The sequence below is a fragment of the Rhizobium sp. NPDC090279 genome (assembly GCF_044769665.1).
GTDB lineage: Bacteria > Pseudomonadota > Alphaproteobacteria > Rhizobiales > Rhizobiaceae > Rhizobium.
Map to the genome: position 1 here is coordinate 115,343 of NZ_JBIVYI010000008.1, position 57,671 is coordinate 173,013.

General features: G+C 58.9%; 47 protein-coding genes (1 of these 47 cut by a window edge). 21 read left to right on the forward strand and 26 right to left on the reverse strand.

Features of this window, described 5'->3' with window-relative positions; translation table 11 throughout:
• The 6 genes from ACIQWP_RS20555 to ACIQWP_RS20580 all read right to left on the reverse strand — a co-directional run.
• A protein-coding gene (locus ACIQWP_RS20555) for an ATP-binding protein (protein ID WP_402791301.1) crosses the window boundary here: on the reverse strand, positions 1–112 show its 5' portion. The gene continues 443 nt to the left of window position 1, outside the view; the window shows 112 of its 555 coding nt (coding positions 1–112); the start codon lies at positions 110–112; its stop codon lies beyond the left edge, outside the window.
• Positions 113–116: 4 nt separating this feature from the next.
• Positions 117–2,477 carry a SpoIIE family protein phosphatase gene (locus ACIQWP_RS20560; RefSeq protein ID WP_402791304.1) on the reverse strand — a complete coding sequence of 787 codons (2,361 nt, stop codon included), beginning with the start codon at positions 2,475–2,477 and terminating at the stop codon, positions 117–119.
• A complete protein-coding gene (locus ACIQWP_RS20565) occupies positions 2,474–3,649 on the reverse strand; it encodes a methyltransferase domain-containing protein (protein WP_402791307.1) in 1,176 nt (391 codons plus the stop codon). The genes ACIQWP_RS20560 and ACIQWP_RS20565 overlap by 4 nt, the downstream gene beginning before the upstream one ends.
• Positions 3,646–4,152 (reverse strand): ubiquinone biosynthesis methyltransferase UbiE, encoded by a 507-nt coding sequence (locus ACIQWP_RS20570; RefSeq protein WP_402791309.1) that lies wholly within the window; start codon positions 4,150–4,152, stop codon positions 3,646–3,648. The genes ACIQWP_RS20565 and ACIQWP_RS20570 overlap by 4 nt, the downstream gene beginning before the upstream one ends.
• Positions 4,153–4,196: 44 nt before the next feature.
• Positions 4,197–5,900, reverse strand: coding sequence for a putative bifunctional diguanylate cyclase/phosphodiesterase (locus ACIQWP_RS20575; RefSeq protein WP_402791312.1), 1,704 nt, complete (start codon positions 5,898–5,900; stop codon positions 4,197–4,199).
• Positions 5,901–6,378: 478 nt separating this feature from the next.
• Positions 6,379–7,566: a glycosyltransferase gene (locus tag ACIQWP_RS20580; RefSeq protein WP_402791315.1), complete on the reverse strand. Its 1,188-nt coding sequence runs from the start codon at positions 7,564–7,566 to the stop codon at positions 6,379–6,381.
• Between the two features lie 313 nt (positions 7,567–7,879).
• On the opposite strand from ACIQWP_RS20580, the gene ACIQWP_RS20585 reads away from it, so the two are divergent.
• The 4 genes from ACIQWP_RS20585 (at position 7,880) to ACIQWP_RS20600 (ending at position 14,644) form a co-directional block, all read left to right on the forward strand.
• The gene (locus ACIQWP_RS20585; protein WP_402791318.1) at positions 7,880–9,217 is read left to right on the forward strand and encodes a polysaccharide biosynthesis/export family protein; all 1,338 of its coding nucleotides are present in this window, start codon (positions 7,880–7,882) and stop codon (positions 9,215–9,217) included.
• Positions 9,218–9,246: 29 nt separating this feature from the next.
• Positions 9,247–12,504, forward strand: coding sequence for a glycosyltransferase (locus tag ACIQWP_RS20590; RefSeq protein ID WP_402791321.1), 3,258 nt, complete (start codon positions 9,247–9,249; stop codon positions 12,502–12,504).
• 4 nt (positions 12,505–12,508) lie between these two features.
• The gene (locus ACIQWP_RS20595) at positions 12,509–13,816 is read left to right on the forward strand and encodes a glycosyltransferase family 4 protein (RefSeq protein WP_402791324.1); all 1,308 of its coding nucleotides are present in this window, start codon (positions 12,509–12,511) and stop codon (positions 13,814–13,816) included.
• Positions 13,817–13,951: 135 nt separating this feature from the next.
• Positions 13,952–14,644 (forward strand): sugar transferase, encoded by a 693-nt coding sequence (locus ACIQWP_RS20600; protein WP_402791327.1) that lies wholly within the window; start codon positions 13,952–13,954, stop codon positions 14,642–14,644.
• Here the strand turns inward: ACIQWP_RS20600 and ACIQWP_RS20605 are convergent.
• The gene (locus ACIQWP_RS20605; protein ID WP_402791330.1) at positions 14,634–14,807 is read right to left on the reverse strand and encodes a hypothetical protein; all 174 of its coding nucleotides are present in this window, start codon (positions 14,805–14,807) and stop codon (positions 14,634–14,636) included. The two genes, ACIQWP_RS20600 and ACIQWP_RS20605, sit on opposite strands and share 11 nt — an antisense overlap.
• Before the next feature lie 338 nt (positions 14,808–15,145).
• On the opposite strand from ACIQWP_RS20605, the gene ACIQWP_RS20610 reads away from it, so the two are divergent.
• Both ACIQWP_RS20610 and ACIQWP_RS20615 read left to right on the forward strand, forming a co-directional pair.
• Positions 15,146–16,594, forward strand: coding sequence for an oligosaccharide flippase family protein (locus ACIQWP_RS20610; RefSeq protein ID WP_402791333.1), 1,449 nt, complete (start codon positions 15,146–15,148; stop codon positions 16,592–16,594).
• A 39-nt stretch (positions 16,595–16,633) separates the two neighbouring features.
• Complete coding sequence (locus ACIQWP_RS20615; RefSeq protein WP_402791336.1) at positions 16,634–17,470, forward strand: methyltransferase, TIGR04325 family; 837 nt, start codon at positions 16,634–16,636, stop codon at positions 17,468–17,470.
• 98 nt (positions 17,471–17,568) lie between these two features.
• On the opposite strand, the gene ACIQWP_RS20620 is transcribed toward ACIQWP_RS20615, so the two are convergent.
• On the reverse strand, positions 17,569–19,284 hold the full coding sequence (locus tag ACIQWP_RS20620; RefSeq protein ID WP_402791339.1) for a GMC oxidoreductase: 1,716 nt from the start codon (positions 19,282–19,284) through the stop codon (positions 17,569–17,571).
• A 213-nt stretch (positions 19,285–19,497) separates the two neighbouring features.
• On the opposite strand from ACIQWP_RS20620, the gene ACIQWP_RS20625 reads away from it, so the two are divergent.
• A complete protein-coding gene (locus tag ACIQWP_RS20625; protein ID WP_402791342.1) occupies positions 19,498–20,682 on the forward strand; it encodes a DegT/DnrJ/EryC1/StrS family aminotransferase in 1,185 nt (394 codons plus the stop codon).
• Position 20,683: 1 nt separating this feature from the next.
• Complete coding sequence (locus tag ACIQWP_RS20630; protein ID WP_402791345.1) at positions 20,684–21,421, forward strand: 4'-phosphopantetheinyl transferase family protein; 738 nt, start codon at positions 20,684–20,686, stop codon at positions 21,419–21,421.
• On the opposite strand, the gene ACIQWP_RS20635 is transcribed toward ACIQWP_RS20630, so the two are convergent.
• From ACIQWP_RS20635 to ACIQWP_RS20655, 5 genes are all read right to left on the reverse strand, one after another.
• A complete protein-coding gene (locus tag ACIQWP_RS20635) occupies positions 21,391–22,971 on the reverse strand; it encodes a hypothetical protein (protein ID WP_402791348.1) in 1,581 nt (526 codons plus the stop codon). The genes ACIQWP_RS20630 and ACIQWP_RS20635 overlap by 31 nt on opposite strands.
• A 61-nt stretch (positions 22,972–23,032) precedes the next feature.
• Entirely contained in the window at positions 23,033–25,516 is a 2,484-nt protein-coding gene (locus tag ACIQWP_RS20640) for a condensation domain-containing protein (RefSeq protein WP_402791351.1), read from the reverse strand.
• The gene (locus ACIQWP_RS20645) at positions 25,513–33,591 is read right to left on the reverse strand and encodes an amino acid adenylation domain-containing protein (RefSeq protein ID WP_402791354.1); all 8,079 of its coding nucleotides are present in this window, start codon (positions 33,589–33,591) and stop codon (positions 25,513–25,515) included. The genes ACIQWP_RS20640 and ACIQWP_RS20645 overlap by 4 nt, the downstream gene beginning before the upstream one ends.
• Positions 33,588–35,501, reverse strand: coding sequence for a non-ribosomal peptide synthetase (locus tag ACIQWP_RS20650; protein ID WP_402791356.1), 1,914 nt, complete (start codon positions 35,499–35,501; stop codon positions 33,588–33,590). Before ACIQWP_RS20650 ends, ACIQWP_RS20645 begins: the two co-directional genes overlap by 4 nt.
• Positions 35,502–35,794: 293 nt before the next feature.
• Positions 35,795–36,637 (reverse strand): glycoside hydrolase family 16 protein, encoded by an 843-nt coding sequence (locus tag ACIQWP_RS20655; protein WP_402791359.1) that lies wholly within the window; start codon positions 36,635–36,637, stop codon positions 35,795–35,797.
• 186 nt (positions 36,638–36,823) lie between these two features.
• Here ACIQWP_RS20655 and ACIQWP_RS20660 point away from each other — a divergent pair, with 186 nt between their 5' ends.
• The 4 genes from ACIQWP_RS20660 (at position 36,824) to ACIQWP_RS20675 (ending at position 41,380) form a co-directional block, all read left to right on the forward strand.
• Positions 36,824–38,212 carry a hypothetical protein gene (locus tag ACIQWP_RS20660; RefSeq protein ID WP_402791362.1) on the forward strand — a complete coding sequence of 463 codons (1,389 nt, stop codon included), beginning with the start codon at positions 36,824–36,826 and terminating at the stop codon, positions 38,210–38,212.
• Positions 38,209–39,429 carry a polysaccharide pyruvyl transferase family protein gene (locus ACIQWP_RS20665; RefSeq protein WP_402791365.1) on the forward strand — a complete coding sequence of 407 codons (1,221 nt, stop codon included), beginning with the start codon at positions 38,209–38,211 and terminating at the stop codon, positions 39,427–39,429. Before ACIQWP_RS20660 ends, ACIQWP_RS20665 begins: the two co-directional genes overlap by 4 nt.
• Positions 39,430–39,683: 254 nt before the next feature.
• Entirely contained in the window at positions 39,684–40,355 is a 672-nt protein-coding gene (locus ACIQWP_RS20670) for a Crp/Fnr family transcriptional regulator (protein ID WP_402791368.1), read from the forward strand.
• Positions 40,356–40,612: 257 nt separating this feature from the next.
• Complete coding sequence (locus ACIQWP_RS20675; RefSeq protein WP_402791371.1) at positions 40,613–41,380, forward strand: LuxR C-terminal-related transcriptional regulator; 768 nt, start codon at positions 40,613–40,615, stop codon at positions 41,378–41,380.
• Positions 41,381–41,776: 396 nt separating this feature from the next.
• Here the strand turns inward: ACIQWP_RS20675 and ACIQWP_RS20680 are convergent, their stop codons facing one another.
• From ACIQWP_RS20680 to ACIQWP_RS20690, 3 genes are read right to left on the reverse strand one after another with little or no spacing between them, the layout of a single operon-like run.
• Positions 41,777–42,202, reverse strand: a complete 426-nt coding sequence (locus ACIQWP_RS20680) for a DUF6941 family protein (protein ID WP_402791374.1) — start codon at positions 42,200–42,202, stop codon at positions 41,777–41,779.
• A 5-nt stretch (positions 42,203–42,207) separates the two neighbouring features.
• On the reverse strand, positions 42,208–42,618 hold the full coding sequence (locus tag ACIQWP_RS20685) for a helix-turn-helix domain-containing protein (RefSeq protein ID WP_402791377.1): 411 nt from the start codon (positions 42,616–42,618) through the stop codon (positions 42,208–42,210).
• Entirely contained in the window at positions 42,602–43,087 is a 486-nt protein-coding gene (locus tag ACIQWP_RS20690) for a hypothetical protein (RefSeq protein WP_402791380.1), read from the reverse strand. The genes ACIQWP_RS20685 and ACIQWP_RS20690 overlap by 17 nt, the downstream gene beginning before the upstream one ends.
• A gap of 326 nt (positions 43,088–43,413) precedes the next feature.
• Between ACIQWP_RS20690 and ACIQWP_RS20695 the strand changes: the two genes are divergently transcribed.
• The 5 genes from ACIQWP_RS20695 (at position 43,414) to ACIQWP_RS20715 (ending at position 46,834) form a co-directional block, all read left to right on the forward strand.
• Positions 43,414–44,484: a hypothetical protein gene (locus tag ACIQWP_RS20695; protein WP_402791383.1), complete on the forward strand. Its 1,071-nt coding sequence runs from the start codon at positions 43,414–43,416 to the stop codon at positions 44,482–44,484.
• A gap of 27 nt (positions 44,485–44,511) precedes the next feature.
• Positions 44,512–44,940: a curli-like amyloid fiber formation chaperone CsgH gene (gene csgH, locus ACIQWP_RS20700; RefSeq protein WP_402791385.1), complete on the forward strand. Its 429-nt coding sequence runs from the start codon at positions 44,512–44,514 to the stop codon at positions 44,938–44,940.
• Positions 44,937–45,449 (forward strand): hypothetical protein, encoded by a 513-nt coding sequence (locus tag ACIQWP_RS20705; protein WP_402791388.1) that lies wholly within the window; start codon positions 44,937–44,939, stop codon positions 45,447–45,449. The genes csgH and ACIQWP_RS20705 overlap by 4 nt, the downstream gene beginning before the upstream one ends.
• 39 nt (positions 45,450–45,488) lie before the next feature.
• The gene (locus ACIQWP_RS20710) at positions 45,489–45,797 is read left to right on the forward strand and encodes a curli assembly protein CsgF (RefSeq protein ID WP_402791391.1); all 309 of its coding nucleotides are present in this window, start codon (positions 45,489–45,491) and stop codon (positions 45,795–45,797) included.
• A gap of 143 nt (positions 45,798–45,940) precedes the next feature.
• Positions 45,941–46,834, forward strand: a complete 894-nt coding sequence (locus tag ACIQWP_RS20715) for a CsgG/HfaB family protein (protein WP_402791394.1) — start codon at positions 45,941–45,943, stop codon at positions 46,832–46,834.
• A gap of 19 nt (positions 46,835–46,853) precedes the next feature.
• Here ACIQWP_RS20715 and ACIQWP_RS20720 read toward each other — a convergent pair whose 3' ends face one another.
• Positions 46,854–47,144, reverse strand: coding sequence for a hypothetical protein (locus ACIQWP_RS20720; RefSeq protein ID WP_402791397.1), 291 nt, complete (start codon positions 47,142–47,144; stop codon positions 46,854–46,856).
• A 196-nt stretch (positions 47,145–47,340) separates the two neighbouring features.
• Complete coding sequence (locus tag ACIQWP_RS20725; protein ID WP_402791401.1) at positions 47,341–47,682, reverse strand: hypothetical protein; 342 nt, start codon at positions 47,680–47,682, stop codon at positions 47,341–47,343.
• Positions 47,683–47,857: 175 nt separating this feature from the next.
• On the opposite strand from ACIQWP_RS20725, the gene ACIQWP_RS20730 reads away from it, so the two are divergent.
• Complete coding sequence (locus ACIQWP_RS20730) at positions 47,858–48,487, forward strand: invasion associated locus B family protein (protein WP_402791404.1); 630 nt, start codon at positions 47,858–47,860, stop codon at positions 48,485–48,487.
• A gap of 205 nt (positions 48,488–48,692) precedes the next feature.
• Here ACIQWP_RS20730 and ACIQWP_RS20735 read toward each other — a convergent pair whose 3' ends face one another.
• Positions 48,693–49,619 (reverse strand): alanine--tRNA ligase-related protein, encoded by a 927-nt coding sequence (locus ACIQWP_RS20735; protein ID WP_402791407.1) that lies wholly within the window; start codon positions 49,617–49,619, stop codon positions 48,693–48,695.
• A 351-nt stretch (positions 49,620–49,970) separates the two neighbouring features.
• Here ACIQWP_RS20735 and ACIQWP_RS20740 point away from each other — a divergent pair, with 351 nt between their 5' ends.
• Positions 49,971–50,540, forward strand: a complete 570-nt coding sequence (locus tag ACIQWP_RS20740; protein ID WP_402791410.1) for a hypothetical protein — start codon at positions 49,971–49,973, stop codon at positions 50,538–50,540.
• Between the two features lie 88 nt (positions 50,541–50,628).
• Here ACIQWP_RS20740 and ACIQWP_RS20745 read toward each other — a convergent pair whose 3' ends face one another.
• The 5 genes from ACIQWP_RS20745 to ACIQWP_RS20765 all read right to left on the reverse strand — a co-directional run bounded on the left by ACIQWP_RS20745 (position 50,629) and on the right by ACIQWP_RS20765 (position 54,080).
• Positions 50,629–51,075 carry a hypothetical protein gene (locus tag ACIQWP_RS20745; protein ID WP_402791413.1) on the reverse strand — a complete coding sequence of 149 codons (447 nt, stop codon included), beginning with the start codon at positions 51,073–51,075 and terminating at the stop codon, positions 50,629–50,631.
• Positions 51,076–51,280: 205 nt separating this feature from the next.
• Positions 51,281–51,946, reverse strand: coding sequence for an SH3 domain-containing protein (locus tag ACIQWP_RS20750; RefSeq protein ID WP_402791416.1), 666 nt, complete (start codon positions 51,944–51,946; stop codon positions 51,281–51,283).
• Entirely contained in the window at positions 51,843–52,775 is a 933-nt protein-coding gene (locus tag ACIQWP_RS20755; RefSeq protein WP_402791419.1) for a DMT family transporter, read from the reverse strand. The genes ACIQWP_RS20750 and ACIQWP_RS20755 overlap by 104 nt, the downstream gene beginning before the upstream one ends.
• A 440-nt stretch (positions 52,776–53,215) precedes the next feature.
• Positions 53,216–53,539, reverse strand: a complete 324-nt coding sequence (locus ACIQWP_RS20760; protein ID WP_402791421.1) for a hypothetical protein — start codon at positions 53,537–53,539, stop codon at positions 53,216–53,218.
• A gap of 283 nt (positions 53,540–53,822) precedes the next feature.
• Positions 53,823–54,080 (reverse strand): DUF2934 domain-containing protein, encoded by a 258-nt coding sequence (locus ACIQWP_RS20765; protein WP_402791424.1) that lies wholly within the window; start codon positions 54,078–54,080, stop codon positions 53,823–53,825.
• 143 nt (positions 54,081–54,223) lie between these two features.
• On the opposite strand from ACIQWP_RS20765, the gene ACIQWP_RS20770 reads away from it, so the two are divergent.
• On the forward strand, positions 54,224–54,685 hold the full coding sequence (locus tag ACIQWP_RS20770) for a YbhB/YbcL family Raf kinase inhibitor-like protein (protein WP_402791427.1): 462 nt from the start codon (positions 54,224–54,226) through the stop codon (positions 54,683–54,685).
• 27 nt (positions 54,686–54,712) lie between these two features.
• Here the strand turns inward: ACIQWP_RS20770 and ACIQWP_RS20775 are convergent, their stop codons facing one another.
• Together ACIQWP_RS20775 and ACIQWP_RS20780 are read right to left on the reverse strand one after the other, a co-directional pair.
• The gene (locus ACIQWP_RS20775; RefSeq protein WP_402791429.1) at positions 54,713–55,090 is read right to left on the reverse strand and encodes a hypothetical protein; all 378 of its coding nucleotides are present in this window, start codon (positions 55,088–55,090) and stop codon (positions 54,713–54,715) included.
• Positions 55,091–55,284: 194 nt separating this feature from the next.
• On the reverse strand, positions 55,285–55,509 hold the full coding sequence (locus ACIQWP_RS20780; protein ID WP_402791432.1) for a hypothetical protein: 225 nt from the start codon (positions 55,507–55,509) through the stop codon (positions 55,285–55,287).
• 398 nt (positions 55,510–55,907) lie between these two features.
• Here ACIQWP_RS20780 and ACIQWP_RS20785 point away from each other — a divergent pair, with 398 nt between their 5' ends.
• On the forward strand, positions 55,908–57,548 hold the full coding sequence (locus ACIQWP_RS20785; protein WP_402791435.1) for an FAD-binding dehydrogenase: 1,641 nt from the start codon (positions 55,908–55,910) through the stop codon (positions 57,546–57,548).
• Positions 57,549–57,671 lie beyond the last annotated feature (123 nt).

Sequence of the window (57,671 nt, forward strand, 5' to 3'; positions counted from 1 at the left end):
TCGCCGAATGTCGCCATGCCAGATGAAGCGGTCCGTCGAACAGGCGAATGCGAAGGGCATTGGCAGCGTTGAACGAAACCAGATGTTCCTTGCCGAAAGTTGCTGTCGTCATCTCCTCACCTGTGCCGCATCACCACAAGAGTAATATCGTCATGGATCTTCTGGGTCCCGATATAGGTCATCAAATCGTCGAGTATGCCCTCGACGACCTCCTCCGCGGTGCCGCCATGCAGGCGACGGGCATCCTCCAGAAGCCTTTCGAAGCCGAACAGTTCGCCCTTTGAATTCTCCGCCTCGGTAACGCCGTCCGTATGCAGGACAACCATGTCGCCTTTCTCGAAGGGCACTTGCCGCGTATCGACAAAGGGAGCGATATCGGCCTCAAGGCCGACCGGCAGACCAAGATCGCCTGTGTCTATCCGCTCCACCTTGCCGTTCTGGCGGATGATGATCATGTCTTCGTGCTGACCGGATATCGTCAACCTCTCGCCGTCATAGTCGAGGAACGACAAGGTCAGATGCTTGTCCGTCCTTGTCCGCTCGATGTTCTTGAAGATCGTACGATTGAGATCGGTCAGGAATTTCGCCGGGTCCATCTCGCCCGCCTCCTGCAGTGCGCGTGCGATCGACTGGACCATCAGCATCAGCACGCCGCTCTCCAACCCATGGCCGGTCACGTCGCCAATGCCGATCTTCAGATTGTTTCCGTTCTGCAGGACATCATAGTAGTCACCGCCGACTTCGTCGGCCGGGCGCATGTAGGCGGCTATCTCCAGATGCTTGATTGCCGTCAGCTCCTTGGCCCGCGGCAGGACCATAAGCTGGATCTGTCTGGCGACATTGAGTTCCGCACCCAGCCGCAGGTTTTCGTTTTGCAATTGGCTGTTGAGGGTTGAAATCTCTTCCTTGGCCGCCTCGATCTCCTTGGTTCGGTCGGTCACGAGCTTCTCGAGGTTTTCCGTGTGGAAGCTGATATCCTCGGCCATTCGGTTGAACGCGACGCCGGCTTCCGCCACCTCGTCCCTCGTCGAGATATCGACCCGGACGGAATAATCCTTCGCCTGTATGCGCTTGGCGGCGCTCGCCAGTGCGCTGATGCCGCTGGTGACGCGCTTCGAGGCAGCGAAGACGGCCGCCGTAACGATCATCAGCGACACCAGGACCGCCATGATCTGATAGAGCAGGATGCGGTTGGTGGCGCGCGATATCTCATCCTTGGCAGCAATAAGCGAGGCGTAGATCTCACGCTCGGGCACCACTATCCCAAGCGACATGACCTCGCGTTGCACAGGACCATCCACCCAGAGATTGGTCGGGTCCAACTGCTTGACGACCACGAGATAAGGAACTTCCTCTCCCTGTTCGCTGAGGGAAATATGCTGGATCGCGCCATCCGCGTCGAGCGGCAGTTTCGTAATGGCCGTTTGCGTGCTGTTGCGCAGGGACCGGTCAACGCCGGTGACCCCCTTGGCGGCGGCATCGTTGGCGGACCGCAGGCCGATGATCTTCTCGCCGACGGGATTGATCGCGACGACGTTTCCATTCGACATGGCGAGGAAGCCGAAGCCGGTCTGGGCGACTTTCACGTGCTCGACGATTTCGGCAAGTTGCGTGAGCGTAATATCGGCACCGGCCGCACCCGCCACACCATGCCGATCCGGCGTCCAGAGCGGGTGGAAAAAGCTGACGATCAGCTTGCCAGTGATGGCATCGGTGTAGGGGGCGGTCTGGGTAATGTAATCGGCAACAGGGCGCGATGACGGTTTGGAAGTCCATTGCTGCCAGGATTCGTAGAGGCCCGGAAAGAAGAAGGTCCAAAAGTCCGCGCTGTTGTGGCCGGGATAGAGTCGGTCGAAGGTCTGCGCCTGCGTCGTATAGGGCGCAGTGCGGAAAATCGGGCGTTCCCTCGGGCCGATATAATACATCTGCAGCTTCGACGCGCCATTGTGCAGCAAGGAAGGAGCGACCAGATCAAGCACTGCGCTCCATTCTATGTCTGCTTGTACCTGCGGCAGGGGGCGGTGGTCCTTGTCCAGCAGGTAGCCCCAGACGCTGATGACCGAGGGCGTTCCGGGAAGGTTTTGCGCCCACTGACCGGCCGGATCGTACGTCACAGTTACGGCGCCGGGAGACGCCTTGGTCATGGCGGCGCCGACATCGCCGCTTCTCGCCGGATTGTCGATCTGCCCCTGAAGTACGCCCGCCAGCGCCTTCACGTCGGAATGAACCTGGTCGATCAGCAAACCGACCTCGGCGGCGGTCGAATCCGCGTAGGAGCGAATGTAATCCTGGCTCGCCTTCTCCAGGCCCTGTCCCACTTCCGTCGTCGCGTTGCGCGAGAGACGCTGGACATTCCATAGCGCGAGGCCGCCACTGACGAGCAGGTCGAAGAGAACCGCCCCTCCAACGACAAGCAGAAACTTGGCGCGAAATGAGCGCAATCCGAACCGTTGCTTGGCAGATGGCGTGTCTGTCATAGCGGTTTCTGTCCCGAAGAGGCCCAGATCGGCCAGCCGGCATAGCCTCTTGGATGGAGTGCCGCAAAAATATGATCGGCGAAACCTTGCTTGAACCGTTCGATGAATGCGGCCGAATCCCCTCTTCTGACCGCCATTTCATCGGCATAGACATTCTGCCACGCCGTGATGATATCGGCGAAATCCTGCGGATCGCCATCGAGATTGGTCACCATGAAGCTCTCCATCCGCACATCCTTGAAGCCGGCATCCAGCAGCATGCGGCGACCCTTGGGACCCATTTCGACATCCATGTCGAAGTGGGCGAAGAGTTTCGCGACCTCGTTATAGGTCCATTGGATGCTGTCCGCCCGAGGCTCGCCAAGGCAATGGGAGTTCTTCTCGTTGGTGATGTAGACCCTGCCGCCGGGTTTGCAGATGCGATAGAGCTCCCGAAGCAGGACATCGGGGCGGTCGAAGATTTGCAACGAGTGCCTGCAGGTCACGAAATCGAACTGATCGCTTTCGAACAGCATCTGCGATGCGTCGCCATAGGTGTATTCGATGTCGCGGACGTCGAAATCCTCGGCAACTTTGCGGGCATATTCCAGGCTGGGCACCGAGTGATCGAGGGCAACGATCCGCGCCGGCTTGAAATCCTTTCGCAACAGCATGGCGAAATCACCAATGCCGCAGCAGATGTCCGCGATAAGCAAACCCTCGCGAAGACCGTGTCGCGGCAATATCTCTCGCTCATGCCGCCACGTCATTTTTGTCTGAGTCCTGAGGATTGGTATGAAGCTCTGGTTTTCGACGAATGTCTGGCCCGGGTAGAAGGCTGAATCGTAGATCTCGACGATGATATTCGGCGACAGATCGCCCAAATGGCGAAACAGTCGCGACGCCCAGGCAACGACGCTCGAAGCGACAACCGTCAGCTTGAGATCGGGTCTCGATCGCGTGGCATCGAGGAGTGCATGCGTCAGGGCGCGGAACGCCGTGTTGTTCATATGCGTGACGCGCTTCAGATTGATGTAGCAGATGCCGTTTACGGTCTCGATGCCGTTGCGCAGCAGGGCGAGATCATCGGCAAGCTCCGCAATCGAATGCGGTCTGAGGATGCCCGAAAGTGAGAATTCCTGATTGTTGGCATCGAATTGCGCCGTGAAACGGCCAGAGGAGTGGTTGCTCAATTGAGTAGCCTTTCGAGCGCGAGATCCACCACGAAAGTCATCCTTCCGGCATCTTGGCCCGACAGCTCGATCCCGGCGTCGTAGTTGACGGCAAGGCCGAGGAGGATCGCATGCTCGGCGCGCACGGCGTCGTTGGTGATGACATCGAGATAGTTTGCCAGCGCCTGACCTCTCCCGATGCGCTCGACGATCGCCTCGTACGAGTTGCGTTGCTCGGCCGAGCAAGGGAAGGTCAATTCGATGCGTTCGATGGAGCCGCTTCTGTAGAAGCGACAGTTCAGAGCGCCGTCGCACTCTCTGGTGTGGAACGACATCTCGAAGAGCTCGTTCAAGGCTGCCGAAAGCAGATTGGCATGGCGGATGGGATCGTGGCGATCGTGGCTGACCATGCGGGCCACATAGGTGGCGCATTGGTCGCAATGCAGCCAGTCCGCTGCCAGGGTCGCCATCTCCATTTCCAGTTCAAGCAATGGTTCGAAAGCCGCGTCCACTTGCACTTCCATGGTATCCCCTTGAGAAACTCGCGGATGAAATGCGTTACAAAAACTCACTGCCCGGCGCGGAATTCGTCAAATGCCGCAGCCGATTGAGCGCGCACGCCCTGCCTTATGAAATCATCAAGCCGGTCGGCGCTGAGCGGAGGACTGATGCAATAGCCCTGCAGCCGATCACAGCCCTCCTGCTGGAGCCAGGCTGCCTGCTGCGGTGTCTCGACCCCCTCTGCCGTCACCCGCATGTCCAGGCCGTGGGCAAGACCGATCACGGAGCGCACGATGGTCTGGCTTTTGATGTCCTGCAAAAGATCCCGGATGAAGTAGCGATCGATCTTGATCGTATCGAAGGGAAAATTCTTGAGGTAGCTGAGCGAGGAGTATTCCGTGCCGAAATCGTCGAGGGAAATCTGTATGCCGAGCACGTTGAGCGTGTTCAGCGTGTCGAGATTGTTGGTGGTCCGCTCCAGGAGCACGCCTTCGGTGATCTCCAGTTCCAGGCGTTCGGCCGGAAATCCGACGATGTCGAGCGTTTGCGAGATACGATCGGTGAGGCCAGGCGTCAGGAATTCCGCCGGAGAAAGGTTGACCGCGAGCGAATAGTGGGTCGGCCATGTCAGGGCTTCACGGCAGGCTTCCTCCAGCATCCACTGGCCGATTTCGCGCATGAGGCCATCGGCTTCGGCCATGGGAATGAAAGCGGCCGGCGGAATGATCCCCAAGGTTGGATGCCGCCATCGCAAGAGTGCCTCGAAGCCCACCACCGTCGATGGAGGCTCTACCAACGGCTGATATTCGATGAAGAACTCGTCGCGCTGGAGCGCCACGCGCAGGCTGCGTCGCAGCAACTCCCTCTGTTCGACCACGATCAGCATGGCGGGATCGAAAGTCCGCGCCCGTCGACGCCCCTCCTTCTTGGCCGCATAGAGGGCAACATCAGCAGCCTTCATCAGCTGTTCTCCCTCATTGCCGTCGCGCGGCGCGATTGCGATGCCGACGCTGACGCCGACGAAGAGAGAAATACCGTTGACCGTGAACGGCTTCTTGAATTCCGCGACCAGTGCGTCCGCCAGCCTTTCCGCCTCGAAGGCCCGCTGCGGCCCGACCTGGATGATGGCGAATTCGTCGCCGGCAAGACGGTAGACCGTTCCGCCCCGACCGAGCGCTTCCTTGATCCTTTCGGCGGCGAGTTTCAGAACGACGTCGCCGGCGCCGTGCCCAAGGGTATCGTTGACAGGCTTGAAGTCGTCGAGATCGAGCTGCATCAGTGCCGGCCCGATCTTGCCGCTTGCGGGAAGCAGTTGCGCCAGTGCCGCACTGAATTGGCGGCGATTGGGCAATCCGGTCAAGACGTCATGCGTGGCCTGATGAATGAGCCGCGCCCTTTCATTGTCTTCGGATGACGGGCGTCCATTTGCGCTCGCCCCGCTGGTTTCGACAATCAACAGCCCGGCCTGGATGTAGGAGATCAGGAAGTTACATTTTCCCAGCCTTGGATCGTCAAGCTGGATCGTACGGAGCTCACCGGTATCGATCACCTGGCGGATGAGCGCAGCAAGAGCCGGTTTGGCGAGTGCAGGGTAAGCCTCCCACAACGTCGTCTCGCCACGGGATGCAAGGCCGATATGTTCCTTGAACTTGTTGGAGGAATCGAGCAGTTTGAGATCGAGGTCCCAAAGCGAGATCATCGCCTCCAAACCATTGTCAGATCCGGACTCATATGGAATTTGCTGCGACCGATCCACTCGGTTTTCCGGCATATGGCCTCGTCCTCCCCAAGCCGGCCACGCAAAGTCTGGCCGTTGTCCAGTTTGAACTGGTCCGTTCGCATCGGAGCTTGCGCATCGACAATCGCAGTCTCATCGAGCGTGCGGGCGCAGGTCATAACCTACCAGAACGTGGCAACCGCTTTAAGTAAATATATTACGATATGTTCATATTTAGCAATGATTGCTGAGACATATGCTGATTAAATGGATGGCGGCGACGTCGTCCTGTTTCAATACGAGCGCAAGAAGATTGTATTACTGGGACAGGGACAGTGCGCCGGTTGTGGCGCTCCCATCGGGCGATTTCGATTGTGCATAACTGATTCGCGGAGCATGGCGCGCCATCGGCGCTTCCTTCTCGGTTGACGTGGGGATCGATGCCGGGCCTCTCTCCTCCCCGGGGAGCCCTGGAGGCCATATCGTTCCCCCGGCATAGGCGTCGATTTCCGTTCGCTTCCGGTATGCCCGGCTATTGGAGCGTTGTGTTGTGCGGCTCCATCGCAAGCACCGGCAATTGCGTCTCGCGTCCACGTTGAAGGGCAGGGCGGTTGCCAAGCCTTGCCGCCTTGCGAACCAGCAGCTCCTCATTGATGATGGCGTGCATGCCCGCCGTGAATTTGCGCAGGCTGAACTGCTCTGCATGTGCTTGCAGCGTTTCGGGCCGAAAGCGATGCTGTGTGGCCTCGAAATCGACGACAGCCTCGATCAGAGCGTCGACAGACTGTTGCTCGAAAAGGATGCCGGTCACGCCCGGCACAACCGTTTCCAGCGCGCCGCCGCTTCCATAGGCGATGACGGGCCGCCCGCTTGCCATCGCTTCCACGGGAACCATGCCGAAGTCTTCCTCGCCCGGAAAGATCAGCGCACGGCAGCGCGCCAGCTTTTCCTTCAATAGCGGAAACGGAGCTCGGCCCAGGAAGGTGACGGACGGGCCGGCCATGCGTTTCAGCTCCGCCATCTGGCTGCCTTCGCCGATAATGATCAATCGGCGATTCATCTGGGTAAAGGCCTGCACCGCCAGATCGATCCGCTTATAGGGTACCAGTTGGCCCGCGCAGAGATAGAAATCCTCGGTCGATGCCGCCGGCGTGAAATCGTCGACATTGACCGGCGGGTAGACCACGCTCGCAGGCCGCCGATAATATTTGCCGATGCGATCGCTGACATGATGCGAGTTGGCGACGAAACGATCGACCCGCATGCTCGTATTGACGTCCCAGGAGCGTAGCAGCGGCGCCAGCATCGGCAACATGAGCCGGGATGCGAGACCCGCATGGGATCGGTAGAAGTGATAGTGGTCCCAGAGATAACGCATGGGTGAGTGGCAATAGCAGACATGGGTTGCCCGTGGCGGCGGGATGATGCCCTTGGCCGGACCCGATTCACTGGAAATGATCAGATCATAGCCCGTAAGGTCGAAGCTCTCCAATGCAAAGGGCATGAGTGGCAAGAGCGATTGGTAGGCCCTGACGGCGCCTGGAATCCGCTGGAGGAAGGACGTGAAGATCTTGTGCTTGCGGATCTTCTCGGAGATGTGTCTTTCATCATAAACGAGCGTGAAGATATCGGCGTCCGGATACATGTCGCAGAGGGCCTCGACCACCTTTTCTCCGCCCCGCATCGACACCAGCCAATAATGCACGATCGCCACTCGCATTGCTTTTCCCTCCATGCGTCGACGCAACATTGGGCAGCCGGCAACTTTTGCGACAGGGCCTACATCGGTTCACCACGGCATACAAATGGCCGAAGGGAGTACCCAAAAGATTTAGCCGCCGGCCGGCACCTGCACACAAGGATATGCCTACCCGACCAAGAGACGGCTGCTTCGCCTAGCTCCCTGCCAGAAATGATAAGCCCTGTTGCTTTGGTAGGGGATTTACACGTTATGCGTTCAGCTGCTGATCTCGCAGTATGGCGCCTTCATCCGCGTGAGGGTGCAAGCGATTAAGAAAGCGAGATTTCGGCTCATGTCTAAAGTGTACGCTTTACCTTACCATTCCATCCCCAAGCCACCTCGGCTTGTGGCGCCCTGGTTGCTGGCATTGATGCTGTCGGGTGCGGGCTTGCATGGCGTAGCCAGTGCCGCTGACAGCGATGTCTACCGTGTCGGGCCTCAGGCGCGGATCAAAGTTGCCATCGTCGAATGGATTGCCGCGACGGGCGAATACAAGGAATGGACTGCGCTGAATGGCGAGTATGTCGTGTCGCAATCGGGTTCGATCTCGATCCCGATGATCGGAGAAATGCAGGTCCGCGACAGGACCGTCGAAGGCATCAGTGCCGATATCGGTGAAAAATTGAAGCAGATCACCGGTCTGGCGGTTGCGCCCACGGCTTCGGTCGAAGTCGTCAAATATCCGATGATCTACGTATCCGGCGCCGTCGAAAAGCCGAGCGAGCTGGAGTTCAGGCCCGGCCTGACCGTCAAGCAGGCCGTTGCCATGGCCGGCGGGCGCGAACGACGGTCCAGTCAGAACGGTGACTATTCAGAGGCTCAGCAGGTCAGCTATGCCGGCGAGATCAGCCGCATGGAGCTGCAGCTGAAACAGCTCGGTGCCCGGCGGGCCCGCCTGACAGCCGAACTCAACGATCAGCCGGCGATCACATTTCCGCCGGAGATCAAAGCTGCTCCCGAAGGATCGGCGGTGTGGCAAATCATGACGAGCGAAGTCGACCTGTTCAATGCCAGGGCCGATGCTTTGCGCCAGCAACTCGTTGCCGCCGCGGATCTGGAAGTACTGTTGCGCAACGAGATCAACATTCTCGATGAGAAAATGTCGTCGCAGGACGAACAGGTGAAAATCGCTCAGGACGAGTTGAGCGACATTTCCAAGCTGGTCGACACCAAAATCCTGACCACATCGCGAAAGACCTCTCTGGAGCGGATCGTTGCCGAAATGCAGGCAGGCAAGCTGGACCTTGTGGTCGCGTCGATGCAGGCAAAACAGAAGCTGAGCGAGACCGAGCGCGATGCGCTCAATCTCAAGGGGCTGCGAAAGACCGATGCAGGCCAACAGCTGCAGACCACCGAGACTGAAATCGAGGATACGAAACTCAAGCGTAACACGACACTGCAGCTGCTGCAGATTTCAGGCGCTTCGCTTTCGAGAAGCCAGAGCATGAAGGCGCTCGATCTTCAGCCGATGGAATACTGGATTACTCGCAACGGCGACGAAGCCAATGCGATCAAGGCATCGGAAGCGACCGCACTGCAGCCCGGGGATGTGCTGGACGTGCGCTACAACATTTCCGGAAGCCTCGACGGTACCGCGCTTTCGTCTGCGGACGTCGGTCAATCTCAATAGTGATAAGCGAGCAATGTGGGGCGATGATCATGGCAGTTCACGAGATCGGTAAAGGATTGCGCAATATTCCTTCGGAGGCCAAAGGCGCAGGAGGCAGCGAGTATATATCGTTTCGCGATGTCTGGCGTTTCCTGCAGCGCCACTGGGTGATCTTCGCACTGTTTATGGGGGCGGGCCTCGGTATCGGCGGGCTCTACATGGCAACGACCCAGCCGGTCTATCTTGCGACAACGCGGCTCGTCATGGACCCCGACCAAGGACGCATCGTCTCGCAGGATGCCTTTACCGGAACTGTCATCATCGAAGCGGCGGAAATTGCAAGCCAGGTCGAGATCGTCAAATCAGAGGCCACTGCGCGTGCCGTCGTGCAGAAACTCAACCTCACCGAAGATCCGGAAATCGTGGGCGGCATGTCCTGGCAAGCCGCCTTGCATGACAAGCTGCGTGCGCTCTTCAGCTATTTCAGGCATGGCGATGACGGCAGCGCCAAAGCAGAAACGACTGAGGACGACCTTATGCGCCGCACCATGGCGTCCTTCCTGTCGCGGGTCTCGGTCAATCGCGTCGGCCAGTCCTACATTCTCGAGATCGGGTACAGTTCGGTCGATCCGCAGAAGGCGGCCCAGGCGGCGAACGCAATTGCCGAAGCCTATATCAGCACGGGTCTTTCGGACCGCGCCTCAGCGGCACAGAGCGGCGCCCAATGGCTGGAAACACGTCTGATCGAAGTCGGACGGCAGGCGCGCGAAGCGGCAATGAACGTCGAAGAATTTCGCGCCAAGAACGGCATCATGGAAATCAGCACCTCCTCTTCTCTCGATCAGCAGCAACTGTCGGAGATCAGCAGTCAGGCAGTCGCAGCCAAGGCGCAAACCGCAGCGGAGTCGGCCAAGCTCGTCACGCTCAACCAGCTCATGTCAGGTGGCAAGGTTGAAGGCGACGTCGACGAGACGATAAACAATCCGCGCATACAGAAACTGCAGGAAGATCTCGGCGCTGCCACGATCAAGTTGAACAACCTTACGAGCCGGTATGATGTCGATAATCCCGCCATCATCGCCGCCCAGCAGGAAATCGATCGAATAAAGGGGGACATGCGTAAGGAATTCGAGCGCATCCAGGCGGTCTACAAGGCAAATCTGGATGTTGCCAAAACCCGCGAAAAACTTCTCAGCGACGAGTTGGCCTCGCTGAAGGACGCCGGAACAGACAAGAATCTGGCCAGGGTCGAGCTGTCGGAGATGGAAAGCCGGGCGACCACCTATCGCCGGATGTATGAAAGCATCCTGCAGCAGCTGATTGGCGCGCTGCAAAAGGAATCCTTTCCGCTTGGCAACGTTCGTGTCGTGACGGCAGCCGCCGTGCCGCTGGCAAAGACCTGGCCGAAATCATCCTTCGTATTGCCGTTCACGGCCATGCTTGGCCTTGCGGGCGGCGTCATGGCGGCACTTTTGCGCGATGGCCTGGATCGCCGCGTCAGCTCCAGCGAAAAGCTGCGGCGGGAATTGGGGATCAGCTCTCTCGGCCACGTTCCGGTCTATATGAGCCCATCCTTCCTGCCGGGAAGCATGGCAGTCGCCAATGCCGGCTGGCGACGAACCATGTTGCCGCTCAGATCCGTGCTCGATACGCCCTATTCGCAATTTTCCGAAGCCCTGCGCGGCGTCAAGCATTCGATCGACTCCGCCTTTCCGCCGAATGCGCCCATGGTCATCGGCATCACCTCGGTCGGCACCGGCGAAGGCAAGACCACGATCGCAACCAATCTCGCACAGCTCTACCAGCACGAGGGCGCATCCGTTGTCCTCATCGATGCCGACTTTCTCAACGCGAGGCTGAGCTGCGTCGTGACTGAGGCCGGCACGGAATTCGGCATGGAGGCGCTGAGCATCAACGACGTGCCGCGCCGCTATGCCGTTGCCCATGAAGGCGGCCTGCTCGTCGCGAAGGCCGAGCATGAGCCCGAGGCGGAGATCATGCAGGCGCATGGCGGCGTCCCGGTCGTCACCGTCGACGAAACCGAGAAATCCGTCACCACCTTTCAGCGCTATGGGCATCTGCCTGCGCTGAAGGCCGAGATCGACTTGCTGCGGCGGCGATACAAGGTTGTCATCGTCGACATGTCGGCATTCGAGGATTCTGCAGATACGCGCGTCATCTGCACCTATCTCGAGGGCATCGTCGTCGTCGTCGGACAGACGAACAAGATGACGGTCGAGAGGCTGTCGGACGCGCTGGCAAGTTTTGGCACGACAACGATCAATATCCTCGGCATCATCGCCAACCGCAGCCACGAGAGACGTCATCGCCAAGACAAGCGCTTTTGGCGTCGCAGACCGGAAAGGCGTCAGGTGCGTGCGTCTGCAAGGCGTCTTACCGGTCAGGTAACGGGACGTCCCATGAAGATCACGCTCGGTATTGCAAGCTCCGGCCGCCGCGATATCCTGTCGTCCATCCTCCCGCACGTTGCCAGCCAGACCCGCAAGCCGGATGAGATCGTCGTCTGCCTTTCTTCGCCGGAAGACATCGATCCGAGTTGCCTGCGAAATCTCGACATTCCCGTCCGGGTGCTTATCAGCGAGCGCGGGCTTTGCCGTCAGCGCAATCGCATCCTCGACAACATTCAGGATGCGGATATCGTCCTCTTCCTCGATGACGATTTTCTGATGACGCCTGCCTATCTCGAGGAAACTGAACGGCTGTTTCAGCTGCAACCCGATGTCGCCATGTGCACCGGCACCGTGCTGGCGGACGGCATTACCGGGCCGGGTATTTCCGTTCGCGACGGCTTACGTTTGGTCGACACCAAGCGTCGGCGGCGGTCGGAGCCCGCAATGCAGATTCGATCGGTTTACAATGCCTATGGCTGCAACATGGCGATCCGCATGGCCATCGTCAAAGCCGCAGCGCTGCGTTTCGACGAGAACCTGCCTTTCTACGGCTGGCTCGAGGATGTCGATTTCAGCAGGCTCGTTGCCCATTATGGCCAGGTTGTCAGCGTCAAGCAGCTCGAAGGCGTGCATCTCGGTACGAAAGGCGGCCGATCGGGTGGTGTCCGCCTCGGCTATTCGCAAATCGCAAATCCGCTTTATCTCATGCGCAAGCGCACCATGAGCGTGCCACAGGCAGTAATGCAGATCGGCCGCAATCTTGCATCCAACCTTGTCAAGGTCTGGCGGCCGGAGCCCTGGGTCGACCGCAAGGGCCGACTCAAGGGCAATGTCATTGCGTTTCGCGATCTGCTCAAAGGCAGGCTGGCGCCGCAAAATATCGAAGCGTTGGAATAGCCCAGTGGCGCGCTCACCCGATCTCGATCGCGTCGTCGTCATCAACGACCGCTCCGCCAGGATAGGCGGAGCGTCGAATCTGGCGATCCTTTCGGCCAGTTTGCTGCAGGATGCCGGGGTCGCCGTGACCTATTTCGCCGGCGATGTCGCCGGCTCCGAACAACCGGCGTCCGACACCATCAATCTGGCGGCACAGCCGCTGATGCAGCAGCCGCGTCTGAGCGCACTTGCGAGTGGCCTTTACAGCCGCCAGGCCCATGACGGCCTGAAGGCTCTGATGTCGCGTGTCGACACAAAGGGCACCATCTATCACGTCCATGGCTGGTCGAAGATCCTGTCTCCCTCGATCTTTCGGGCTTTGTGGCCCGTTCGCGACCGTGTCGTCTTGCATGCCCACGACTATTTCCTCTCCTGCCCGAATGGCGGATTTGCCAATTATCGCAGGGGCCAGGTCTGCCCTTTGACGCCGATGTCGCTCGGCTGTCTGGCGACGAATTGTGACAAGCGCGGCTATCATGAGAAGATCTGGAGATCGGCCCGCCATATGGTGCGGGAGCATTATTATCCGATCCAGCAATTTGCCGCCAATATCGTCGTCGTGCATCAGCGCATGCGCGATTATTTCGCCCGTGGGCAAATCGACATGGGCAACATGGAAATAATCCGCAATCCGGTCGAGCCTTTCCTCGATCATCCCACAGAGCCCTGGAGGAAGCGCGACTTCTTCTTTGTCGGCCGCCTGGAGCCGGAGAAGGGATTTGAGGACGCCGCGATCGCGGCACGGCTCGCCGGTGTGAAGTTGCAGGTCATCGGCGATGGCGCCGGCCGCACTCGCCTGGAACGGGATTTTCCGGAGGTCGTCATTCATGGCTGGAAATCCAAGGGCGAGATGCGGGACATCCTTTGCGACGCGCGTGCGCTCGTCGTTTCCTCCCGGGTGCCTGAGCCCTTCGGATTGGCGGCACTTGAGGCCGTGACAAGCGGCATACCGGTGATCTTGCCGGATACGGCGCTTCTCGGCGACGAACTCTCCATGCTCGGCTGCGGATCGACCTTTCAGAGCGGCAAGGTGGAAACGCTGGCAAGCGGATTACGCCGGCTTGCCAGCGATGACATGCTGCTTCGTCTGATGAGCGTGAATTGCCTCCGCCGGTCCAGGGAGATGGCTCACACCCCGGCATCATGGTGCGAGGCGCTGCTCGCCCTGTACGAGCGCGTTCTCGAACGTGCGAACGCCACCAGGACAACCGCTCGGTCGGCAGCGAAAGGCGATTTTTCAGCCGCCCATCGGCTGATCGATGAGGCAGGCTGAGGCTTGTGGGTAGCCCAGCGCTCGGCTCTCTACTCCAATGGGACTAGCCCAATGTCCCCAGGGTCAATTGTCAAGGATGAGGGCAGCTGGCAGCCTTTGAAGGAAGCATGATGATAGCGGTGAGGGGTTCGAAAGATGTTATCGACTTTTGACAGCGTTGCCCATCGCGAGCGATCCCGCCGCGAGGCGAGGCGGGCGGAACGGCACGGACGCGCCAAGCGTATCGTCGACGTTGTTCTCTCCGGGCTCGGGCTGTTGTTTCTGGCGCCGGCGCTGCTCGTCATTGCGATCGCATTGCTTCTGGTCGACGGTCGGCCCATCATCTATCGCCATACCCGTATCGGCCGCGATGGGCGCCAGTTCGAATGCCTGAAATTTCGCACGATGCGCAAGGATGCCGATCGGCAGCTGGCGGAGCTGCTTGCACGTGACGAGATGCGAAAGCAGGAGTGGCTGTCGACGCAGAAGCTGATGAACGACCCGCGCGTGCACTGGCTCGGAAAGTACCTGCGCATGAGCAGCGCCGATGAGCTGCCGCAATTGCTGAACGTTCAGCGCGGCGACATGAGCCTGGTTGGGCCACGGCCTGTCGTCGCCGCTGAGCTCGATCGCTATGGGGCCAATCTCTATTGTTATCTGGGGCTGCGGCCGGGCATCACAGGCCTCTGGCAGGTCAATCGTCACGCCGACACGACTTACGACGAGCGCATCCAATTCGATCTGGATTATTTCCACAGTCGCTCACTGCGTGCCGATTTTGCAATTCTCGCAAAAACCGTCGGTGTCGTGCTGCTCGCGCGCAACGAGAAAGAACGTCTCACCAAATGAAAAAGGCGGCTGCGGCAATCCAAACGACAAGGCAGAAGATCACCAGAATCCAGCGAAGCAAGTGTTTCTGGCGCAATCCACCCGGTTGTCCCGAGGCGATGCGATCATGGTTATCGTCTTTCATAAGCGGCTCTGCGTGGTGTTTCATGACAATTGCCGGCAAGCCCCTCTTCTATTACCGAGAATTTCGATTGGGCCCTGGTGTCCAGGGCAATAATTTCTCTGAAACAAAATCGAATAATTCCGGCACACCCCGCTCACAGGCAGCGTTTCATTACACGGAATCATGTCCTGAATGGGAACACTATAGATTTTATCTGGTGCAAGGCTGGAAACAATTGTGGATTATCATGTTAGATTTTAACGGAATTTCTCAACCGGGCGATGCGAAGGCTGGCTTTGCTCGTGTTTACTTGCCGCGACGGTGCGCTAATGGATAGCTTCCCGTTTCGCCCCAAACGCGCTGTCTGGATGGGCCTGCGCCATTGGCTGCGCTCCCGCATGCCTGCGATAATCGGCGACGGAGCGTCGACGCTCGTTTCGAAAGTCGTGTCGCAAGTCGTGCAACTGCTCATATTTCTTGTTGCCGCCCGCGTGCTGGAATCAGCCGAATTCGGCCTTTACGCGTTCAGCTCCGCCATCGTCGTCATGCTTGTCGTGATCGCGGAAGGCGGATGGGGCGAGTTCGTCATGAAGGCCGAGTGTACGGATCGGGAGCTCGACCAGATCGGCACGATTTCGATCGTCGCCGGCGTGCTCGTCACGATCGCCGGGCTGCTTGGCGCCGCCATTGCCTGGCTCTTTTTCAGCCGGCCGCACGAGGCGCTGCTCCTCGTTCTCTTCAGCTGCTGGTTCTTGCCGTCGTCGCTTTATGCGGTTTACGACGGGCTGTTGGTCGCCCGGGGCCTGTTGCGCAAGCAGGCCGCTATCCGGATCGCGAGCGAGATCGCCGGACTCTGCATGACGCTGCTGGGGCTGTGGCTCGGCTGGAACGTGTTTTCGCTCGCGGCCGGCCGGCTCGTCTCGCAACTGGTCTGCCTTGCGGGCTCGGCGGCGGTGCTCGCCTGGCGCCCGAAGCTCTACCTGACCTGGCCCTTCGCGCGTGAGATTCTCGAATTTTCCAGCCACATCCTGTCGAACCGGCTGATTCTCTTTCTGCGCTCCTATTCGGGAACGCTCGCGATCGGCAGCTTTCTCGGCCTTGCCGAGGCGGGCTATTATCGTGTCGCGGAGCGCATCGTCGCGGCATTTTCCGAACTTATTGGCGAGCCGGCGCGAATGCTTGCCTGGACGCTGTTTCGCCGGGCGGCGATTGTGGTTGGGGTGGACGGAAAGCAAATTCGAGACGCCGGCCCCGCCGCAACCGTTTTCATGACGGTTCTCATGGCCATTTCCACGCCGATCTATCTCGGCCTTTCGCTGATATCGCCCGATCTGATCGACATCGTCCTCGGTGAAAAATGGGCGCCTGCGGCGATACTCGTGGCGATCCTGTCGATAAAGCAGATCCTGTTGATGCCGGGTTACGTCACGGAAGCCCTATTGTCCCTGTCAGGCAATATCAGGCGCATGCCTCCCACCCTGCTGCTGAACGCCGTGGTCGCCGTCGCGCTGATCCTGCTTCTCGCACCTTTCGGCGTTGTCGCTGCGGCCTGGGGCCAATGCGCGGCGTCGCTGATCTCATTCTTCACCTCGATGCATCTGCAAAGGAGCTATGGCGGCCTTCGCTGGGGGCGTGTGCTGCGCAAGAGCGGCTATGTCGGGGTCGCGGTCGCGTTGATGGCGTCAGCGGTGTACGGGCTCGGCTATTTCGCCGGATCGCTCAGTATGCAGCGTGTGCTGACCGTATTGCTGCAGGTGGTCTCGGGCGGCGCAATCTATGTCTGCACGCTCCTGGCTCTCGAGAAGATGAGCGGAGGCGCGGCTTCGATTCTATCGGGCAGACGATGATCGGCGACGATTGGATAGGTCAAGATTGGGGGATGCAAGATGACAGCTTCGTTGTGGTCCAATTCGTCGTGGTCAGCGCATGCGCGTGCAGCTTTCAAGGGCGCCGCGCAGACGGCCGCCCAGGGGCTTTCGCCACTGCGCCTGGCCAGAGGACGGCTGAACTACCTCCTGCCCTTTCCACGGCGGTTTACAGGCGCCTATGACACCTATGAGGCTGCCATGGCTGCCGCCCGCAGGCAGACCATGGCCGGTTACGATCACGAGGAGATCGCAACCGTTGCATTCGCCAAAATGTGTGAGGTGATGCCCTGGGATTATCCGGTGCTGTTCTGGGTGCGCAACCTGCTGCACGAGATCGATGGGCTCGTCGATGCGGGTGGGCATATGGGCACGAAATATCGCGCCTTTCGCCCCTTGCTGCCGCTCGATGGCGCATTTCGTTGGGTCGTCTACGATCTGCCGGCCATAGTCCGCGCCGGGCAAAGCCTTGCCGAAAAGGAAGGCCTGACGAGCTTGTCCTTTGTCGACCGGATCGGAGACGCCGGCGAGGCGTCATTGCTGCTTGGATCGGGGCTGATGCAATATCTCGATACCCCGTTGTCCGGCCTGTTGTCGCAAATGCCCTCCCGGCCGCATCATCTAATCCTCAACAAGGTTGCGCTCCGCAAAGGAAGCAGCATCGTCACGCTCGAACGCATCGGCAGATCATACGTGCCCTACCAAATGCGTAACGAGGCGGATTTCATCGGCGACATCGCAAAACTCGGCTACAAGCAGGTCGATCGCTGGTCCATTCCCTCCCTGTCGCATGCCATAGACACCCACCCGGAGCTCGGCCGCAGCGAGAGCGCCGGTTTCTATTTCCGGCTGGGTTAGAGCAATTCCAGGAAAAGTGCCTAGCGGTTTTCCGTCCGGAATTGCGTAAAAACAAAGGGCTAGAGCATTTTCGCAATTCGAGGAAAAACGAAAAGGCTCTAGCCATGCTGGAGCGATAGGTCCGCCTCGCGCAGATCGCGTGTGCGCGATTGTGCGGCCGCATGTCGTTGCTTCAGGTGGTCGGCAAGGCGGATCGACAATGCAAGCAGCATCAATGTCGGATTGGCGTGGCCTGGCGTCGGAAACACCGAGCTGCCTGCAATGAACAAGCCATCGATGCCGTGAACCATGGCATCGATGTCGACAACGCTTGTTCGCGGATCGGTTCCCATGCGGGTGGTGCAGGAAGGATGGGCCATATCCATGAAGACGGGCAGGGTGCCTTCCTCTGCAGCGATCCAATCCGGCAATTGCGGTGTAGGTAAGCCAACGCGAACGAACTCATTCGCGATCAGGCCTGCCAATCGTTTGACGCTGTCTATTTCGCGCTGGCCAATCTTCCAGTTGATGCGCGGCAATGGCTGATCGAACCGGTCGCGCTGTTCCGTGAGCGTGATGCGGCTTTCGGGATTGAGCTGTTGTTCAACCATGACGTCGAAACGCAGTTCGGTCGAGCGATGCGGCAGGCCGCGCTTGCGCACAAGGCGATCGTAGAGGCCGGAGGTGATCATGCCGGCCGACCTTGCGACCGTCACCAGATCTCCCTTGACGGTCTGGCCTGCCCCCTTCGTCAAGCGCTTCAGCGCCGCCCAGGGATCGTCCTGGGCATGGATCTGCACCGGATAGGCGGCGCAGTTGGTAAGGCCCTCACGCGCCTGGATATCCAGGCTCAAGGACAGGCCCCTGAGATAGAAATGCGTATGCCCTTCATGGCTGAGGCCATAGAAATTGAAGTGCCGTGCGATGGCGTCGATATCGCGTCCTGCAAAGCGGCAAAGCGACGTGCGGGGGTGGTCGCAGAGATAGCGGCCGACGACATCGTGCTTGTTGCCTATGCCCGCGGGCAGCAGAGCACTCGACGCAAGCAGGAGACGTGCGTTTTCGACGCCGCCGCCGCAAAGAACGACCGTGTCTGCATGGGCAGTTGCGCTCCGGCCGATCGGGCTCCGGAGGTCAAGCGAGGTTACTCTGCGGCCCTGGCTGTCGACATTGATCCCGGTCACCGTGGCATGCGTCAGAAAACTTACGTTCGTGGCCGCGATATCGCCAGCAAGTCGGGCGAACCGTGTCGGCTCGGCACGCGGATGGCGCATGTGACTGAATTGCCAGAAGAAGGGCTTGAGCAGCTGCTTGTCCAGACCGAGATCGTCTGGACGCGAATGTAAGAGCGCAAAGAGGCTTTCATCATACAGATTAGGCCCGAGGTTGAGCATTTTACCGGCACGATCGAGTGCAGGCAGCAATTGATCGCGATCGATCGGCCAGCCGGAAAGCGGCAGCCAAGGCCGCTCAAGGAAATCGACGTCATCGAAAGCGGCGCATTTGCCGATCCAGGTGTGGCTGCTGCCGCCCAGCATGCGATTTCGCAGCTCAAATGCCGGAATATCGTTCAGCCATGCCAGTTTGCCGGTATAGCCCCGCCCTTCAGGCACGGCATTCGCCGAAACGAAAGGCTCGCCAATGCTTTCGACACAGTTCAGCGCTTGAATCTCGGCCTCGTAATCGCGGCCACCGCTTTCGATCACAAGGACGCGTATCCGCGTATCCGCAAGCTCGCGTGCGATCGCGATTCCGGCCGGCCCACCGCCGATAATCGCGATATCGGCATGTATTTCAATCCCTTCCGGCATAGATCTCAAGTCACGGTTCATCATGGTCGTTTTCCCGCTCGTTTTCCCATTTTTTACCAGCATCGCGAGAGCGCGGATAATTGTTCGATTGGCATAGACGGGGACGATATCTACCGATTTCGTATAGGTGATCTGATCGGTTCCGATGTTCCTTTCAGTCGGAAGTCCATGCTGAAAATGCGACGCTCACAGGCTAGGCTCTCCAGCAAATGCCGAGTTTCCTGGGGAGCGAAAATTATGGCCAAGGTGGGGTTACGGGAGTGGTTGGCGCTCGCGCCGGTGTTTGCCTCAGGCAAGTTGGCGCGGTACAGCGACGAGACCGGTGGCCCGCTGGGACGCTTCGAAGCCGATTTCTCGACCAAGTTCGGCGTGCGCCATACCTTGACCACGAGCAGCGGAACCGGCGCCCTGATTTCGGCGCTGGTTGCCGCCGGCGTCGGACCTGGTGATGAAGTGCTCGTGCCGGCCTATACCTGGATTGCAACTGCCGCTGCGCCGCTGGCCGCCGGTGCTGTGCCTGTCCTGGTCGATATCGACCACACGCTCACCATGGACCCGCAGGATATCCTGCGCAAGATCACACCGCAGACCAGGGCAATCATTCCGGTCCATATGTCGAACATGGTGTGCGACATGGACAGCATCATGCGGATCGCCCGCGAGAACAATCTCGTGGTTATCGAGGATGCATGCCAGGCCGTCGGATTGCGCTACAAGACCAAGCGCGTCGGGACGATCGGCGATTTCGGTGCCTTCAGCTTCAATCAGTTCAAGAACATCAATTGCGGAGAGGGTGGGGCTGTTGTCACCAACGACGCGCGGCTGTTTGCACGCGCCCGCATGTATCACGACATCGGCTCCATGTTTCGCGGCCATCTCGACAATGCCAACGAACCGCCCATGCTGGGGGTGAATTTCAAGGCGAGCCAGATTCAAGGCGCCATGTTGAACGTACAGCTGAAGAAGCTCGATCCGATGATTGGCCGAATGCGCGAGCGCTACGATGTGATGAGCGAGATCTTCGCCAAGAGCGCGCAGATCATGGTTGGCCCCCACAACGATGTCGGCAACGCCGCTGGCCTCCACGTCATCTTCGAGACCTCGGAAGAGGCCAAGCGATTTGCCGAGGAAAACAAGCGCGGCGTCTATCGGCTCTTCGATTCCAGCCGCCACGTCTACACCAACTGGCAACCTATTCTGCAGCAACGCACCGGCCATCCGGCGATGAACCCGTTTCACTGGACGGATCGGAAGATCGAATATACGCCGGAACTTTGCGCGCAGACACTCGATATCCTGAAGCGCAGCTGCCGTATCAGCCTGGGTGAAAATTATCCCGTCGCAGTGGTCGCCTATATGGCCAGGCGGATGTCGCGGCAGGCCAAATCGAAGAATGCTAATCTCTTCTACGCAACGATCTGACATGGAAAATATCGGGCCTGACACAATCGATGTCTGGCACTGGAAGCTGGACATGCCGCTACCGGATCTTGGCATGTACATCACGTTGCTGTCGCTCGACGAATGCGTTCGGACGATTCGCTTCGTCCATGATCGCGACAGACATCGCTTCGTCGCCGCCAGGACCGGAATGCGGGTGATCCTCGGGCGCTATCTCGGCATTCCACCGCGGTTGATCGGCTTCGACTATGGCGATAACGGTAAGCCTTTCGTTACGATAGGCGGTGTTTGTCCTATCCGTTTCAATCTCAGCCACAGCGCCGATCTGGCCGTGCTTGCCGTCTCCGATCGTTATGAACTCGGCGTCGATATCGAGGAAATTCGTTTCCTGAAGGAAGATATCGCGAAATGGTTCTTTTCCCGCAAGGAGTATCAGACGCTTCGCTCCCTGCCGGCTGACGGCTACCTGGATGGTTTCTATCGCTGCTGGACGCGAAAGGAAGCGTTCATCAAGGCCCATGGTGCAGGGTTGTCGCTGCCGCTCGACAGTTTCGATGTCACCTTCGACAGACCGGGGCAATCACGATTGGAGCGGCTGGAAGGGGACGAGGACGCACCGCGAAACTGGGCCATCCTGGAGCTTGCGACGCCGATCAATTTCGCCGGCGCCGTCGTTGCCTCGACCGGTGGACATGAGGTGTGCCTGCGCTATCGCGACGGGGACATCAGTCAGATGGTCAGCCGCGCATCGAGAATGTAGCGCCCGTCGGTGGCGTCGAAATGATGGCAACCATGGAGCCCGGCTTTGAAGGCTGGCGTGATGGTGCGGATGCGGCGCTCGCAATAGTCGTCGAGGGTGAGCTTCTCGATCTCCATGATGTTCAAAGCATAACCATAGATGCCGTGCGCATTGTGTTGCGACGGCCGCAAGAGCCTGCCATCACGCTCGAAGATGCGCCCGGCGCCTCGCGCCTCGGTGCTGCCGATGACGACCGGATTTCGCTTATGGGCTTTTATGCCCGTGAGCGACGGGCCGTCGACCTCGAACAGATAGAGTTCGCTGCAATGATCTTCATAGGCGTGGAAATCCGACAGGTTGGTGAATAGCCACCATTTGCCATCGTGGCGGATCAAAACGCTATCGGCCGGCGATTGGCCTTCGAAGGCGGTGGCATGGAGCTCCCATTTCAGCGGAAACTCAGTGCAGCGCCAGACCTCCAGCCGCCGTGCCTGATGCGTTTCCGGTATCATGAAGATCTGGTCACCATCGCGAAATATGAAAGGATAGGAGAGATGGTAGGGGCGCTCCAGCGCGACCCCGACCTGTGTGAGCACATCGCCGTCGAAGCGACCGACCTCGATATGCGCCTTGCGGTCGCCATGGGAATAGGCCTCGTAGAACAGGTAGCATTTCCCCTCCTGCTGAAACAGGAAGGGATCGGCCTTGATGCTGTTGTCGGAAGGCGGAATTTCGACGGCCTTGCTCGGGTCGAAATCATCGATATGGCCGAGACCGGTAAAGAGCGTCCACATGGCAGACTCGGCGCGGAGCTTGGTTCTGACCGATCTGAATGCCTTGACCGAGACTGATCCTGCGACGATGCAGCCGTAACGGAAGAGGTTGCCGAGTGATGGTGCCTGATCGGCAATCGTGCCGACGAGCGTGGATGGATTGAACCGCCTGGTATCGGCGAGCCGCGCCAGTTCCCGCAGCAGAAGGGTAACGCTTCGCTCGCGCACGAAGGCACTCAATCTCGCTGCGCTCGGCTTGATGTTGAACGACGCGCGCGCAAGCTCGAGCCTGCCGGCCTTGTCGCCGCTCTTCGCATAGAGGACCAAATCTGCGGTGGGCGCGCGGGCGAGCACCTCGGCATAGCCGAACCAATCGACATCGGCCGATCGCCGATCGGAGAGATTGAAGGCCCACTCTCCGAATGGGAGGGCAGCGATTGCGTCGTCGGACATGCTCTTTGGAACCGTGCGGATGACAAGATCCAGCTTCAGGCGGCGCAGCGATGCCGCCGTGATGTCGTCGTCGGAATCGTAGCAATCGATGAAGTGACGCCGGCTATTGAAATGCTTCGGCGAATAGGCGGGTTGACGGGCAAGAGCCCTGGCCTCCAGCCGTGCGCTCCAGGATAATAGTTTCGAGGCCTTGGCGTCGCCGAACGGACGGGGATGGGTCAGCACGGCTGCAAGCTCCAGACCCGGGGCCGCCAGAATTCGGTCCAGGATCATCAGCTCCCAGTTCTCGAGCGCATGTCCGCGCGCGACGAGAATGCCGACCCTCAATGGCTTGGTCTCGTTCATGACTGTTTCCTCTTATGGCTCTGCTCCTTCCCGGACATCGGTCCGGGACATTCGCAGCCACCTAGCCGTCGGCGAGTTTTCCCGAGAGTGTCGACGCCAGGTCGCGGATACCGTTGCTGGTCAGCGAATCCTCGTGCCAGCCGTCGATGTCGACCACCATGCAGTCCTCTCCGACCGCATCACCCCATCCAAAGCGCAGTTTGCGCGCCCGAGGATGGGTCGCGCTGCTTCTAAGCAGGACGACGCTGCGATCGCTCGTTTGCGGCGGCTTGTAGCGACGCGCTGCCGTCACCAGCAGTTTGGTCACGGCCTCGTTCGTTTCCTCTTCAGCCGAGTACTGACCGGCCTTGACGCCGAAGATCCTCAAAAGCCACAGGGAGGCTTCGAACTCCTTGAGGTAATCGATCAGCCGGATACGGCGGGACAGGAGTTTTCGAGTGAAATAGGCAAGGCGCTTGCGCCGCCGTTCGCGGTTCCATCGCGCCTGCTCCCGCTTGGGCAGGGAAGTGAAATAGCCCGGAGCCCAGGCGTCGATGATGGCCGTGACGCCGACATCCATGCCTCTTTCGCGCAGCTGACGGCTGATTTCCATCGCCAGGACGCCATTGACGCACAGCCCCACGATGGCAACACGCCCGACTGCCTTGTCGATCCGCATGGCATCGATTGCATGACTGGCGATATCCTCGATGCGGAGACGGTCCAGGCCGCTTTTCAAATCCGCATGGAACATGTTGACATTGTATACCGAGGTCCCCTCGGGCAATTCATTGGCAAGCCGGTAGTACAGGAATGGATGGTTGAGGGTATAGACCGCGCCGGTCCCCGAGCCATGCTTGCAGGTGATCAGTTCCCACGGGTTTTCTACTTTTTCGGGCGGCTTCTCGCCCTCCTCGCTATCGAAGATCGCCGCTGCAAAGCCCGCAAACGTCGGCTGCTTGAATAGAAGCTGCAATGTCGGGCTTGCATCGAATCTTGCGCGTGTTTCCGATAGTAACCGGAGCGCGAGAAGCGAGTGGCCACCGAGCGCGAAGAAATCATCATCCGGGCGTATTTGCGGAACCTGTAAGACTTCTTTCCATATTTCAGCAAGCGCTTCCATTCGCGTATTCGTCGGCGATTTGCTTGCGACGGCGCCATCCATCGGCGCAGTCTTGGCGGAAGCTGCCACGTGCCGTTCCGGCGCAACGAGCGAAGAAAGCGACGCCTCAGGGCGATCGAGAGCAATTTCATAGGCGTTCCTCCATAGTTGCAGGAGGCTTTCGATGGTGCTGGCTTCGAACAAGTCGGCATTGTATTCGATCGACATGCGCCAGCCGGTCGGCCGTCCGATCATGATGAAGCTGAGGTCGTAGATGACGCCGGGGGATTGCGAGGGCGAACTGATGAGCTCGAAGCCGCCATAGCGGCGATCCTCGAGAAAGGCCTTTTGCAGATTGAAGTTGACGGAGATCAGCGGGTTACGCGCGGGATCGCGTACCGGATTGACCAGTTCCACGAGCTTGTTGAACGGCATACGCTGATGGTTCAGCGCCCCTTCGATCGTCGTGCTGACGGACCGTATATGTTCGGCAAAACTGACATCGGACTTGAAATCGAAACGCAGTACCAGGTTGTTGATGAATACGCCGATCATGTCTTCCAGATCGCTGTGTTCGCGACCGGCGATCTGCGATCCGAAGAGAACGGTGGGCGCCAACGTCAGACGATGGAGCGCCGCACTGAGGACTGCGGCCCCGAAACTGTATTGCGAGACGCGATGCGCGCGCGCGGCCGCATCCATGCGATCGGTGAAGGCAAGCGGCTGGGCGATGGAAAGAATATCGCCGCGATTGGTTTTGACCTGGCCGCGGGGCCGATCGGAGGTAACCTCGAAATAGGGCGCGCCAAGCAACGTTTCTCGCCAGAAGTTCTTTTCCGTCTCGAAACCGTAGCTTTGCAGGTACTCCTGTTGCCAGAGGGCATAGTCGCCATATTGCAAAGGCAGCTCGGGCAGAAGCGGCGCACGTCCCGCGTCGATCGCTGCTGCTATTTCGCCAACCTCTCTCCCAAGAACGCGGATCGACCAGCCGTCGAAGCAGCTCTGATGAGCCGTAATCAGCAGGAAGCCACGCTCGTTTTCGGCCATCAGCAGGGTGACGCGGAATAGACCCGGCGTGCCGAGATCGAAGGGCGCCTGGGCGGTCTCCTCGCCGATCGACAAAATCCTCGCCTGGCGCTGCTCCGGCGGCATGCCGCGAAGATCGATCACCGACATCTTGAAATTGACGTCGCTGACGGCCTGCTGGAAGGGCCTGCCGCTTTTCTCGATGAAGCGGGTTCGAAGTATCTCGTGGCGCTGAATTATCTTTCGAAAGGCTGCCTCAAGGGTTGAGACCTTGAATGCGCCGCGGATCTCCCATCGGACAGCGACGTTGAGCGCCGGATTGCCGGGATTGAGCTGATCGAGAATCCAGCAGCGCAATTGCGTCTGGGTACAGGGAAATTCGCCGATGATCTGCGGTTCGGCAATCGAACCGCTTGGACTGTTGTCAACTGTACTCATAGAGATGCCCCCAGGCCTCGGCGTGCGCCGTTACGAAAATCTCGCAGTGATGGAACGTGAAGCCGCACGGGATCAGACAGATCCTCTCCTTGAGCTTCGGCAAAGGCCGCCAGTGCGGCAATCGTCGGATGGCGTAGCAGATGCTTTGCCTCCAGCGGCAGCTCGTTGTCGCGCATGCGGGCTGCGATGCGGAATATGGCAAGCGAGTCGGCGCCGAGCGCGTAGAGATTGTCGTCGACGCCGATATCGGCAAGGTTCAGGACATCCTGCCAGATCGTCAGCAGTCGCTGTTCCATCTCGGTTTTTGGCTGGACCCTGGTTGGCGCGGTTCCGCGCTGCGGCACGCCACGCTGCTGCAAGGTCTTGCGGTCGAGCTTCCCGTTGGTGGTCTGCGGCAGCTCGCTTTCCATCACCCAGAAGCTCGGTACCATATGCGCCGGTAGATTGGCTCTGGCATGCGCCGCGATATCGGCCGCGAACGCATCGCCGCCGCCTGCAGCCGGCACGATATAGCAGACCAGGGAACGATCGCCCTTGGCATTCTCGGCGACGACGGTCGCACATTGGCGCACGCCTTCGACCTTGGAGATGACGGCCTCTATGTCGCCGAGTTCGATGCGGAAGCCGCGCAGCTTGATCTGCTGGTCGCGCCGTCCGAGCAGTTGCAGCGAACCGTCCGCCAGCCGCCGTCCGACGTCACCCGTCTTGTAGAGGCGCATCGGTCTGCCGATGGCAAAACAATGCGGCACGAAGGCTTTCTCGGTGAGATCGAGACGGTCGAAATATCCTTCCGCAAGCCCATCGCCGCCGATATGCAGCTCGCCGATCACGCCGACCGGTGCGACATTCTCGCTCTGGTCGAGGATGAAGAGCTGGGTATTGGCGATCGGATGACCGATCGTGATCGGCTGATCGGCATCCTCGATGCGCTGCAGCGACGACCATATCGTCGTTTCCGTCGGGCCGTACATGTTCCAGAGTTCGCCGCCGATCTGAAGCAGGGAGCGCGCCAGTTCCTTCGGCAAGGGCTCGCCGCCGCAGAGCATTTTCAGCGCCGGCCGGTCCTTCAGGCCGGCCTCGACCAGCATCTGCCAAAGCGTCGGCGTTGCCTGCAAGACCGTGGCCTCGTGGTCGCAGACGAGCTTTGCAAGCGCAAAGCCGTCCTGGACCTCGCTACGGCTGGCGATGACGACCTTTCCGCCTGAAATCAGCGGCAGGTAGAGCTCCAGTCCCGCAATGTCGAACGAGATCGTCGTGACAGCGACCAGCGTATCTTCTGCGCCAAAGCCCGGTTCCCTCGCCATCGAGAGAAGGAAATTCGTCAGGGATCGATGCGAGACCTCGACGCCCTTCGGCATGCCGGTCGAACCGGACGTGAAGATGATGTAGGCAGACGCGGTGGTATCGACAGGCAGGGTCTTCAGGGGAAGACCGGTCATCGAGCTGATTGCCTTGGCATCCTTATCGAGCCGGATGACGGAAATATCCGACGTCGCAAGCCGAGCCATGTCATCGTTGTCGCAGATCAGGCCGTGGATGCGAGCAATATCCAGCGTCTGCAGCAGGCGCGGTTCCGGATGAGCCGGGTCCATCGGCACGTAGGTATGTCCCGCCTTCATGACGGCGAGCAGGGCGACGATCATGTTCAAGGAGCGTTCGATCAGGATGGCGATGCGCTGACCTGGATCGGGAAGCGCCATCTGGAGATAGAGGGCCAGCTGGTTCGATCGCGTTTCCAGTTCGCCATAGGTAATCGACTGGCCGTCATGTTGAGCCGCGATAGCATTCGGCTGTCCGGTTGCCCGTCTGGAGAAGAGCGAGAAGACGAATTGATCGTGATCGTAGGGCATTGCCGTCCGATTGAGATCGTCGACCAGCCAGGATTTTTCCTCCCCCGAAAGCAGCGAGAGCTCGCTGACCTTGTGATCCATGTCCTTGGCAAGGGTGGTCGCCAGTGTCGAGAAATGGCCGATCCATCGCTCCACGGTCGCGCGGTCGAAGACGTCGGCATTGTAGTCGACGTCGATGCGGATGTGATCGGCCGCCTCGATCATGTTGAAGAACAGGTCGAAGTTGGAAAATGCCTTTGCGTTCGGCTCCATGGCCGGCTTCAGATCGCCGAAGGATGATCCGCCGGCCATGCGCTCGAGATTGAACTGGATTTCGGTGAGCGGCAGGCGGCGCGGATCGCGCTTGGTATCCAGTTTGCGCACCAGCGTGCCGTAGGTGTAGTCCTGATGCTCAAAGGCCTGGAAGACGAGCTGCTGCGTTGCCTTCAGATGGGCAGCAAACGGCTCCGTCAGCGATACCGCCTGACGCAGCGGCAGCAGATTGACGCAATGACCAACGAGGATCTGACCGTCGAGCAGGCTTTGACCGGCCGAGGGAATGGCGATGACGATATCGTCCTGGCCGGACAGTCTCGATATCAGCACCTGGAGGGTCGCAAGCAGCGTGGAAAATAGCGTGGCGCCTGATTTCGCGCCCCTTTTCTTCAGCGCCTTGTAGACGTCGGCACCGATATAGCCGGTGCAGCTTCCGCCGGCGAAGCTGCGATATTCCGGACGCGGGCGATCCAGCGGCAGGTCGGGAAGATCCGGAACCGTCTTGAACTGATTGAGCCAGAATTGCTCGGTCGCCTGCGATTTCTCCGGCCTCGGAGAAAGGTCGGTCGAATAGGTGGCAAAGGAGAGGGCCGGCTGGAATTCCGGAGCATTGCCGGCCTTATGGGCCTCGTAGGCTGTCGCCAGCTCTTCGACGAAGGTGTTGATCGACCAGCCGTCGCAGATGATGTGATGGGCCGTGAACACCAGTACATGCTTTTCCGGCGCCAGCTTGACGATGCTTGCGCGAACGAGAGGCCCGTTGATCAGATCGAAGGATGTACGGGCCTCATCGTCGATGATGTCGGCAAGGCCCTTCTCATCGACGCCCTCGAGGATCGGCAGGTCGAGCTTGAAATCCGGGATGAACTGGAAATGCTCGCCGCCGCGGTCGAAGCGAATATGAAACGCATCATGGCGCGCAATAATGGTGTCGAAAGCCTTCTGCATGGCCTTTTCATCCAACTGCCCTTCCAACGTCAGCGAGAAGGATTCATTGAACGAACAGGAGGCTTCGTCGCCCGCTTGGGCTGCAAGCCATATTTCCGTCTGCGCTTCCGTCAACGGTGCTGATGCAGGCCGTGCGACAGATGCCTCTATCGGCATTGCAGGTTGAGATGGCTCTTTGATCGCCGTGAATATGCCGACGCCCTGCATCGCATCGAGACTGTCGCGGAAGGCCTTCGCGATGAAGCGGAAATCATCCTCGCTATGGGCCGTCGTCAGGAAGCAAGGGTAGCCGTCCTGTATATGGACGCCATTCAGCCGCATCTGGGCATAGAACAGCGCACCAAGCGGGTCCTGGCTGGAGAAGTCGGTGGCAAACCAGCTCTTGTAGCCATGTACGACATCGGCGATGCCGCGCCTGACGAGATCGGCCCTGATCTCCGCGACGAGTGCCTCCGTTCGCTCGGCAACACGGTCATAGAGGGCAGCGCCCTCTCCCTTGATGTGGTGCAGCACGGCCTCCGCGGCGGCAAGCACCAGCGGATGACGCACAAAGGTGCCGGCGAAGAATGTCGGAGCCGTCATCGGAACGGAGCTGTCCCCATAGGCCCAATGACCGCCGTCGAGCGCATCCATGAAGCGCGGGCTGCCGACCAGTACACCGATCGGCATACCGCCGCCGACGACCTTGCCATAGGTTGCCATGTCACCCTTGATGCCCCAGATCGCCTGCATACCGCCCGGATCGACGCGGAAGCCGGTGACGACTTCATCGAAGACGAGTGCGAATTCGGATTGGGTGGCAATGTCGCGCAATTCTCGGACGAAGTCGCGCGGCTGCAATTCCGGATGGCGGCTCTGGATTGGCTCGATGATGACGGCTGCTATATCGGCTGCATTGGCGCGGATGAAATTCAGGCTCTCCGGCGCACCGTAGCGCAGGACCGTCATGTTCGACACGGAGGCGATCGGAATGCCGGAGGCAACGGGCAGGGCAATCGGCTTGTCGGCGCGATTGCGGCCCTTGACCAGAACTTCGTCGAACTGGCCGTGATAGTCGTTAGCAAAAACGACGACTCGATCGCGGCCGGTGACGGCGCGTGCAAGCCGCATCGCGGCCATGACGGCTTCCGAACCGGTGTTGCAGAAGGTCACCCGATCATGGCCGGTCACTTCGGCAATCATCTTGGCGACATCGCCGGCAAGCGGCGTCTGCGGGCCAATGGCAAATCCGCGGTCGGCCTGAGCCTTGACGGCGTCGATCACGAAATCGGGGGCATGGCCAAAGGCCGTCTGCCCGAAGCCGTTGACCAGGTCGACATACTGGTTGCCATCAATATCCCAGATGTAGGCACCCTTGGAATGGTCGCAGACGATCGGGAACACCATCTCCTTCCAATCCGCGCGGAAGCCCGATGCGGAGCGGGGATCGGCCAGATGTCCGCGATGATCCTGCGTGAAGGTCTTGGATTTGGCGTTCTTGGCCTCATAGGCCTTGGTGAGATTGGCGATGAAATCCTGCTTGGCGGCCGAAATCTCCGAGGTCACGCTCTTGGCGTTCGGACGGTAGAGCTTGATGCGCTCCGTGCCGAAATCGCCTTCCGCAGGTGCTGCGGCGACGGGAGGGGACGAGGGCTGGCTTGCCGCAGCTTGCGGCGCCGGCAAGACGGGCGCTACGGGCAGCGTGCTTGGCGCCACGGGCGCTTGAGCGCTGCCCTGCATGGCCTGCAGCATCAACAGCTGTTGGGAAAACAGCGTTTGCGCCATCTGGATCTGCGATTGCAGCACCGTCGCAAGATCCGATGCCGCTGCCGGCATTGATGCAACTTGCGGAGCAGGCGCCATGATTGGCATTGGCGCCGCAGGCGGCATGGCCGGTATCGATACGGTGGCGACGGGGGCAGCGGGCAATGGTTCGGTCGCCTTCACCGCATCCGGCGGCATTTGCCGATCGAGATGAACAGCCAGATCGGCGACGGAAGGAATATCGCTCAGCAATTCCCGAAAGGAGATCTTGACCTTGAAGTCTTTCTCGATGCGCTGCGCAAACTGGCCGACGAAGAGGGAATCGAAGCCAAGCTCCAGGAAAGTGGCTGCGCGCTCATCCGGCCCAAGCGTTTCGCCCGACATGTCGCTGAGCAAGGTCAGAAGAGCCGTTTCCAATTGCGGCAAACGGCTGGCGGAAATGGGTGCGGCAACATTCATTGCTCGATTCTCCCCGTTGAGGTTGACATCAGAGACGGGAGGTTCGGCTTTCGGCCGATTGTCCGTTTCGGCATTGAGACGTTGGTTCGAGGCGCGGCGTGCGGATGGCGGAGCATCGATCCAGTGGCGCTGCCGCTGGAAGGGATAGGTTGGCAGGGACAGCAGCTGCCGGGCCGCCGATGGAAGAGCTGGCCAGTTGAGGCGGCAGCCCGCCATCCACAGCTTGCCATGAGCCTCGGCAAGTGTTGCCGCCGCCGCGGATGCCCGATCATGTTCGGGCAGGGTTTGCACGACGGCGGCAAGACCGTCGCGCGCGATCGTCTGGGCGGCAAAGACCGACAGTGTGCGCCCCGGCCCCACTTCGAGAAGAACCGGCTTGCGATCGCGGCAAAGCGTTGCCAACCCATCCGCAAAGCGGACTGCGTCGCGGCAATGCATGGCCCAATAATCGGGTGATGTTGCCGATTCCGCAGTCTGCCAATCGCCGGTGACGCCCGAGATGAAAGGTATGGTCGCCGTACCGTAGGTAACCTTCTCCGTCTCCTGCCGTAACGCCAGCGCTGCGTCATTCATCATCGCGGAATGAAAGGCGTGCGATGTGTGCAGCCGGCTGAACGCGATCTCCGCTTCCGAAAGCGCCCCGCAAACAGTCTCGATATCGGCAAAGGGACCGGAGATGACGCAGAGTTTCGGCGCGTTGATCGCAGCGATCTCCACCTCGCCTCGCAGATAGGAGGCGGTCGTTGCGGCATCGGCGCGAACGGACACCATCGCCCCGTGTGGCTGATGCTGCATCAACCGTCCGCGATTGGCGACCAGACGCAACCCGTCCTCGAACGAAATGACGTTGGCAAGCGTGGCGGCAACGAATTCGCCAACGCTGTGACCGATCATGGCATAAGGCCTGACGCCGCGGCTGAACCAGAGGCGAGCAAGCGCATATTCGACAAGATAGAGGCAGGGCTGGGCGATCCGCGTTTCGCGCTGCTCGTCGGTGATGGCCTGCGTCGCGGTGCCGGTGTGGCAGATATAGTCGCGCAGATCGAGCCCCAGCGTCATTTTCAGAAGCTCGGAGCCGCGGTCGATCCAGCGGGCGAACTCCGGTTCCGAACGGTAGAGCCCGGCACCCATGCCGACATATTGCGCGCCCTGGCCGGGAAACATGAAGGCGACCGACGGCTGATCGGCGGCGACGAGAGGCTGATAGCTGTCCGTGGTCAGCTTGAGGATCGCTTCCTCGACGTTTTCGGCCGCGATTGCCAGCCGGTGACCGAATTCGCGCCGTCCGGTTTGCAGCGTGTGAGCAAGCTGTGCGACCGAAAGCATCGGGTTTTCGGCGAGGTGGTTACTCATATTGGCGCGCATCTCGGCAAGTGCCGGCTTGTTGCGAGCCGAAAGAGGCAGGATGTATTGGCCCTCTACCTCTTTCGAATTAGCCGTGGGGTAGGGGGGCTCCTCCAGAACGACATGAACATTTGTTCCGCCTACGCCAAAAGCGCTGACACCTGCCCTTCGCGGTCCTCCCTTCGGCCAGTCGATCGCTGTCTTTGGGATGTAGAAGAAGCTTCCTTCGAGGTTGATGCGCGGATTGGGCTGTTGGTAGTTGGGCATCGGCGGGATCTTCCCGCTGCGTAGGGCCAGCGCCGCCTTGATGAGGCCTGTCACGCCCGCCGCCGCGTCCGTATGGCCGATGGTGCCCTTGACCGATCCAAGCGCGCAACTGGCCGAACCCGGCGCATCTTGCGCGAAGGCGCGCGTCAACCCATTGAATTCGATGGGATCGCCAAGCGGTGTTGCGGTTCCGTGGCATTCGATGTAGCCGATGGTCGAGGGGTCGACGGCCGCATTGGCGAGAGCTGTCGCAATCGCCTCGGCCTGACCTTCCACGCTCGGCGCCGTGAAGCCGACCTTGTCGCTGCCATCATTGTTGATGCCGTAGCCGCGAATGACTGCATAGATATGATCGCCATCCTTGAGCGCATCCTCATGGCGCTTCAGGAGAACGACGCCCGCCCCGCTTGCAAACACCGTTCCGGCAGCTTGGGCGTCGAACGGCCGGCAGGTGCCGTCAGGTGAAGCCATGCCGCCTTCCTGGTAGATGTAGCCCCTCTTTTGCGGAATGGTGATCGAGATACCGCCGGCAAGTGCCATATCGCAGCTATAGGTCAGGAGATTCTGACAGGCCTGCGAAACGGCGAGCAGCGAGCTTGAGCATGCCGATTGCAGAGTGAAGGCAGGGCCGCGCAGATTGAATTTATAGGCGACGCGCGTGGCCAGCGTATCGTTGAGTGCGCCCACCAGTTCGTGGAAGCAGCCGATCTGGTAGTTCGAGGTAAATTCCTCCGCCTTTGCCCGGTCGTGCAGGACGTTGTTGATCAGATAGGTCGGCATGGAGGAGCCGGCGAAAACCCCGATCAGGCCGGGATGGCGCTGCGGATCGTAACCGCCGTCCTCGAGGGCTTCCCAGCATATTTCCAGAAAGATCCGGTGTTGCGGGTCGGTGACCGCGGCTTCGCGCGGGAACATGCCGAAGAATTCGGCGTCGAACATGTCCGCGCCGTCGAGATGCGGTCTTGCGGCGACATAATTCGGCTGAGCCCGTTCCTCGTCGGTAAACGCGTCTTCGATCTCGTCCGGGGAAAAAAGCGAAAAGGCATTCCTTCCCTCAAGCACGAGCTGCCACAGCGCCTGCACCGAGGGAGCGCCGGGAAAACGGCCGGACATGCCGACAATGGCGATGTGCCCGGACGTTTGCTCGCCCAGGTCCTCATTGTCCTCGACATCACGCTGTTTGCCATTCTCCTGATGATTCCCTTTCATAGGGAGCTCCTGCGGATATGAGAAATCGCCTTCTTCTGCAGCGCTGCCCGCTGAGCGGCGGCGGCAATGCGGGTCGGGCCGGGGGTGCGCCCATCCAGATGAAGCGCCAGTTCACGAATTGTCGGGTGCCGCAGCAACGCAACCACATCGATCGCGCGGCCGAGCGCCTCTTCGAGACCCGCGTGAATTTCCATCAGCTGCAGCGATGTGCCGCCGAGATCGAAGAAGTTCCTGTCGAGATCGACGCTTTCAAGAGCCAATGCCTCTTGCCACAGGGTCGTCAGCAGCTCTTCGGTGCGGCTCCTGATGTCCGTCGGCTTCGTCTGGGCTTCGACCGGGGGAGGCAGCAACTTCGAGCGATCGACCTTGCCGGCGGCCGTCAGCGGCAGGCTGTCGACGATGACGGCGGCATTCGGGATCATATAGGCCGGAAGTGCCGCGCGCAGTGTCGCCATGACGCCTTGCGCCAGATCTGCGCCAGCGCCCACATGGCTTTCCTTCGGGCATAGATAGGCAACGATGCGTTTCAGGTTCTCTCCCTGGGTGTGGCAAAGCACGATGCCGTCGGCAAGGCGTGGATCGCGCCTGAGAGCGGCTTCGATCTCATCGAGTTCGATGCGCTTGCCGTTGATCTTGACCTGCCGGTCGCGGCGTCCCTTGAAGGTGACGGTGCCGTCGGGCTTTAGGCAGGCGACGTCGCCCGTCAGATAGAAACGCGTGCTGCCGTCTTTCGTGTCCACGCTGACGAATTTCTGCTCCGTCAGTTCCGTACGCTTGAAATAGCCGATGGCAAGGCCATCGCCCGATATCGCCAGTTGACCTTCAATGCCGGGTGGAACGGCGCGCAATTCCTCGTCCAGTATCGCGATGCCGGTATGAGCAATCGCCTTGCCGATCGGCAGCTCCGCGCCTGAAAAGCTCGGCAGGACCTGGAAAGCGGTGGCAAAGACCGTCGTCTCGGTCGGCCCATAGGCATTGGTAAGCCTGCAGCCGGGATGGTGTTCCAGAAAACGCCGGGCGTGAACGGCCGAACCGACGTCGCCTCCGAAGAGGATATGCCGAAGCTTCGGCAGGGATGCGCGGGCATGGTCGGCAAAGAGATTGAAAAGTCCTGTCGTCAGGAAGGAGATGCTCACATCCCTTGCTTGCATGAAGTCGACAAGGCGCGAGATGGAGAAATCGGTGTCGGGCATGATTGCCAGGGTGCAACCATTGAGAAGCGCGCCCCAGATCTCGAATGTCGCTGCATCGAAGGAAATGGTGGCAGTGTGGAGGACGACGTCGTCGCGGCGGAAATCGACATAGGTCTGATCGAGAACGACCCTGGCAATGCTGCGATGGCAGATCATCGTTCCCTTGGGGCGTCCGGTCGAGCCGGACGTATACATGACATAGGCAAGATCACCGCCCGTTATCTCGATGGTGGGCATGCCAGCGCCGGGCCGAAGCGTCATCTCGGTGATGATGGCATCCGCTTCGATGACCTTGCCGTTCATGCTCGGCACGCTGGCCAGCTTTTCGCCATGGGCGGAGTCGACGAAAATGACCTTCGGAGCACATTCCGCGATTACGAAATCGAGGTGCTCTACGGGAAAGGCCGGATCGAGGGGGAGATAGGCGCCGCCTGCTTTCAGAATGGCAAGTGTACAGATGACCGCATTGACGCTGCGCGGCAGAAAGAGGCCGACGATATCGGCCTTGTGGACGCCGATCCTGATCAGATGCAGCGCCAGCGCGTCGGATATGCGATCAAGATCGCGATAGTTGATACTGATATCGCCGAAGACAAGGGCCGTCGCCTGCGGTGCTGCCCTAGCCCGGTCGCGCAGCATCCGATGAAGGCAAAGATTGCGATCGTAATGCATGGTTGCTGCGCCAATTGCGTCTGCTTGCGCCTCGCGGTCAATCATCATCGCTCTCCGGGTTGTCCTGCGGCTGACGACGGCATGATGCAAGATGCTTCATCGTCCACCGCAGAATTCCACGCTCAGGCAAAAGCACCAGCTGGTCATTGGGATGATTATCTTCACCACCGAAAGTCGTAAGTCACAAAGGTGCGTAGCCAATTTGTCGGAGAGGTCCGATATGGCGGGCGAAACCCGGCCAAAAGCATTAGCGCATGCCGGCCGCGCAGATTAGGCGGCTGTCGCGCAACGGCCTGTGGCCGGGAAGAATTGCGGGGAGAGGTTGGGCGATGGCGAGGCTACTTGAACTGATAGGCCCTGACATAATCGACGAACATGAAGGAAGGGTCGGCTGCAGCCATCTTGGTTATGCCGTCGACGATACCGAGATCGACGAGCATGTACATCGGCTGGCGATGTTCCGGTGGTATCTTGGTTTTCCAGACAAGCTTGCCGTCGAAATACATGCGTATGAAATCGGAATCGATCTTCACGCCATAGGTGTGGATATCAGAAGGACTTGCAGTCGCGAACACGTTGATACGGGAGAAGGCGGAATCGTGCTGCCCGCCCCGATGCCACACATGTACCGTTGACGAGTAGCCACCGGGCTTGTCGCCATAGTACTCGATGACATCTATCTCGGAGGTAGCTTTTGAACGATCCAAACCGATGAGCCAGAAGGCTGGCCAAACACCGGGACCATCAGGCAATCGCGCGCGCATCTCGAAGTAACCATATTGCTGGGAGAAGCCGTTTCCATGCTCGTCGACGGAGGCTATCAAACCGGATCGCCATAGACCTTTGCTGTCGCGTGCGGCGGTAATGCGCAGCATCCCGTCCTGTACGGCAAATGGGAAGTCGCCGCTCGGATCTGAGAAGCGAGCACCACCAAAGTCACCATTCCATGGAGTATGGGAAATCCAGCGGGTACCAGGTCCCCAAGCGGAGATGCTGAGATCGTCGAAAGGATCTTCGAAGGTCAGTGTCATACTGCTGATATCAAGCGTATCACCGGTATCACCGGCGCGTGCAATCCGCATGTCCATGATCGTAACCAGTGCAGTCGCGATGGAGGTGCGTAGGAACACGCGGCGGTTGCTCATGCATCGAGCAGTAGATATCGGCGAGAACTTATCCATACATGCAATCATGAACGCTGCAATTTCTGCGGTATAGAACGTATTTCGGCCAAGACGTCCACCAAAAGGCTTAGGCACGGCGGAAATACAGCTACATGGTGCCGTGTTAGCTTGCGCCAACATTGGGGCAGAACCGTTGGATTGCCAGACATGAATGCCATGGGGCTAGTAACACTGATTGTTGGTATGGCAGCGTTGGCCGCGCCGGTGCGATGGTCGTTCATCATCATGATTCTGTCGACCGTTTTTGGCGCAGCCGCTGCCTTCAGCGTGCCTGGCCTCGGCGGTGCATCGGTGCTCGTACCGAGCCTGTTTCTGGTGTTCTTCGCGGCACGTTTGTTTGCCGCTTACGGCGAAGGACCGTTCCTTGCTTCCCTGGCTCCGTGGCGCCCGGGCTTCTTCCTGCTACTCCTGACGGCCTTCGGCATCTTCACGGCGATTTTCTTCCCACGGATGTTTCAAGGCATGACACAGACGATGACAGTTGAGCGATCGATTGGCGCGCACAATCTGATTGCACTGGTGCCATTGCGTTCCTCCTCAAACAATATCACCCAATCGGTCTATGCCGCCGGCGGACTCATTTGCTTCATCACAACTTTTGCCTTCTTCCGGCGGAAAAGCGTTCCTGCGATCTTCATCGACGGCGTCCTGATTGTCGCTGGTGTCAATCTCGGCTTCGCGCTTGCCGATATCATTACCCATTTCACGCATACGGACTTTCTGCTGAGTTTCGTGCGGACAGCCAATTATGCGCTCCTGACCAATGCCGAAAAAGGCGGGTTGAAGCGCATTTCGGGAACTTTTCCAGAGGCTTCGGCATTCGCCGACTTTACGCTCGTTCTCTTTGCCATCGTCACCAGCCTCTGGCTCGGTGGTATCCGTTCGAGGGTCACCGGCACTTTTGCCGGCTTGCTTCTGGTGGCTCTGATCCTGTCGACATCGGCGACCGCACTTGTCGGGCTCGCCGCCGTCTTGCCGATCCTCAGTCTTCAATCATTTCTGGCCTCCCGTCGCGAGCCGGGCGCTGGCCGGCCCGTTCTGATCGTGGCCATTCTTGCAAGCATGCCCCTTGTCATCTTCTTCGTTCTCATCGTCATGCCGGATCTCGCGCAGAATCTGCACGATTTTCTCGACGAGATGTTGTTCTCGAAGGCTGACAGCCAGTCCGGGCGCGAGCGCTTCATGTGGAATGCCATGGCCTATCAAGCCTTTCAGGATACGAGCGGCTTCGGTGCCGGCCTTGGCAGCGCCCGTGCATCGAGCTTTGGCCTGGTGCTGCTGTCCAATATCGGCATCTTCGGCACGCTGCTTTTCGCACTATTTGTCGGTCGGCTGCTCATGGCCGACATGCGCGCGCCGCATCCGGCATCCGGGGAGACGGCTGCGGTCTTGCGTGCCGGCAAGGCCGGGATCATCACCGTTCTCGTTTCTGCGGCCACGTCGGGCACGGTTTATGACCTTGGACTGATGTTCTACATCCTCGCGGGCAGCATTTCCGCACTCAGCGCCAGCACGCAGCAGATCCAGGCTGGCTACAGTCCACCGTTGCGCGCCATCGGAGAGCCGCGATGAAGATTGTCGTCTTCAATGTCAAATACAGCGAAAACCTCGGCGATGGGCTGCTCGCAGAATGTGTCGAATCCGCCCTGGCGAGCGGCAGGGACGAGATCGAAGTGGAGACGATCGACCTCGCCGGGCGCCGGAGCTTTGCGACAGGCCATGGTGGGCGCAGGCGGCTGATACTGGGGTTGCTCCATCGACTGCCGGCAGGCGCCCGTCGACGGCTTGTTCGCACGGTGCTGGAACGCAGGCTGCGCGTGCTTCGCGGGCAATGGGAAGAGAAGGTGGCGGCCGCCGACGCCGTCGTCATCGGCGGCGGGAATCTGTTTCAGGACGACGACCTCAATTTCCCGCTGAAGATCGCTGCTGTGCTCGATTGCGTCTTGCTGCACGATCGGCCCCTGGCGGTCTATGCGGTCGGCGTCGGCATGCACTGGTCGGAGCCAGCCTACGATCTCTTCGCGCGATTGAAGCAGACGCGTCTCGTTCATCTCTCCGTGCGTGACGGCTTCGCGCAAGATACTTGGCGCGAGCATTTTCCCGAAGGACCGAGCGCCAAGATCGTGCGCGATCCCGGACTGTTGGTCCAGGCCTCGCGGGCGAATGGCGGCGTGCCTGCCGCATCCAAGGGTCGGTTGACCATAGGACTATGCGTGACAGATCCCATCATTCTGCAGCGGCATGGCGCCGCCCCAGCCGACAGCATTCCCTTTGCCAATATCGACGCCTACAGGGATCTGATCGAAGTTCTTCTCGATGACGGCCAGCATGTGGTCCTGTTCTGCAATGGCGCTAGGGAGGATCAGGTCTTTGCGGAGCGTATCCGCGCGTCCATTGCCAAGCATCGTGTCGTTGCGCCCGGCGCCCTGGATGTTTCCAAGCGCCCGCAGCTTCCGGATGATCTCATTCAGACCATTCAGTCGATGGATGTGGTTTTGGCTCACAGGCTGCATGCCTGTATTGCCGCCTACGCACTCAGAATTCCGCATGTCGGCCTGGGCTGGGACAGGAAAGTCGAGGGTTTCTTCAACTCCGTCGCGCGCGAAACCTACTTCATAAAGGGCGCATCGCCGCCGTCGAAACACGTTGCCCTGTTGCTGAAAGCGGCGCACCAGGAAGGGATAGAGGCACGTCGACATCACGACACAATTTCGGAGGCCCGTGCAGGCATTTCGAATATGCGGCGGCATCTGGTCGAACCGGATCGATGCGCTATGTCTCAAATATAGGCAGGCGCGAGGGGAATACAAAAAGCAGGCAGTATAGAATTTGCGATACTGATAGAAGTATTGTGGGTTATTCATGAAAACTACCGGGATGGCGGCATAGATTCGATAAAAAATCGAGGAACATCGGCTATCGATTTGCATTAAAGACATCCTGAATTTTCTATGGTATTAAATACTTGGAACTCACGAAATTTATATTTTCGAATGGTCCACGGGGCGTTCGAAATATGCTTTTCGTCCGAGGGGATGACGGCATGGCAGCGCAGCTTTCGATTGAGCATATTCGAAGCCTTGGCGGTGTAGCGCGGACCTTTGTCGCAGGTAGCGCGATCTGCGACTATGACGATGACGCGCCACGCCTTCTCTTCGTCCTGGACGGCTGGGCGTCGTGCAGCAAGATGCTGCCGAACGGCACGCGCTTCATGACGGAATTCGTGCTGCGCGGCGATATGATTTCGACATCGCTGACGGCGCTTTCACGCGAGACGGTGCGGGCGATCACCAATGTGACGGTGATGGTTTTCCCGGATTTTACCTCTCTTCCGAAGATCGAGGCGCCGACGTTCTTCTATCGTATCGTCATTGCTGAACTGGTGCGCCACCAGGCTCGCATGTCGGAAAGGCTCGCCAATATAGGACGCCGCGACGCTCTGGAAAGAACCGGTTATTTGCTGCTTGAGCTCGGGGCACGCATCGGTACCTCGCGGGACTATGCCAACGCGGAATACTTCGATTGCCCTTTGACCCAGGCAGACATTGGTGACGCGGTCGGTCTGTCAACCGTGCATATAAACCGGGTCCTCAGGGACATGCGTGAAGCGGGTCTCCTGTCCTTCCGCAACGGCATCGTCGCCTTGCTTGATCGTCCGCGTCTTGCCGATCTTGTTGACTTCGACGAGTCCTGTTTCGACACAACTATGGTTTGAACAATACTTCATCTCCATTATTAATGGAGAAGGAAGAGTTATTTTATCGAATATTTAAATTCGTTGTTAACATATGTTAATGCGCACAAAAACAAAATAAGCAATTACTAGGATAAGATAATTCTAAAAAGAGGGGAGCAATATGGAAACTCAAGAAAAGCCTCGACTTAAACAACAGCTATGCTCTTTAAATCGAGTAAATACTCTAATAGTTGCAAGAAATACAAAGGCCATTTTAAGAGTTGGGGGTAACGGCCATGATTGGGCAATCGATAACAAGTGAGAAATTCACGTCAGACACAGGCGCACGCATCATTTCAGTTCGGACATCCGACACCTTGAGGCCATTCATCGCATCCGGCACGCCCGGCGTCGATGAATGGGAGGACTATATTCTTCTCATAGATTCTCGCGCTCTTGATCGCGAGTGCCTGTCGAAGAGTCTGACCGAATGCGACAGTGCCATACATATCGTCACCGTCGGCTCGCTCGACGAATGGCAGATGCGCAATATGCAAGTATTGCCGTCCGCAGTTCTTTTCATGATCGGCGGCCGCAAGGTTTCTGATGCCGACGTGAGCGCCAAGATCTGTGCCCTGGTGGAAAGGTTCCAGACAAGCCCCGTGATCGTGGGCGCCGACGGCGACGAGCTTGCACAGCTCCTGCATGCGCTGGAGTGCGGTGCTCGCGGTTACATCCCGACCAGTGTCGGAATAAAGGTCGCTGCGGAAGCCCTGGCTCTCGCGCGTGCGGGTGGTGTCTTCGTGCCGGCAAGCAGCCTGCTGGCCGCCAAGGAGGCGATCACCCCCGTGGCCAGCCGCAATTGCTGCCTCGACAGCCTCTTCACCCCGCGCGAAGTCGTCGTCGCGGAAGCCTTGAGGCGGGGAAAGGCAAACAAGATCATCGCCTATGAGATGGATCTTTGCGAGAGCACGGTCAAAGTGCACATTCGCAATATCATGAAGAAGTTGAACGCGACGAACCGAACCGAAGTTGCCTACAAGATCCGGGAACTGGTTCGGTAATACGTCCCGGCCAAGGCCGCTGATCATATCAACAATGCCGGGAAGAGCCGCGTCTCTCCAACTACGGGCCACCGGCCCCGGCATCGAAGCAGGCAAAAGCCCTGCAAGACCCGCCCGCGGAGCCCTCGGGCTTTTGAAGTTGCGATCGGCAGGTGGAAAAGCGCCGGCGGCCGGGGTGCCCCCGAAGGATCATGTGTTGGGGTTGATATTCCCGCGCACTTGAGCCGCCTGGCCGGGTCCTAACGGGCCGGCCGCAGGCATATTTGTCCAGCATCCGAGCCTTGTGACATTCACTCGACGAGGAGGGATTCCCGCACTGGCCGCGACGGAATCGCGAAAAGACCCAATCCAAGAATTGTCGGTATTGTTTGGCGACTGATTTTAATTCAGGCCGGATCAGCGTTGGGCCACGCGGAGCGAAGCAATCTCCGCCGGCTTGTCGTCGATGATCGCACTGACGGTCAACAGGCCTGGCTGGCGCAGTTTCAGCGGCGAAAAGACAAGGCTGGCGCCGACAACGACGTTGATCGGGATATCGCTCGTCTCCGCGTCCTCGACGACATCCTTCTGCTCACTGAGCTGGGCTGCATCCAACCGCTCCTCAAGAAGCGGTTGCCGGTCGCCGGGCGCAATGCAGCGCAAGACGATCGAACGGTACGGTTCCGTCGCCAAGGTGATCAGGTTCACATGCACGCAGAACTTGGGCAGTGAAAAGGGAAATTCGGGCAGCATCAGCACGCCGCTATAGACGCCGATGAAGCTGAGCTTTTCGCCGATTTCGGTGCGAACGTCGTCGCAAAAGATGCAATATCCGTAGCGCATGTGTTTCAATCGTCCCGTTCGTTGTTGACGCGAGCAATTATTGTGCGGATGGCACGCGAAGAGCTCCAGGAAACGGCTCCGCCGGATCGAACGGGATGGATAGCCGCTCGTGTTTCCAGTTCGGAGATACAGTTGCCGTCCGACGCCGATCCCTTGGGATCGCGAAGTTCAACGTGAATCTCTTTGTCGAGCGCCCAGGCCAAGTCCGCGATCGAACGAAGCGGCAGCTCTGTTTGTCCGCAGAGATAACGGTTCAGATCCTTTCGGCTGACGCCGACCAATTCCGCAAGCCGTTGCTGCGTAAACCCTTTCTGGGACCGCCTTTCGAGAACGGCGGCAGCAAGGTCGCTGCGAACGTTCGCGATGAAGCGGCTGGCTGCACGCGCGCGTGCGCCTATCTCAAACCGAAATGACATCTTCCGGATTTACTCCCTCTACGCACAACGCATCACCCACACCAAGCGCACGGCGCAGTCGACGCACTTCCAGTCGATAGCCGCGGTAAAGATCATGATCCTTCACATGATCGGCCCAGTCCCCGAAAACGGCGACAAAGCAATCGCGCGTGGCGAACCAGCCGAATATGCGCAAATCGACGGTCTTTAGTTCCCAAACCGCATTTCGTTCGACCCGGATTGCCCGGAACTGTCTGCAATGAATGAGCGGTTTCCCCGAAACGAATGTATAGAAAAGAAAATCCAGCTGCTCGACCGGGCTGAGCACTGCGCCAAGCGACGATGGTTCGTCCTTGCTTACGCGTTCGCTCAACCAATTCACAAAACTTGGAGTCGCGAAAAGCTGCCGCCTGGGTGACTGCTTTCGACCAAGCTGAATCTCAACTTTAACGATTGCCTCGGACGCCACGAGACTGTCAAACGTAGTCATGCCTGTCAACTAATCCATTATCATGTGGCAAGCCTTTCACTGACGCTATCTATGATTAGCATGAATTGCTGCACACTTGGATTGCATTTATCTAGCTTTCATATGGGGCAGAATACCTAGTCAAAGAAGAGTATAACCGATACGTCATGCAGACACACATCTAATCCATTACCCATTTTGAGGTAGGCGATTTGTATTTCATGTAGCTCTGTGTTGCTGTCCTAGTACGAACGGTTCTCTTGTTCGGCTCTCCATCAACGGCCTATTAAAAAGCTCGAGGGCGGCGAATGGTCGCTTGCCCCATCATGGAGAACAGGGAGGATCACATGAGGACGATTGGAGCTCTCGCCATCTTATTGGCAAGCACGTCTTTGACACTTGCCGGGCCGCCGACACCAGTTGAAAATGAATCGTTTATCGGCCAGGTGGGTGCGTTCAACGGTGCTTTTGTCAGTCAGAACACTGGCAACAACGACGCCCTGACATTCCAGAATGGCGTCGGCAACTTTGCCGTTACCAACCAGGACAAGGCAAAGTCCAACACGTCTGCCATTCTGCAATTCGGTGACGGCAACGTCGCCATCGCCGACCAGAAAGGCAAGACAAACGACCAAAGCACGTTTCAGGCTGGCGTCATGAATTTCGCCTCGACCCTGCAGAGGGACGGCGCAGACAACAACTCGACGATCGCCCAGTTCGGCTTCGGCAACTCTGCCTTTGCCGATCAGTCCAAGGGAGACAATTCCCAGGACACGCTTCAGGTCGGCGGTCTGAACTTCGCCGCAACGACCCAGACAGACGGCAAACATGGCGGCAACGCCTCGGATACAATGCAGTTCGGTTGGGGTAACGGCGCCATTGTTGGCCAGGACGGCGGCGGCAACGACCAGACGACGCTGCAGGTCGGCGCCGGCAACTTCGCCGCTACGTCGCAGTTCGGTGTCTTCGGCTTCAACGGCAATTCCTCGTCGACGACCCAGTTCGGCTGGGGCAACATATCCTTCGCCAATCAGGCGGGCGGCAACAACTCGCAGGACACGTTCCAGGCCGGCGGGCACAATTTCGCCTTGACGGGGCAGTCGTCGTTCTTCGGCTCGAACAAGGCGGCGACCGCTCAGTTCGGTGTCGGCAACACCGCGCTGACATCCCAGATCGCCAATCCGCTCGGTTCCAACAATTCGATGATCGTGCAGGCCGGCTATCGCAACACGGCGGTCGCTTCACAGACCGGGCTACAGACCGTATTTCCCGTCAGCGGCTCCAACCTTCAGGGAACCATCCAGATCGGCACTGGAAACTATGCTGTTACCTCTCAGACCAGTTCCAGTGGGCTGACGAACACGTCGGTGACGGCGCAGTTCGGCTATCGGAACACGGCTGTTACCGTCCAGCACTGAGTAAGCCGACGGAGGAGGCGAAAGCAAATGTCCGCCTCCTCCTTCAAAGCGACCGGGACAGCCATCTGCGCCGGTGTCGATCGCAGGCGATCAGCATTCTCTCTTTTTCTGCAGTCCTTCTTCTTTTCGATGCTGTTGTTCCCATATGCCGCTCCCGCATCGTCACAGACCGGCGTCGAGTGCCTGGTGACGGCAGACAGAAGGGAACCATTTGTTGTTGTGCGGGCGATCGCAAGGTCAGATATGCCGGTATCCGGAACATACAGGCTGGTTCTTATCAAACACAGTACAGCAGGTACGAGCCACAGCATTCAGCAAGGCAGTTTCGACTTGCAGCCGGGTTCGGATAACCTTCTTGCGACGACAATGGTCGATGCTGGAGACGATACCGAACTGATTGCAAAGCTGTTGATCGAAACCGATCGAGGTATGTCACAATGCGAATTACCGGAATGAAACAGTTGCATGGCAAGAAACGCACATCAAGCGCGGTCATCGCATTGACCACTTCGCTTTGCCTGATGGCAGCGGAATGCCGGGCCGAGACTGCCTATATCGCACAGATTCCCGTTAATGTAACGACAACGGCGACCTTTGGCGACATCGGTTCTCAACCACAACCGCAGTGGCATCATTCTCCGACAAATCATTCTGCCGCAGGTACAAATAATGTGCCCGAGGCAAATATCGCACCGCATGGCAATAATCTGGCACAGGCGCTGCAAATAGGCATGCGCAATAGCGTGTATCAGCTTCAAGCCGGAACAGGAAATATATCGACTGCAGGAATCATAGGAAATTACGGCAACGTCAATGTGTTGCAGGCTGGAAATAACCTCAGATCGAATGTCGTCTTGCTGAACGGAGCTGGCCTCAACGTCAGCGTCCTTCAGCCCGCAGGTTCTGCGCCGGTCAATGTGCTGATCGCACGTCTGCCAGGCGGCGGATTGCTTATCAAGCGTTGAGTGGGCGCAGCAGCGTCCAGGAACAAAGGAGAGATACGAATGATGATACGTAGGGCGATCGCTGCAATCGGTCTGGCTGCGGCAATGATAGTGCCGGCTTCTGCAAGCCAACTGGTCTATCAGCCAACCAATCCGACCTTCGGGGGCAATCCGCTGAACGGCACATTCCTGCTGTCGACGGCGCAGACGCAGGGCGATGGTGTCAAGTCCGGCCAGCAACAGACGCCGGACCTGTCCGGCCTCAACAATGCATTGGGGAATCTTGGAAACATAAATCAGGGCACGGGTTCGAGTGGTTCGTCTCCGGTCATCGTGATCCAAAGCGGTCAGGTGCCGGCTAATCCTTGAGCCAAATTGATTGCGTCATCGTTCAGTTTTGTTGGGAGCGATTTATTCGAGCGGCCATGTCACGTGTTGGTTTTCCTGTCGCAGCCATTCTATGCGGGTTGGGTCTTGGTGGCTGTGCTGCTGCGGGCAGCAGCCTCGACCCGATGAGTACTCCGGCAACGCTTATGCCCGCCACGAAGTCGGGTGTGGCATTGGAGAGCCTTCCGCCGCCCATACAAAAGCTCGATGTGGCGGTCTATTCGTTTCCTGATCTGACTGGACAGAACAAACCCAATGAAAATTTTGCGGAATATTCCCGCGCACTGACGCAGGGCGGCGCACAGCTACTGACAGACGTGCTGACCAGGGCCGGCAACGGCAACTGGTTCAATGTCGTGGAGCGTACGGATCTGCAATCACTGTTGCAGGAACGGCAGATCATTCAGAACACCCGCTCGGCAGTCTACGGTGCAAAGGCTGGCGGTATCCCGCCGCTCCGGTTTGCCGGCGTGCTGCTCGACGGCGGCATCATAGGCTATGATTCCAACGAGACGACGGGGGGCATCGGTGCCAATTATCTCGGAATTGGCGGAAACACCCAGTATCGCAAGGATATCGTGACCGTATCGTTGCGGGCCGTCAGTGTCAGCACGGGGCGTGTGCTAGCCTCTGTCAGCACGACCAAGACGGTCTATTCCGTACAGGTGCAGGGGTCGGCATTCCGCTTTATCGGCGTCGATCAGCTGCTCCAGATCGAGGGTGGCATTACGAGAAATTCACCGACGACTTTGGGGGTCCAGGAAGGTATCCAGCTTGCAGTCTATTCGCTGATCTTCGAAGGCGTGAAGAATGGCCTGTGGCAATTCAGGGATGCCGCGGCCGGAGCGGCATTCATGCGATATCTCGATGAGCATCAAAGAGCGATGACGTACAAGCTCGACGCCAATGGCCGGCCGATCGGCCCGGCGCTTGCCATTCCCGCAGTCAGCGCAGCGCAACCGACCGTCGAAGCAGCGTCAAAACCTATCTTGGTCAAGGACAAGCCGAAGAGTTCATGATATCGGCACCGCCGCGACCTTATTTTTTCCGGCAGATTTCCGATTGCGCGTTATCAGGTCCGCAGGTTGCCGCCCCGTTCTGGGTACTTGCGCTCGGATTTGGTTTGGCGGGCGTCTTGGCGCCAGGCCCTTTCTCCAGGTTGGCGTTCTTCCGGACCGGAACACGTCCTTTCACCTGAGGAATTTGAGTCTCCGAAAATCCGGAGCGCCGGATGATGGGCTGGCTGTCGGCAATAGCATCTGCGGAGCCAAGCGTGTCGGCAAGAAGTACGATAACCGTAACCGCAATGATTTTATTGGGATTCATCATGTTGATATCGCTCCTAAATTGCAATTTCGGGCCGATATCACATTATCGGCCCCGAACATGCCGCTCTCGAGGTTTCAACCGGCCGGAGGCCTTCAAGTTCCAAATTTGCGGCGCTCGCCAGCGGTCTTTTTCTGACCGCAAGCGCGAGGCAATCAATCGCCTGGCGCTTTCACCGTTGGCTGCCGTCGCAGCGCGGTCAGTGTACCACCGTGCCCCGCCCGACGGTCGGCAGGCGGTTGTCCGTCGGCGCGGGCGCCGCCCGCTCGGTAACGCCGCTGCCCACGCTTGGAAAGATGCTGTTTGCCAATTGGACTGGCGCCTGCGTTCGTGATGCCTGCCTCGGCCTATGCGGCGCAGCGCGTCGATTGGCCGGAGGCGGAGACGAGGGCATGACCGAGGTCTCCGGCAGTTGTTCGACAAAGGCAGGATTTGATTGCACAGAGGGAGCCTGTTGCAGATAGCTTTCGTCGGATACGGCGCTGTCGGTGAGCGCAAGCATGGCGATCAGGGAGTAACCGACAATGAGCCTTGATGTCATCTGAATTGAATCCCTCGTGTGCCGAAAATATACAGCAAAAGTATATTCCTCTATAAAATAGAGAAATTTAAATAATTTTCGAATTTTGTCCGTTTAAATTGCGATTTAAATCACACTCTATTCGACATTATTACCAATTTATTGTAAAAGTGCAACTTAAATCGGGGAGGAAGGCATGCGTCTATATTGGAAATCGTCCTTGTTTTGCGTAGCTTTCTTGCTTTGGGGAGCCGGCGCTTCCTCGGCGCTCAGTGCCGAGAATAGTCCAGCGGTTCCGCAGTCAGGTTCTCAAAATGCGACGCCGGATGCCGGCAAGAACGATCCATCCAATGCCACATCTTCAGGTCCGGCCGCGTCCGCGCCCGTCGGCTCGCAGATTACCGAACAGAAATTCGATGCATGGACATTGCAATGCACCGCGGACAAATCGATGAAGCCGCCGTGCCAGATCATCTACCGATTCACTTCGCCGGATCAAAAGCAGGTATTCCTGGTCATCAGCATGGCGCGTTCTGCTGATGACAAGGTCGGCATGCAGATGGCTCTTCCACTTGGTTTTGCAATTCAGGGTGGCGTGAAGATGGGATTCGGCAGCAAATATTCGACGATGGCGAAAGTGTCGCGCTGCACCACGCAGGGATGTCTGGTGGAGGGCCTGTGCCCGCCCGAGATGCTCGCGGTCTTGATGAAGGAAAAATCGGGGAAAGTCTCGATCCGGATGATGCAGGGAAACACGGCGGAGCTTCCGATCTCTCTGGGCGGTTTCAACGCCGCCTTTCAGGCCATGCAAGCAAATGGCGGGTGAGGATTGAGGCGGTTCTGCCCGGTCGCGCGTGGCTGCAGAGAACAGCCCTCCGATATCGCCGACGACGGGGTCCGGTGACCTCCTGAAATTCAGAATCGTTTGGCTTTCAACGCGTTACATACGTGCGATGCCCGCAAATTTCCTGCAAAGCGGCGAAGGAAGCCGCTCGCACGACCTCCTTCGCCACCCTTATCGCCGGCCGAAGCTAGTTTCCATTCCTCGCTTGCATATCGGCGACATCGATCCCATGCGTGTCAAACCACCATTCCGGGGTCATATCGGGATATCTTTCGCGAAGGCGCAGATATTTGGAACGCAGCCTTTCCTGGCGTTCGACTTCCTGCTCGAAATACGGATGGTCCAGCGTTCCGCCCATCACATGGATGCGGCGAAGGAGCTTTCGCAGGATATATCCTTGCTCCTTGTTTCCCGGCCGGTAACCGCTCTCCATGATTGTCGTCACCGTGTCGCGCAGCGTGGCAAGCGCATCGGCGGGCGGCGTGCCGTTCAAGATCATGTCCAGGCGCTCGGCGCCGAAGCCGACGTCGATACAGGTCCCGAGCGGGTTGACGATGTTGCCGATCTCGATGCCGTCCTTGTAGAACTCGGTGCAGTACCCCGTGATGCTGCCGTCGCTCCAGGTGCATTCGTCATCCGGAATAATGGGTATGCGGCCGCGATAGAGCGGCGTCCATTCTTCCAGGCGATCCGGATGGATCGTGACGTGATCGGGCACGAGGCCAAGGGTCCCGAGAAACTCAAGCCAGAAGTCGATGGCGTCGCCGACAGTCATTTCCCTGAATGAGAAAAGCCCAAGCATGGTGAAGTGGAGGAAATGCGTTCCGTCCCCGATTTCGTCGAGATCGCCCATTCTGAGGCAAGCCTGACTATTGGCAACGGTTCCAATGTGGGAAGGATCGGGGAAGAAGGGTTTGTACTGCTGCATTCCGGCGCTACAGAAGAGCGTGGTATGATCGTGCGGCCGTACCGAGTCCATGCGTGTAAAGTTGATGCCTTTGGAAAGGCAGAAGTTCCGGTATTGCTGGATCAGGCGTCCCGCGATGACATAGGCAACCTCCTTTGCTGTTTGTGTGCCTTCCGAAAAGATAGCGACAAGATGCGGGATCTGCAATGCGAAGGTCCGAGTTCCATGCCGTAGGCAGTGAAAAGGGCCCTTCTCGGCCACAGATCCTCTCCACCTTTGCTACATGCCTGTCTTGTTGATGTTGTAGATCAGGCTCCAATACGTCGATTGCTACCATAAACAGGGGAGACGAGATTGCTTCATCGACCAGTTTCGTGTACGGCCTTGACCCACGATGATCGTAAACGAGCGCCGTGCTGCGGTCGTTGCTCTCGGAAAATGCCAGCCTCTCATCAATGCTGATTGTCCATCAACTGCGCTCCGTCGCCGAGCACACACTGAAACATCATGGTTAAACAGAAAAAGCCCTTTATTATCGAAGTCAAAACCACCCGCCGAATGAAATCAAGACCAGCCGAACCAGCGAAGTCGATCTGGGGAAACCTTGTCGTTGACCTCAAGCAGACGCTGGCAATGGAACAGGAGACGCCGGCCGGATTGCCTGCGCATCAGGATTGTGCGGAGCAGCCGGATCTTGGTTCCGTAGCGGCCGCGGATCGTAACGAGGCAACGGCTCCGCAGCCCGAGTTCCAGTTCCTTGAGAAATGGATTGCAAAGAAGGCGGAAAGGCCGAAAGCCGGTTCGCAGGGCGTTGTTGAGGCGTTTCTTGCGCGGCTTGACCAGCAGAAGACCCTGCTTGCGGAGTTTCAGGCGGACCCGGATGGTTTCAGGCGCTGGCGCTCGGCATGGTTTCGCAAGGTCGCCGGCGGCTTCGGCGTGAGCGTCAGCCATGATCGGATCGATGCCGGCGGCGGTCTGCGCTATGTCGTCGTCGATACGCTCGATGACGTCTCTCGGTTTCTCGATGACCTCCGTCACCACGCGCAAACCGACACCGATTTCCAGCAGGCATTGGAAGCGAACCGCGTGCACCGTGCCGCTCGCCTGGTCGGCGGCAAAGCAGTGTGATGGGTTTTTGCCACAACGACATGCGAAAAATCTGAGACCTGAAGCGCGAGACGCGAATCCCATTGGATCGAGACGCGCTTTAGCCACCTCATTTGAGAACGCGGACGACAATGCGTTGTCCGATCGCCAGGGGCGCGTCGCGTGCAACGGTGATGATGCAGTTTGCCGTTCTCATATCGCTGTGGTCCCGGGAATTCTCGGTCGACCTCGCACGTGTCAACACCTTGGAGACCCGGCTGATACGCCCTGAAACGGTTTGCGTGACTGCGAGTTCTGCCCGGCGCACATCGGGCTGTGAGCGCAGGAGGTTGGTGGGCCGGCCCTCTATCCGGCCTGTCGGGTCGACCGGCTGCGGCTGAGGCTGAGGTTTGAGAAGGTCTGCGGCGGGAGCGGATCTACCCTCGAGGGTGGCGATTTGCTGCGTCGAGGTGGTGATCTCGTTTTCCAGGTCGCCATATCTCGATCCAGCGGCCTCGATACTCGATTTCTGGAGTTCCGTTTCGATTGCCGTGGCTAGGCCGACCTGCTCCTTCACGCTTGCCAGCTTCGAGTTTTTTCCTTGGCATATCGTAGCTACCTACTTCACATAGGCCACACGACTGGAACGCAATACTGTAGGATCTGCCGGCTATCGCCTTGCCAGCAGGAAGATCATTTCACAATCATCTCGGTTGCTCGTCTTTTGGTCGGTGATAATTCCAGGTGCTTATCTAGATTCAACTGACCATTCATCATGGATATCAATTGATGTTCCGCCAGTTCGCGATCTCATCGTAAAAGTACAATTGCGAGTAGTTTCGGGACCAGTAGGTGTCGATGTCGAATGAAACGATGGCGATATCAGGCTTTTGTGCAATGCGAATATAGATTGATATCGGCAGCCTCCTGCGGCGATATTCGATGTCGACCTCGGCGGAAGGCATCCATCCCCTTCGGCCTGATATGGTGACGTCGCACCATCTAATTTCCCTTGTGCATCCGAAGATGTGGACGCGGGAGCCCGCCAGGACCATCCCGACGGCCGGAAACCGGGTGTTTGGTCCTGATCGAAGCACGACATTGCTCTTTGCACATCCGATTGCCGCCGCCTGAGCGATGATCGGGCATGTCATCGCCAGAGCGCTCACCAGAAGCGTTCGTGTGATCTTGGCTTGGAACTTCAAGTTTCGACGGCATCCTTCCCAACCACATCGACGACCGACCCCATGCTTGGGACAGCTCGTAACGGCTGCCGGCGACATAGCCCGTTTCCGTGCAGATCGTATGGAGATTGCGTACAGAACCGGTGAAGGAAAACAGGTGCTAGGAGGAGGTCGCCTTCTTTCTGCGGGCACCCTCCATGCGGCGCTCCCACAAGACGAGCAGGAAGCTTGACGCGATGATGATGAAGGCGCCGACAAAGACATTTGTCGCGGGAACCTCAGCCCAGATCACATAGCCGTAGACGAAGGCCCAAACGAGGCCGCTATATTCGATGGGCGCGAGCGTCGAAGCGGGTGCATGTCGGAAGCCTTCATAGAGCAGAAACTGTCCGATCGTAGAGATCACGCCGAGGGTCAGCATCAGCGCCCAGCCGCTGGCATCGGGCGTCTTCCATGTCCATGGGAAAGACAGGGCGCAGGCAATGCCGAATATCAGGCTCGTGGCGTACATCTGGGTGAGCGTGGTCTCGCTTCGGCTGACAAGCCGGACGAGGATCGTGCTCCATGCCCAACAGAATCCCGCGACGATGCACATGGCTGCGGGTAAAAGATTGGGCGAGTGGCTTGGATTTGTCGCGATCGTCACGCCGATGAAGCCGCCGATGCCGGCGATCCAGCGGCCCGCATGGATCTTCTCCTTGAGAACGAAGATCGACAGAACCATGACGATGATCGGCGCCGAGAAATACAGTGTCGTCAGTTCTGCCAGCCCCAGGTGGCGGGCCGCGTTGTAAAACAGCAACCAGGCAAGCAGCATCAGACCGGCGCGCAGGATGACCGTGGCGCGATAAGGGCTTTTGAAAATTGACGGATGATCTCGATAACGGACGAGCGCGCCTGCGACCAGCACGATGACGAGGCTGCGCACGAAGAGGATCTCTGGGACTTCATAGCTGGCGACCAGCCACTTCACCATCGCATCCTGAAGCGAAAAGCAGGCATATCCGGCGCAGGCAAGTGCAATCCCGGCAATGGGTCCCTTCTCACTGGTTCCGGAAATCATATGGCCTCGCAGGATATTTCGAATCGGCATGGTCACTTCCCGTTGCAGGAAGCGGTTTGCAACGCAATGGCGCACAAGCGATCTTCTGGCTAAGCACTTTCCGTCGAGCTGACAAGGCAGCATGAAGTCATGATGCTGCTTCCATCATACGTTTGGATGCGAACTGTGGGGATATTGCCGCCCGCCGGGTGCTGGTTATCGTCGCCGGGCCCCCCGATCGGAATCAATTGCGAGTGGGTGGGCATACGGTGGGATTTCGCACGACGATCCTGGTTAGGCTCGCAGCATGCTTGTCCGCTTCCCATTTATTTGTTGTCCGTCTGCCGGTTCGTTCCCCCCGCCTTGCATCGATCGTCGTTCGGTTGTTGTTGAGTGAATGCAAAATTCGATGGCATGACAGCGGCTGTCGCAGCGATCGGCATGACGCAGCCGCTTTTAGTCAGGGCCGGCCCATCGAATGGTGCGGCCGATCAGACCTGGGTGGAAATGATGGTATCGACGCGGATAATCCCTGAGGCGACACCGCGTTCGTGATATTCCTTGCCATTGTTCACCTCGATGACGGTATAGAGTTTCTCGTTGCGAAAGACGCTTGCCATTTTGGTCGTCTTGTCCTCCGCGGGCGCGGCATCGATATCCATGAAATCCAGTTCCCTTTCGGACGCCACGATACGGGCATCGCCGGCAGTGCGGGCGGCAACGAGGACCTCACCATGCGATTTTGCGTCAAGCCAGTTGGGGTCGTTGTCGGCCGCGATCGCGACCAGACTGTAAAGCTTCAGAGGCGTATCCATCTTCCATCTCCTTGAAGGTCGGAAAGGTTGCAGACCGGATGGGCGGGAAGCTCGACTGCCGTTTCGTTGGCCATGGAGAGAAAGCGGAAAAATCTCCATATTCTTCAGCACCATCGCGTCCGCTTGGCACGATCTGCAACCTTATGGGGCCAACGCTGGGCCTTGCGCGTTGTTCCGGTTCGATGCGTGTATTTGACGGATGTCCGTTACCCAGGCAACGGATTGGACATGGGAGCGAGGCTTGCCGGAAATCCTTCCTGAAGGAATTGCCGATGAGTGGAAACTACCCGACGCGGCGGTCGCTGGGAGGTGCGTCTGCCTCGGCTTCCCCTGGGTTATTCTCGGGCCTGTATATTGTCGCGGTCTGTCGAAATCTTGCGAGGACTTCTTCGCCGTCCACGGATGCTCGTGTTCTCTCCATGATCTCGCGTTCTTTGGCCGCCTGCTCCCAGTGATGCTGGCTGCGACCCCAGGGCCGGCCGGCTGCCTCCCAAATGGCGTAGGCTCGCTTGCTGATCCACTCGAACCGTTCATCCGTCATTTTTTCCTCCTTCGTGGACGCTCCGAACAACTGCGGGTGAGCGCGAATGTTCCCTATGGGGAACAATAATGATTCTGACGTGTTCCACTTTAGGTTCAGAACTTCACAGGCTCATGAATCCACGACAACGACAGGAGGATCTGATGGCTTTGACGTTGATCAGCAAGGCCTTTGCCGAGGATACGCCGATACCGAGCAAACATGTGCTGGAAGGGGAGAATGTATTTCCGCCCCTTGCCTGGGGCGGCGCTCCAGAGAGAACCCAAAGCTTCGCGTTGATCGTCGAGGACCCGGATGCACCGGGTAGAACATTCCGCCATTGCGGCATCGCCAATATTCCCGCGCGATGGGGTGCACTGGTTGAAAACGTCGATACGATGCAGGAGCAGGCGCTACGCTTCTACAAGAATGATTTTGGCAACGCCCGCTATGACGGTCCGCAGCCGCCGAGCGGCGACCCTCCCCACCGTTATGTTTTCCGGCTTGCCGCCCTTGATGTGCCGAGGGTGACACTTCCTGAAGCCGCAGGAGCGGAAGCAATGTGGCGGACGGTGAAGAAACATATACTTGCAGAGGCAAGCCTTACCGGCACCTATCAGGCGTAGGCCGCGATCTGCAAGCCGCCGCCCTCGTCAGACCTCCATCACGTCTTCGAATGATTCGGGGAAGCTTTCCCGCGCCAGTTGCTCGTTGATGACGAGCATTGCTTCATAAGAGGTCGGATCGAAATCCTTGTCGACGGCCACGACCTCGCGTCCGAAGAGCAGGTTCAGGCGAGCTGCGTCGAGGTTGCCGCGCTCGAAGGGCTCGGCTCCGAAATAATGCCAGAGCGCGTGCAGGAATGCGGCGTCTATCCGGTGTTCCTGCGATCCCGGCCGCGCCCGGCGCGGCAGTTTCTTGATCGGCGTGACACCTTTCGGGTTGGCGCGGCGAATGGTGAATTGCACACCTGTGCCCGGCATGCCGGAAGGAAAGCCGCGGTGTTTCGTCATGTCGGGAAGCGTGCCCATGGCTGCTGCTCCTCTCTTGTTAAGCAATCGGGTAGCCCTTTTCCGATGTCAGGCAAGCCGATGCGATGGAGAAGGTCGTGAAGATGCACTCTGTCGTGATTTCCTTCCTCCAGTCAATCGCGGCGCCGGGCTTTCGCGCGCTCCCAAGGTGGCGCAAATCGTGGAGCGATGGGCCATCTGTTCCGAAGGCGGAACTATCGCTCGAGGGTGAGCGGAGCGATTTGCGAAGAGGAGCCATGCACAGAAAAGCTCAGCTCTACGTCAGGCAAGTGGTAGACGCACGCGGCGAAGGCGACGAAGAATGCCATGCCGAGGATGAAACGAAAGAATATCGGCCACAGATAAACGCTGACGATCGGCGTGAGGCGTGCGAGCATCGAAAGCCAATCGACGAGCGTGGGCGTCTTCTGTTTGTACATGACATTCCCCCTGCCAGATCCTGCAGTGTCGTTTGGTGCTATGCCGGCCTCCACTCAAAATCCATGTCTGCGAAAGGCCAGCTGCCGCAGCGACAGCGGTTGCCGCATGAGGAGATCGGGCGGTGGCCTGCCGATCTCGGAAAACAACATGAATAGGATACAGGTTTCGTGGAGATCGGATGCAAGCTTGGTGGATACCGATGCCGTCCACCATTGCTGTGCCGGCTATTGAGCCCACGTCCGAAGGATTGTGGCGGCGATATCTTGCAGTGTCCCCGCGCCGTTTGAGGTCGTGGAGCAATGAGTTCTTCATGCCCGTGCGATCCGTTATCCATTTTACTTTTACGTAAGCTTCATTAAACTTCCGGGCGAGTTCGCTATTTGCTTGGGGGGATCGGATGGGCAGCAGTGCAGATGTCGTCATCGTCGGAGCTGGCCTGTCGGGCCTGGTTGCCGCCTGCGAGCTGATAGATCGCGGAAAACGGGTGGTCCTCGTCGATCAGGAGCCGCGCGCAAGTCTCGGTGGTCAGGCTTTCTGGTCTCTTGGCGGGCTGTTCATGATCGATACGCCGGAACAGCGGCGGATGCGAATTCGTGACAGTCTTGATCTCGCCCGTCAGGATTGGTTGGGTGCCGCGGCCTTCGATCGGGCTGAAGACTTCTGGCCGCGCGCCTGGGCGGACGCCTATCTCGATTTTGCCGCTGGTGAAATGCGCAACTGGCTGCATGGGCTCGGCATGCGCTGGTTCCCCGTTGTCGGTTGGGCCGAGCGCGGCGGGGGCCTCGCCAACGGGCATGGCAATTCCGTGCCGCGCTTCCACCTCACCTGGGGGACCGGCCCCGGTGTTCTCGATCCATTCGTAAAGCGTGTTCTCGCGGCAGAGAGGGAAGGCAAGGTCGAACTGCTGTTCCGTCGGCGCGTGACGCGGCTGATCGGCGATCACAATGGCATTACAGGTGTGGAAGGCGAGATCCTGGCGGAAGACGGCATCTCCCGTGGTCAGCAGTCGAACCGTGATGTCGTCGGGGATTTCCGCATCGAGGGCGGCGTGATCGTGGCGAGCGGCGGCATCGGCGGCAATCAGGAGCTGGTTCGCCGCGCCTGGCCCGTCGAACGTATCGGGTCACCCCCTGAACGAATGCTGAGCGGCGTGCCCCATCATGTGGATGGCCTGATGATCAGCCATGCCGAGGCGGCCGGCGCACGGCCGATCAACGGCGACAGGATGTGGCACTATACCGAAGGCATCGCGAACTGGGACCCGATCTGGCCGAACCATGGCATTCGTATCCTGCCGGGGCCGTCTTCGCTCTGGTTCGATGCCGATGGCAATCGCATGCCGGCACCCTGCCTGCCGGGCTTCGACAGTCTCGCGACGTTGCAGCACATCTGCAAGCTCGGGCACAGTTACAGCTGGTTCGTGACCACGCAGAAGATCGTCAAGAAGGAATTTGCTCTTTCGGGCTCCGAACAGAATCCGGATCTTACGGGGCGCGACATCGGGCTCCTTCTGCGCAGCCGTCTTGGCCGGTCGGCTCCCCCGCCGGTGGAAGCCTTCAAGGAAAAGGGCAAGGATTTCGTCGTTGCCGAAACGCTGGAAGAGCTGGTCGCCGGCATGAACCGGATCGGCGACCGCCCGCTCGATCTTGCCCATCTGCGCACCCAGATTGAAGCCCGCGACCGCGAATTGGACAATCCCTTCGCCAAGGACGCCCAGATCGTCGCGTTGAGACAGGCGCGCGGCTATCTCGGCGATCGGTTCATGCGCACGGCTCCGCCGCATCGCATATTGGACGCAAAGGCTGGCCCATTGATCGCCGTGCGTCTGCATATTCTCACTCGGAAATCTCTGGGCGGGCTCGAGACCGACCTGAACAGCCAGGCGCTCGGGCGGGGCGGCGCGCTCATACCGGGATTATATGCCTGCGGCGAGGCGGCGGGCTTTGGCGGCGGCGGATACCACGGCTACAACGCCTTGGAAGGCACGTTCCTGGGAGGGTGCATCTTTTCCAGCCGCAATGCGGGGCGGGCGGCATGAGGCAGTCGAAATAAACGCTCATGTGACAAGGGTGTCCGACGACACTGCGAGGGCATGCAGTCTCGTCGGACGCTGCAATGGCCGGCTCGGGGGTGGCATCCAAGCCGGTAGCGAAAGTCATAG

Excerpts from the sequence above, each read along its gene's own strand:
- ACIQWP_RS20690 (WP_402791380.1), bottom strand. The coding sequence starts at position 43,087 with ATGACTACGTTTGACAGTCTCGTGGCGTCCGAGGCAATCGTTAAAGTT.
- ACIQWP_RS20635 (WP_402791348.1), bottom strand. The coding sequence starts at position 22,971 with ATGAACGAGACCAAGCCATTGAGGGTCGGCATTCTCGTCGCGCGCGGA.
- ACIQWP_RS20580 (WP_402791315.1), bottom strand. The coding sequence starts at position 7,566 with ATGCGAGTGGCGATCGTGCATTATTGGCTGGTGTCGATGCGGGGCGGA.
- ACIQWP_RS20725 (WP_402791401.1), bottom strand. The coding sequence starts at position 47,682 with ATGACATCAAGGCTCATTGTCGGTTACTCCCTGATCGCCATGCTTGCG.
- ACIQWP_RS20640 (WP_402791351.1), bottom strand. The coding sequence starts at position 25,516 with ATGAGTACAGTTGACAACAGTCCAAGCGGTTCGATTGCCGAACCGCAG.
- ACIQWP_RS20680 (WP_402791374.1), bottom strand. The coding sequence starts at position 42,202 with ATGCGCTACGGATATTGCATCTTTTGCGACGACGTTCGCACCGAAATC.
- ACIQWP_RS20630 (WP_402791345.1), top strand. The coding sequence starts at position 20,684 with ATGGAAAATATCGGGCCTGACACAATCGATGTCTGGCACTGGAAGCTG.
- ACIQWP_RS20695 (WP_402791383.1), top strand. The coding sequence starts at position 43,414 with ATGAGGACGATTGGAGCTCTCGCCATCTTATTGGCAAGCACGTCTTTG.
- ACIQWP_RS20585 (WP_402791318.1), top strand. The coding sequence starts at position 7,880 with ATGTCTAAAGTGTACGCTTTACCTTACCATTCCATCCCCAAGCCACCT.
- ACIQWP_RS20740 (WP_402791410.1), top strand. The coding sequence starts at position 49,971 with ATGAAATCAAGACCAGCCGAACCAGCGAAGTCGATCTGGGGAAACCTT.
- csgH (WP_402791385.1), top strand. The coding sequence starts at position 44,512 with ATGTCCGCCTCCTCCTTCAAAGCGACCGGGACAGCCATCTGCGCCGGT.
- ACIQWP_RS20715 (WP_402791394.1), top strand. The coding sequence starts at position 45,941 with ATGAGTACTCCGGCAACGCTTATGCCCGCCACGAAGTCGGGTGTGGCA.
- ACIQWP_RS20645 (WP_402791354.1), bottom strand. The coding sequence starts at position 33,591 with ATGAAAGGGAATCATCAGGAGAATGGCAAACAGCGTGATGTCGAGGAC.
- ACIQWP_RS20750 (WP_402791416.1), bottom strand. The coding sequence starts at position 51,946 with ATGTCTTTGTCGGCGCCTTCATCATCATCGCGTCAAGCTTCCTGCTCG.
- ACIQWP_RS20610 (WP_402791333.1), top strand. The coding sequence starts at position 15,146 with ATGCCTGCGATAATCGGCGACGGAGCGTCGACGCTCGTTTCGAAAGTC.
- ACIQWP_RS20730 (WP_402791404.1), top strand. The coding sequence starts at position 47,858 with ATGCGTCTATATTGGAAATCGTCCTTGTTTTGCGTAGCTTTCTTGCTT.
- ACIQWP_RS20660 (WP_402791362.1), top strand. The coding sequence starts at position 36,824 with ATGGCAGCGTTGGCCGCGCCGGTGCGATGGTCGTTCATCATCATGATT.
- ACIQWP_RS20685 (WP_402791377.1), bottom strand. The coding sequence starts at position 42,618 with ATGTCATTTCGGTTTGAGATAGGCGCACGCGCGCGTGCAGCCAGCCGC.
- ACIQWP_RS20560 (WP_402791304.1), bottom strand. The coding sequence starts at position 2,477 with ATGACAGACACGCCATCTGCCAAGCAACGGTTCGGATTGCGCTCATTT.
- ACIQWP_RS20785 (WP_402791435.1), top strand. The coding sequence starts at position 55,908 with ATGGGCAGCAGTGCAGATGTCGTCATCGTCGGAGCTGGCCTGTCGGGC.
- ACIQWP_RS20720 (WP_402791397.1), bottom strand. The coding sequence starts at position 47,144 with ATGATGAATCCCAATAAAATCATTGCGGTTACGGTTATCGTACTTCTT.
- ACIQWP_RS20755 (WP_402791419.1), bottom strand. The coding sequence starts at position 52,775 with ATGCCGATTCGAAATATCCTGCGAGGCCATATGATTTCCGGAACCAGT.
- ACIQWP_RS20710 (WP_402791391.1), top strand. The coding sequence starts at position 45,489 with ATGATGATACGTAGGGCGATCGCTGCAATCGGTCTGGCTGCGGCAATG.
- ACIQWP_RS20570 (WP_402791309.1), bottom strand. The coding sequence starts at position 4,152 with ATGGAAGTGCAAGTGGACGCGGCTTTCGAACCATTGCTTGAACTGGAA.
- ACIQWP_RS20780 (WP_402791432.1), bottom strand. The coding sequence starts at position 55,509 with ATGTACAAACAGAAGACGCCCACGCTCGTCGATTGGCTTTCGATGCTC.
- ACIQWP_RS20760 (WP_402791421.1), bottom strand. The coding sequence starts at position 53,539 with ATGGATACGCCTCTGAAGCTTTACAGTCTGGTCGCGATCGCGGCCGAC.
- ACIQWP_RS20590 (WP_402791321.1), top strand. The coding sequence starts at position 9,247 with ATGGCAGTTCACGAGATCGGTAAAGGATTGCGCAATATTCCTTCGGAG.
- ACIQWP_RS20705 (WP_402791388.1), top strand. The coding sequence starts at position 44,937 with ATGAAACAGTTGCATGGCAAGAAACGCACATCAAGCGCGGTCATCGCA.
- ACIQWP_RS20620 (WP_402791339.1), bottom strand. The coding sequence starts at position 19,284 with ATGATGAACCGTGACTTGAGATCTATGCCGGAAGGGATTGAAATACAT.
- ACIQWP_RS20575 (WP_402791312.1), bottom strand. The coding sequence starts at position 5,900 with ATGCCGGAAAACCGAGTGGATCGGTCGCAGCAAATTCCATATGAGTCC.
- ACIQWP_RS20655 (WP_402791359.1), bottom strand. The coding sequence starts at position 36,637 with ATGGATAAGTTCTCGCCGATATCTACTGCTCGATGCATGAGCAACCGC.
- ACIQWP_RS20775 (WP_402791429.1), bottom strand. The coding sequence starts at position 55,090 with ATGGGCACGCTTCCCGACATGACGAAACACCGCGGCTTTCCTTCCGGC.
- ACIQWP_RS20665 (WP_402791365.1), top strand. The coding sequence starts at position 38,209 with ATGAAGATTGTCGTCTTCAATGTCAAATACAGCGAAAACCTCGGCGAT.
- ACIQWP_RS20670 (WP_402791368.1), top strand. The coding sequence starts at position 39,684 with ATGGCAGCGCAGCTTTCGATTGAGCATATTCGAAGCCTTGGCGGTGTA.
- ACIQWP_RS20615 (WP_402791336.1), top strand. The coding sequence starts at position 16,634 with ATGACAGCTTCGTTGTGGTCCAATTCGTCGTGGTCAGCGCATGCGCGT.
- ACIQWP_RS20625 (WP_402791342.1), top strand. The coding sequence starts at position 19,498 with ATGGCCAAGGTGGGGTTACGGGAGTGGTTGGCGCTCGCGCCGGTGTTT.
- ACIQWP_RS20600 (WP_402791327.1), top strand. The coding sequence starts at position 13,952 with ATGTTATCGACTTTTGACAGCGTTGCCCATCGCGAGCGATCCCGCCGC.
- ACIQWP_RS20650 (WP_402791356.1), bottom strand. The coding sequence starts at position 35,501 with ATGATTGACCGCGAGGCGCAAGCAGACGCAATTGGCGCAGCAACCATG.
- ACIQWP_RS20765 (WP_402791424.1), bottom strand. The coding sequence starts at position 54,080 with ATGACGGATGAACGGTTCGAGTGGATCAGCAAGCGAGCCTACGCCATT.
- ACIQWP_RS20770 (WP_402791427.1), top strand. The coding sequence starts at position 54,224 with ATGGCTTTGACGTTGATCAGCAAGGCCTTTGCCGAGGATACGCCGATA.
- ACIQWP_RS20675 (WP_402791371.1), top strand. The coding sequence starts at position 40,613 with ATGATTGGGCAATCGATAACAAGTGAGAAATTCACGTCAGACACAGGC.